Here is a 43,335-nt window from a genome sequence, read left to right as displayed (position 1 = left end):
CCGGTGAGCCAGTGGATGGTGATGCCGGCAGCGGCCAGCGCATCGCGGCGCTCGCGCTTGATCGCCTTGCGGTGGCGCGAATTCAACGTGGCCAGGAAATCGTCGAAGCCGGAGAAGCCCTGATTGTGCCAGTGGAACTGCTGGTCGGTCCGCTGCAGGAAGCCGTGCTCTGCGAGCAGCTCCCATTCTTGCTCCTGCGCAAAAGTGACGTGAACCGAGGAGGCCTTGCTGACCCCGCACAGCGCGACCAGTCCCTGCGCCAGGGCAGAGCCGATCTGCGCGCGGTCCACGCCGTCGCGGATCAGGAGCCGCGGCCCGGTCGCCGGCGTGAACGGAACCGAGGCCTGCAGCTTCGGATAATAGCGGCCGCCGGCGCGCTCATAGGCATCGGCCCAGCCGCGATCGAAGACATATTCCCCTTGTGAATGCGATTTCAGATAGCAGGGCACGATACCGACGACGCGCTCGTCGACCTTCGCCACCAGATGTCGCGGCCCCCAGCCGGTCCGGACCGCGGCTGCGCCGGAAGCTTCCGCAGCCGAGAAAAACGCGTGGGATACGAAGGGGTTGTAAGACTGTCCGACGTCATCGCACGAGCTGGCGAGGACGGAGGCCAACGGATTGGCGCAGGCGTCCCAATCGGCGGCAGAAATGTCGCTGACCGAGGGCAGCGCTTCGAGCGTGATCTCAGATGATGCCATCGAACCCCAAGAAAGAGCAGAGAAGCACGCAAGGTCGCTTCGTGAGCCCCTGCAAAGATTGTGCATGACAGCAGCGACTTCAAGTCCGCTGTCAGCTTCCCGGGGTGAAGCCCTCGAAGATCATCTGATCCGCGTAGCGCGCCGCCGCGGCGCGTTGTTCCGGCGTCCGGACGGTCCAGGCGAGCAACGGGCAGCCGAACAGGTTCCGGGCGATCCAGGGCGCCGGCGCCGGCAGTTGCTGCACCCAATAGGCGACGAAATGCGGCTGTGTCTGCAAGCCGTGCTTCAGATGCAGCATCGAGTCACGCTGCGCCTGCGTCAGCCCCTCCCAATAGCCGTCGGTGTAAGTGCGCTGGGCCACGATGCCGCGGGTCAGCTTCGGCATGGTCTCGCGCAGTGCGACCACCTGATCGGGGTCGAAGGACATGCCGACCACCGGACCCTCGTAGGAGGCGAGCACCTCGGCCATCCGCTTCACCAGCCGCCGGTCGCCCTCGAAACGGCTCTTCACCTCGACCACCAACGGCACCTTGCCGGCGACCAGCGCACAGAGATCACTGAGCGTCATCATCCGCTCGCCGGTTTCTTTGAACTTGATGGCCTTCAGTTCGGCCGTCGTCTTCTCGACCAGGGGGCCGGAGCCCTCGGTGAGGCGGCCGAGCTCATGGTCGTGATGCACCATGGCCTCGCCGTCGGCGGAGAGCTGGATATCGCATTCGATCGCGAAATGACCCGCCACCGCGGCGCGTGCCGCCGCCGGCGTGTTCTCGATCACGCCGCGTGCGGAGTCGTGCAGGCCTCGGTGGGCGACGGGGCGGGCCGTCAGCCAGTCAGGTGCGCGCATCTCGCCCCGTCCTTCCGGTTGCTATCAAGCGACTTCGAACACGCCTTCGACTTCGACGGCGGCGTCCGACGGCAGCGCCGCGACGCCGACCGTGGTGCGGGAGTGCCGGCCCTTGTCGCCGAACACCGCGACCATCAGGTCGGAGGCGCCGTTGAGGACCTTCGGTCCGTCGAGGAAATCAGGCGCCGAATTGACGAAACCGCCGAGCCGCACCACCCGCACGACCTTGTCGAGATCGCCGACCGCGGCCTTCACCTGCGCGAGCAGGTTGATGCCGCAACCACGCGCGGCTGCCGCGCCTTGCTCGATCGAAACGCCGGCGCCGAGCTTGCCCTTGGCGATCAGCTTGCCGTCGGCGTCGTAGCAGACCTGCCCGGAGACGAACAAAAGATTGCCGCTGCGCACGAAGGGGACGTAATTCGCGACCGGGGCTTTCGGCGTCGGCAAGACGATGCCCTGTGCTGCCAGATTCTGCTCGACCGTACCCGCCATGGTAATTCCTGCCTGATCATGAAGCGGCCCGCCCTCGGGCCACTGGTTGTCTTTGGCGCATCGGACAGTCACATGCAAGCCGCCCCAGTGCAGGGCCGATGCCTCGCGCGCGACGCAAATCGCGCACGGCCAGCACGGCTCAACCGATGACATCTGCACTTATACGTGAGCCGGCCCCAGTTGCGACGCAATGCAGCGGTCACTAATGTGACAGTTGTTGCGGTACTCCGGCGCTCACAGGGAAAATCATGGCGTATTCGTTTCGATTGTCGATGGGGGCGCTGGCCGTCGCTGCAATCGCGTTGGGACCTGTGAAGGCCGCCGCGACCGTGCCGTTCCTGCCGCACGAGGCGCTCTATGAGCTCAGCCTGCTCAAGACCCGGGGTTCGAGCCCGATCAACAGTGCCCGCGGTCGCATGGTGTACCAGTTCTCCGGTAACCCTTGCGAGGGCTATACCTCGGAATCCCGCCAGGTCTCCGAACTCGAGGTCGGCGAGGGCAAGGTCACGCTGAGCGACCTGCGCATGACCGCCTGGGAGGACGCAACCGGCAAGAGCTATCGCTTCAAGAGCGATTCCCGGATGAACGAGACCGAGTCCAGTCCGACCGACGGCGTCGCCGAGCGGAACGGCGACCACATCACGGTCAAACTGAAGCAGCCCGTGGTCAAGACCTTCACGCTCGACGGTACGACCGTGTTTCCGAACCAGCAGGTCCAGCGCATCGTCGAAGCTGCGCGCGAGGGCAAGACGCTGCTCGAGCTGACCTTTTACGACGGGTCCGACGATGGTGAGAAGGTCTACAACACGCTCACCGTCATCGGTCAGCCGATCCCACCCGACAAGCCGATTGCGTCGCCCGATCCTGCGACCGAAAGCGAGCAGATGAAGGGACTGACCCGCTGGCCGGTGACGGTCAGCTATTACGATCACGACGCCAAGAAGACCGAAGGCGCGCAGACGCCGGTCTATACGATGTCGTTCGAATTGTACGAGAACGGCGTGTCGCGGTCGCTGGTGCTGGACTACAATGATTTCGTCATTGCCGGCGCGCTCAGCAAGCTCGAGATCAAGGACAGCAAGGTTACCAAATCCTGCACCCATTGATTGCAGGATGTCAGATGGCAGGATGTCATCGTTGCTGTGACATCCGTCATCGAACGGGTCGCGTTCTGATACGGATGTAACCACCTCACGCCATTCTCGCTCGGCAGTGTTTGTCATCTGCGCAAAGCTCCGCGCACGTTGAAATGATGTGACGCACCGTTGGCTTTCGAAGCGAACCGCCGCCGCTCATCTCCATGAGGCGAGCCGATCTTTGGGTCGGCCATCACCAAGCAATGGAGAACTCAAATGGCCAAGTTGAAGCTTCTGGTTGCAGCTTTGTGTGCGACGCTCGTGATCAGCGCACCGGCGATGGCGCGTGACTATCATGGGCGGCATCGCGTCGTCGTCTCCGGGTCGGCGGCGCCAGGTCCGATCTATCTCGATGGTCGCTCGTGCGTCCCGGCGCCGCGCATCGGCGCATTTGCAACCGCACCCTGGGGCAATGGCAACATTCCATGCGAGCCGTATGGCTACGGCTCCTACGGGTATGGCGGCGGGTACGGTGGATACGGCTGGGACTACTGATTGAACGCCCCTGAGGGCGATGCGCGCCGAAGCGGTCGATGGCGACGGTCGTTGGGTTGCTTCGGCGCAACGCATGTTCAGCTGGCTTTCTCCGGGCCGTCATAAGCGATGCCGCGAATGACGGCCGCCTGGCCGAATTTCTTGCGCAGGGAATCGATCGCGCGCTCGGCGGAGGCCGAGCGGCGGTCGAGCATGTCGGTATCACTACCGTCTGAACCCGGCCGCAGCGCGCTGACGCCGGCGCCCAGCAGGCGGAACGCGGTGCCGTCGGTCTCGCGCGCCAACATGTCGCGACAAACGGCGAAGATCTTGCCGGCAAGTTGAGTCGGCGCGGCGATCGATTGCGAGCGGGTGCGCTGGCGGAAATCCGCCGTCTTCAGTTTCAGCGTGATGGTGGAGCCCGACAGTTCGCTCGCCTTCAGGCGCGAGGACGTCTTCTCGCAGAGGCCCCAGAGTAGCTTCTCTAGGCTGGCGTAGTCGCGGATGTCGGTCTCGAACGTGGTCTCGCTGGAGATGGTTTTGGCGCCGCGGTCGGCCACCACCTTGCGGTCGTCGATGCCGCGCGCGAGCCGCCACAGCCGCCTTCCGTCGGAGGGAAACTGCTTCATCAGCTCGATCTCGTCGGCGCGCTGCAGGTCGGCAATGGTGCGGAAGCCGCGTTGCGCGAGCCGTTCCTGCGTGGCGGGACCGACCCCGAAGATGAAGCCGACCGGTTTGTCGGCGAGCATCACGCGTGCGTCGTCCTGGTCGAGCGTGGCAAAGCCGCGCGGCTTGTCGAGATCGGAGGCGATCTTGGCCAGGAACTTGTTGCAGGACAGCCCGACCGAGACCGAGATGCCGACATCACGCTCGATCTCGCGGGCAAAGCGCGCCAGCGCCTTGGCTGCGATCATGCCGTGCACGCGCTCGGTGCCTGAGAGATCGAGAAAGGCTTCGTCGATCGACAGCGGCTCGACCAGCGGCGTCAGCGCCTGCATGGCGTGGCGCACTTCGCGACCGACCCGGACATATTTCGCCATGTCGGGTGGGATCACGATCGCGGACGGACAGAGCTCAAGGGCCTTGAACATCGGCATCGCCGAGCGCACGCCGTAGGTACGGGCGATGTAGCAGGCGGCCGAGACCACGCCGCGCTTGCCGCCGCCGATGATCACAGGCTGGTCTGCGATAGCAGGATTGTCGCGCTTCTCGACGGTGGCATAGAACGCGTCGCAATCGATATGCGCCAGCGTGAGCGCCGCCAACGAGCGGTGGCGGACGAGTCGGGGAGAGCCGCAGGCGCCGCAGCGGCTGACTTTGGCATCGAGGTCGACGAGGCAATCGCGGCAGAAGCAGGCTGGCGCCGTCGCGGCGCCGGGCGTCGCAACAACAGACGGCGTCGCGGCAGCCAGTGATCCTGCATCCGGCGCGGATAGGCTCACGGCACGTCACGTTCCCATTTTCGGTTGCCAGTTACCTCTCCAAGAACGTCCCGTGCTGCCATGACATTGGTGGGGTCGAGCTGCGAGGACTTGGCGAACGCCTTCACGGTCTCGTCATCGCGCAGGATGAAATCGAGCACATGGATCAGGAAATTGGGGTCCGACGCTGACGTGCGCAGGGTTTCCGGCCCGATCCCGGTTTCGGCCAGGAATTTACCGAGCCGCTCCGGCTCCCCGGCGAGGAAAGAAAGCGCCTGAATCGCAACGATTTCAGCGACTTCTCGAACTTTTTGAGCAGGCTTTTTCAAACGTGGGTTTGCCTTTCCATTAACTTATGGGTTCTAATTTAAAAGCATCATGCCCGAGTCCCGGGGATTGGTTCAAGCAATCGGAAACCATCTCGTCGAAGATGGAATGCGGACTTAACGGCTTTAAGCGAATCTGGGTCTAGTTTGAGTAGATAGCGGCGGGCACAGGCCTGCCGGAGAGGCAGTACACCGGTGTCAGGGATTGGGAGGGACGGATGGGAAAGACCGTCCTGATCGTGGAGGACAACGAGCTCAATATGAAGCTCTTTCGCGATCTGCTGGAAGCACATGGCTATGAGACCTCCGGCACCAGTTCAGGTGTCGAGGCGCTCGACATCGTGCGCAAGACGCGGCCCGATCTGATCCTGATGGATATCCAGCTTCCGCAGGTGTCCGGCCTCGAGGTGACGCGCTGGATCAAGGACGATCCGGAGTTGCGCGCAATCCCGGTGGTCGCAGTCACGGCTTTCGCGATGAAGGGCGACGAGGAACGTATTCGCGAGGGCGGCTGCGAAGCATATCTGTCCAAACCGATTTCAGTTAGCAAATTCATTGAAACAGTGCGTCGTTTTATAGGCTGAGTGGAGTTTTCGATGTCCGCGCGTATCCTGGTGGTCGATGACGTCCCGGCCAACGTCAAGCTGTTGGAAGCGCGGTTGTCCGCCGAATATTTCGACGTCCTGACGGCGGCAAGCGGTACGGAGGCGCTGCAGGTCTGCCAGCGTGCCGAGTGCGACATCATCCTGCTCGACGTGATGATGCCGGACATGGACGGTTTCGAGGTCTGCCGGCGGCTGAAATCCAATCCGGCAACGCATTTCATTCCGGTGGTCATGGTCACGGCGCTCGACAGCCCGTCCGATCGCGTGCGCGGGCTGGAGGCCGGCGCCGACGATTTCCTGACCAAGCCGGTCTCCGACGTCGTGCTGATCGCGCGCGTCCGTTCGCTGACGCGGCTGAAGATGATGGCCGACGAGCTGCGCATGCGCGCGCTGACCTCGCTCGAGATCGGCGTGCAAGCGCCGGAGCGCAGTGCCATCGCCGATGCGGGGAAGGGCGGCCGCGTTTTGCTGGTCGACGACCGGCCGTCCTCCTATGAGCGCTTGGCACCGATGCTTGCCATCGAGCACAGTGTCGACGTCGAAAACAATCCGGCGGAGGCGTTGTTCAACGCAGCCGAAGGCAGCTACGATTTGGTGATCGTCTCGCTCGACCTCGACAATTTCGATGGGCTCAGACTGTGCAGCCAGATCCGCTCGCTGGAGCGGACACGCCACGTGCCGATCCTGGCCATTGCCGATGCCGACAGCAATGCGCGCCTGCTGCGCGGGCTCGAGATCGGTGTCAACGACTATCTGCTGCGGCCGATCGACAGGAACGAGCTGTTGGCGCGTGCACGCACCCAGATCCGCAGGCGTCGTTACACCGACCATCTGCGCGACAACGTCCAGAACTCGATCGAGATGGCGATCACGGACGGGCTCACCGGACTGCACAATCGCCGCTACATGGAGACGCATCTGCAGACGCTGGCCGATCAGGCGGCGGGCCGCGGCAAGTCGCTGGCGCTGATGGTGCTCGACATCGACTTCTTCAAGGCGATCAATGACGGCTATGGCCATGACGCCGGCGACGATGTGTTGCGCGAATTCGCGATGCGCATGCGGAAGTCGATCCGCGGCATCGATCTCGCTTGCCGCTACGGCGGCGAGGAATTCGTCATCGTGATGCCGGAGACCGATTTGCATGTCGCCGGTATGGTGGCCGAGCGGCTGCGGCGCTCTATCGCCAACGAGCCGTTCTCGGTGCATAAGGGCGAGAAGCGCCTCGACGTCACGGTGTCGATCGGCCTGTCGACGCTCGAGCACAAGGGCGAGCCGCTGAGCGACGTGATCAAGCGCGCCGACACCGCGCTCTATCGCGCCAAGAACGACGGGCGCAACCGCGTCGTCGCGCTGTCGCCGCCGAACGAGCCGGGCTATCTGCCGCAGGCGGCGGGCAGCGGGCGCTGAGGGCAGGGGAGGCCGTTGCTTCATGGCCACGCTCCGTGCGCGATGCGGATTTGAGTTTCCGCTGTCATCACCCCGCGAATGCGGGTGATCCGGTATTCAGAGACATTCGTGATTCACCGAGGCGCCGCGGCGTACTGGATCGTCCGCCTGCGCGGACGACGACAGTTGTGGGTAATGGACGTACCTCCCACATCTCATACAGACCTCAATGCGTATCATTGAGTCACACAACGCCGCGATCTCGCGGCGCGCCGCGCCCGAGCTTTGCTGCAATCTCACCCTCCTGAAATACAGAGGGCGCAGGGAAGGCCGGGTGCCAGCCGCACCCATGGCCCGCGTGCGGAAAAAAAGCACGCGGCAGAACCACAGGTACGCCGGACATCCGGCCTTTCCCTGCGCAATGGCTTTACGGCTTACTCCGCGCTCTCTCCGGGGACCGGCGTTCTTGCCCCCGTTTTCCGCGACAACGCGAATGCATTGCGCGGGGCATCAGCACCGGGATGCCAGGACCACACGGCTTGACCGTGCGCATCGTGTTGTTCGTCCGCATGATCAGATCACGCTGCAACCCGACGCGCCCACCGCATCCCACCTCCACGTCCGTGACGATCGCGAAACGCCCCTCAGGTGAGGCGGGACAGCAGGTAGGAAATCACATTTTTCCGAAAAACGAAAGTAGATTTTTTTCGCAACACGGATCTCGCTGGCGAACCGCTTGAGCCGGTTCATGAAATGGATCTTTTGGCGCGGCTGCATTCCGGCATTCGAACACGCAATTTGCGCGGCAGGCTCGGGAATGATCCATAACCGATTTGCCCGACGGCTCGCGGCTTCGGCATCCAGGAAACGAAGGCCCCGCCGAAGCTGGCGGGGCCGTGATCTCATGTCGTCGTGAGCGATCGAGCAAGCGTCCGCGCTTACCAGCTCCGGCTGCCGAAGCTGAAGCTGACGCTCGGGCCGCCATCGTAGTATCCGTACCCGCGGTGATAGTAGCCCGGACCACCGTAATAGCCGTAGCTCCGGCGCACCACATAGCCGTCATCGCCGTAATAGCGGTGAATGTAGCGCGGGCCGGTCCGGAAGCACCGGCCATACTCGTTGCAGACCAGCCTGACCTGCTCGAGCCCGGCGACCTCGGTCGAAGCTACGGGGGCTGGCGTGAGTGGGGCGGCAGTCGCCGCTGACGCCATTGCGGTGGCGGCAAGTGCTCCCAGTGCGATCATCTTCATAGTCGTTCTCCTTCTTTGCCTTGATCAATCGATCTCTTCGATGACGCGACGCTCATGGGGTTCGACGATGTAGGTCCGGCTGTCGCGATTGATGTAGCGGTATTCGCGCAGGTCCGGAGCATCGCGATAGACGTCCTCGGGGAACGCCTCGATCTCCACGCCTTCCGGCACGATCTCGCCAGTGCGGATTTCCGTGCGCACGGTGCTGCCCGTCGTGACCCGCTCGGCAGGGCGTGCCCTGGCATGCTTGCGGATCACGTCGCGGTCGCGCTCGCTGAATTTCGCCGTTCGCTGCTCCGTGCGTGCGGGAGCGGCCGCGGTCGATCGGCCCGAATAGGGCAGAACCGCCACGATCTTGTAGCTCGAAGGCTCGACGATCACGATCTCGTCCTTGACCAGCACGAAGTCGTAGCCGCGATATTGCGGCACGATCTCGACAACCTCGCTCGGCAGCGGCTGCAGACGGACGTCGTGCGGCACCGCGGTGCCGACCGAAAGCGAGAAGTTCACATGGCTGAGCGGCTGCACGTTCAGATGCGAGACCGACTGGCTGATGCGGGTTCGCTGCTGATCGTTGATGTTGACCGACGCATTCACATTGGTCGATGACGAGCGCTCGGCGCTCCGATCGTGGCTCGGCTGCTCCGCTGTGTTGGTTGAGCTTGCGCCCGACCGCGATTGCTGCGCCTGGTTGTTGTTGGTCGAAGAGGGGTTCGCGGTCTGCGCCCGCGAATTCGAGGACGGAGTGGTCTGAGCCTGGTTCGAGGGCGAACTGGTCTGGCTCGATTGCGTGTTGGTCCTGGTCTGGTTCGATGGCGAATTCGTCTGCGCCTGATTCGAACTGCTTGGCGCCGTGTTATGGGAAGCGCTGGTGCCGGTGGAGCTCGACTGCCCGGCAGCGTTCTGGCTGCTCGGAGCCTGCTGAGTTTGCGCCGAGGTGCTCGAGCTCGGCGTTGTGCTTGAGCTGGGCTGCTGCTGCGATGCAGACGGCGTCGATGTCGAACTGTTCGAACCGGATTGCGCGTAGGCCGACGTCGCGATCACGACGGCAGCGCTGGTGGCCAACAATAAACGCTTTTTCATTTGAAGTTCTCCCGAAATGCTATCGCCGACTAACACTGAACGAGCGTCTCGGTTCCAGATCGGGAAAAAGTGGTAATTCAGTCTTTCTGCTATTCGGGCCGCGGGCGGGCAACGGCCATTTGAGAGCCGCAAGTCGGATTCGCTCCGAAGCTTGCCTTGTCTGACGCCAATAGACGTACACTCAAGGAGGGACCTGCGAGACCGTCGGCAATCCGGCCTCATGAATGTCGGATGAATAGCGAGCAGCCAGGCCGGGAAAGATAGGAAAAGCTGGGAACGTGTGAGCTGAAATGTCGTTGCCGGCTTGGGGCTTATCAATGGAAGGATGGATGATGAAAATCCGCACGATTCTGTTTTCTGGAGCGCTTGCGATGGCCTTCGCCAGCGCGGCGTCCGCACAGTCCGCGAACGGCACTGCCAATGCGAATATCGGCTCGAAGGGCGCGGCAACGGGGACGAACGGCAGTCTGCATTCCTCAGCCAATTCGTCGCTCAACGGCGGCCATAAGAGCCTGAATGGCACCGCCAACTCGACGATCGGTTCGGCCGGCGCGCATTCCGGAGTGAACGGCACCCTGCATTCGACGACGAACAGGCGTCTAAATTCTGCCAAATAACCTCGAAGCATGAATCAGTCAGTCGGAGGGCAGATCAGCGAAGCGTGATCCGCCCTCCTTTTTATTCGTCGCGAAATGGCGGATGACGCTGCGCTTATCCGCTCTGCCAGATCACGGGCTTTGGTCACGCGACCCGTAGCGTGATCCGCGTCAGCTCCGACGGGCGGCCGAGCCGCAGCGCAAAGCCGGGCCAGAGCGCGGTGCCGTTGTTGACGTAGAGCGTCATTCCGTCGAGCTCGTAGCGACCGGAGACCAAACCGGCATTGGCGCGGGCGGCGAGCCTGTCGAGGCCGACAATCATGCCGCCATGCGTGTGTCCGGAGAGTTGCAGCCCCACGCCGAGCGCGGCAGCGCGTCGGGCCTCGCCGGGCTGATGGTCGAGCAGGATGACGGGCACGCCGGGAGGCGCGCCTTCGAGGGCTGCGGCGAGGTCGGGGGCGGCATGCCCTGATCGCGCCGACCGATCGGTCACGCCGGCCAGGACAAGCTTGCCTTCGTCGCGATCGAGAACGACGTGCCTGTTCTCGAGCACGTGCATTCCCAGTGCCGCATAGTGCTCCATCCAGGCGCGGTAGCCGAAGTAATATTCGTGGTTGCCGGGGATGACATAGACGCCGTCGGGCGCGCGCAGGTGCCGGAGCGGCTCGACATCCGACCGCCTGAGGGCGAGAGGGCCGTCGATCAGATCCCCGGTCACGACGATCAGGTCGATACCGAGACTCGCCGATCGCTTGACGACGGCGTGCGTCCACGCCACAGGGAAAAGCCGGCTGATATGGAGATCGGTCAGTTGCAGGATGGTGTAGCCGTCGAATTGCCGCGGCAGTCCGCGAATGCCGATCTCGACGTCTTTCAACGGCGGTACACGTATGGCCTGATTGACGGCGATCGCAGCCAGAATGCTGGCCACTGCGGCCATCGCGTAGCGAATGCCGTCGGGCACAGTCACGCCTCCACCGACCAGCATCCGAAGCAACGTGGCGCCATCAAGCAGCAATTGCAGCAGCGCGAGGAAGACGATCGCGCCAAACAGCCAGTTGAAGAGGATGACCAGCGGGCGTGGAAATTCGGGGTCAAGCACCGAGCCCGAAGATAGCTTGCTCCAGAAATGGTACTGCGACCCAATGAGCAGGAGCACGGCAACCGCGGCCTTTGCCATCAAAGGCAAGTCGAGCGGCCAGACGAAGCGGGTAATGACCAGCAGCGCGGGCAGGCCGAATATCAGATGGAAAATAGGCTCTCTCCGCAATGGCCATGCACGATGCCGAGAGCTATGCAGTCCTGCACGTCACCGCAATCCGTCATCGCCGGATTTGTCGGACGGCGGCCGGAGAGTTGCGATGGTGCCGGAGCGAGCATCGCCCGCATGAGTGCCCTTGCCCGCCGAAGCCCAACGGGTGGAGGCGGAGACGACATGCGGGTCAAACCCCGGATACCGCCCCGCTCATCCGCACGCCACATGGTTTCGCAATGTGTCGCGCGTTCACCTTTGTTGGACGGCGGCAGCGGCCTTGCGGATCACCTCGATCACGATGTCCGGCTGAGAGAGCATCGGCACGTGACTGCTCGCCACCTCGGTAACGGTCGCTCCCATGCGCTTGGAGACCCAGCGCTGCAGGTCGGGATGCACCGTACGGTCTTGCGTGGCCAGAACGTACCAACTTGGCTTCGTCCTCCATGCAACATTGCCGGCGCTGAGCTTCTGCTGCTGGAACAGGTCGTAGACGGGCGCATAATGGGTCGCCCACACGAGTTTCTGATCTGCTTCGGACAGGTCGCCTGCGAAAAACTCGGTGCCGTTCGGAAGCATCCAGGCGCGCCCATCCGCGACCTCGACGCGAGAGAAAATATCCGACGGATATTTGTCGAGTTGGTCCTGTACGGTTTCGCCGGCGTCCGGGGCTACGGCTGCAATGTAGACCAGGCCGACCACGCGCTCGTCGACGCCTGAGGCCGTTATGGTCGCGCCGCCGTATGAATGTCCCACCAGAAGGGCCGGACTGCCGACCCGGCCGAGCGTGCGCTTGACCGTCGCAACGTCTTCGTCGAACGAGTCCAGGCCGTATTGGACGGCAATCACCTCATGGCCATCGGCCTGCAGTGCTGGAATGATCTTGCTGAAGCATGAGCCGTCGGCCCAAATGCCGTGACAAAATACGATGGCTGGTTTGGCTTTCGTAGACATTCACCCTCCTGGTCGCGATTACAGTGTGCAGGATAGGCGAAGAGGACAGGATTTCTTTCGTGATCGCACGCTAGGGCGGCATGGGACCGAGGTCGCCTCATGTGCGATGGCGTCGAGTGATCGCAACCTCGATCCATCACCCTGCGATTCAAGGATTGCGGATGATTGTCCTCAGAGCACGGTGTTGTCGCGCTCGCGCTCGCGCTGGTCGCTCGGACGAGGCCGCCCCGTGCATGGGGAGCAAGCACAGGGCGCAGTCCAGATATCGCGGACTAGGTCATTCCACGCCGTTGCGGTGACATCGATCATCTTTCCGGTGACGGCCTGTTTCACCTGATCGAAGCGGACCTTAAATGTTCGCAACGTTGGCGGGCTCCGTGTCGGAACCAGAAGGGGTCGATCGTCTTGAATCCGCAAGTCCCATTTCGGAGTAACGCGTTCATGGCTCCCCGCGCCAATTGGAAGGGTTTTCTGCGGCTTTCGCTCGTGACCTGTCCAGTCGCTCTGTATCCTGCTACCTCGGAAGGCGAGAAAATTTCCTTCAACCAGCTCAACCGCAAGACCGGTCACCGCATCAAATATTTGAAGGTCGATGCCGACAGCGGCGAGGAAGTCGCGAGCCAAGACATCGTCAAAGGCTATGCGCTGGACAAGGACACCTTCATCGAGGTCACCAAGGAAGAGCTCGAAGAGGTCGCGCTGGAATCGACGCGCACGATCGAGATCGACGAGTTTGTCGACAAGTCGGAGATCGACCCACGCTATCTGATCCGGCCTTACTACCTGCGTCCGGACGGCAAGGTGGGGCACGACGCCTTTGCGGTGATCCGCGAAACCATTCGCGACATGAACAAGGTTGCGATCGGCCGCATCGTTCTGACCAGCCGTGAGCACATCATCGCGCTGGAGCCCATGGACAAGGGGCTTGTCGGTACCTTGCTGCGCTATCCCTATGAGGTGCGCGCTGCCGACGAGTACTTCGATGAGATCCAGGATGTCAAAATCACCAAGGACATGCTCGATCTCGCCAAGCATATCGTGAACCAGAAATCCGGCCGGTTCGAACCGGAGAAATTTGAAGACCAGTATGAGGCGGCCCTCGTCGAGCTGATCAACGAGAAGCGCGCGGGGCGGCCGATTAGGCCCAAGGAGCGGCCGCGCGGCGCGAACGTCGTCGATCTGATGGAGGCGCTGCGTCGCAGCGTGGGCGGCGGAGCGGCGGCTGGGGCCGAGGAGCCGAAGAAGACGCCCAAGAGGCCGAAAAAGGCGGCGGCTGGTCAGAAGGAAATGCTGATGCCGATCGCCGGCAAGAAGCCGGCCAGGGAAACGGCGAAGAAGTCCACGGCAAGGTCGCAGCGGAAATCGGCGTAGCGCATCATGAAGCACCCGGTGACATCAGACAGTCGCGCCTTCGCAATTCGCGGCAGGTCGTGGGCGAAAGACACGCGCTATGCGGGCCGCGCTCGCGACGAGTTTGGAGGACTTTGAATGCCGAAGGCCGCTATCTTCGATCTGGACGGGACGTTGCTGGACTCGGTGGACCTTCACGCACTTGCCTGGCACGACGCGATGGTCCGGTTCGGACATGATGTGAGCTTCGAGCAGGCGAGAGGCCAGATCGGAAAAGGCGGAGACAAGCTCATCCCCGTCTTCCTTTCCGCCGAGCAACAACAGGACCACGGCAAAGAGCTTGAAGAATGGCGCGGCAAGCGCTTCAAGGCCGAGTACCTCCCGCTCGTGCGTCCGTTCTCGGCGGTCCCCGATCTGCTGCGGCGGGTGCGCGATGCAGGTGTTCGGATCGCCATCGCATCCTCGGCCAAGCAGGATGAATTGGACAAGTACCTCGAGATTGCGTGCATCACCGACCTGGTGGACGTGACGACCTGTTCCGACGATGTCGAACAATCCAAACCGGCACCGGACATCTTCGAGGTCGTGCTCGAGAAGCTTAAGATCGATGGCGGTGACGCCGTGGCGATCGGCGATACGCCCTATGATGCTGCAGCGGCCGGCAAAGCCAAGGTCGCGACCATCGGCGTGCTGTGCGGCGGGTTTACGGAGGGCGCGTTGCGCCAGGCCGGCTGCGCCGAGATCTATCCAGGGCCAGCTACCATGTTCGCGCGCTTTCAAAACTCTTTGCTCGCGCGGTAGACGCGTCCCTGGAGGCATCGGCAATGGGCCTACGCCCGGAACGTACGGTTGGGAACCAAGGGCGCGGCCAGCGGTTGCCACCGTGGCATTCCGCCGCGAGGTCAGCACGTGATTGTTTTTTCCTTCATGACGCTTTTGGCGGAAGCATCTCGTGTCATCGACCTTCGCTTGCGACTGTTGTCCGAGGGGCAGGCATCGCCCGATGAAATGCTTCTGATGGTCACTGAAAAGATCGAGGCGATGCAGCACGCAGGCTGGATTCTGCTGCGAGGCGGCGACGCCGGGCTGGTGATTGACAACTATCGCCGGATCGTTGCTGCGAACGTCAAGCGCCTGTCGATAGATCATTGAGGCTGCCGGCCAACGGTCCAAAATTCCATCGCGTGTTGCCGCGCTTTAACGAGCGGGCGAAGGTCTGGCGCGTTTCCAATGCGAGCCGATACGCTCTAGACCGGACCATCCGGGCACTCGGGGCAGGTGTCGCCGATGGAGCCGAGCACATCCTGGACAGCCGCGACGGCCTCGTCCGCGGAAACGTGAGGGGGCGGGGCTTGCCGAGCGATTGCCATGGCGTGCTCCCGTGCGTGTGGATCGGCGCGATCCTGCATCCAGCCATGCTCCTCGCACTCGCGAATCGCTCCGGCATCCTGCAGCACCGAGATTGCCCATCCGCGCAATGTCCGCACCTGGGGCTGTCGTTCAAACGTCGTCAGCATGGCGTTGCTCCTGCCAAGACGAATCCATCTGACCGTCCTCGGTTCCCGCTGCTGGCACAGGGCAGGGATTCCGGATTGCATCGCAAATCGGAACTGCAAAACCCGATCCCTGGCGGATCGGACTTGCGCTGCATCACTCATGAGATTGGCGCCGATATCGTCACGGTCGCCAGTTTCGCGTGCGCCTTACGTTAAAAGCACTGCGGCAACCATACCAATGAGCGTCAAGACCAGACCAACCACCAGCATCGGCACCAGGCTGCTGCCGGAATAGGGATCGGTAGCGACCTTTTGGGTCGCGAGATGCGCGTGATGTTTCATGGCATGATCCTTCCTGCTGACGATTTAACGTTTCACGGAAAGTGAGGTCCAACAGGTGCCGAGGCTCGCATTCAACGTATAAACATGTATTGTGGATACATCTATCGTGCTGAAGCCGGTTTGTAAAGCTGATCTCTGTCGCCGGGGCTCACAGGGCCGCGACCGTTTGCGGTCCTCGATCGGCAGCGAAGGAACGATCCATGAGGCTGACGAACTTTACCGACTTTGCGGTGCGGCTGCTGATGTATGCGGCGGCTCACGATGACAGGCTGATCACCATCGAGGAGACATCCGAGGTCTATGGCATCTCGCGCGCGCACCTGATGAAGATCACGAACACCCTCACCAAGGCCGGATTTCTGAAAGCGGTGCGCGGCCGCTCCGGCGGCCTGATGCTGGCGAAGCCGCCCCGCAAGATCCGGCTCGGCGACGTGGTTCGCGCCACGGAACCCGACTTCGCGCTGGTCGAATGCTTCAGCACGGGCAATCAATGCATCATCACGCGGAGCTGCCGGTTGCGTGGCATCCTCTCCGAGGGGCTTAGCGCCTTCAACACCGTCCTCGACAAATACACGCTTGCCGACCTGATGCTGACGCCAGAGGTTTTTGGCGTGCGGCCGGCGGCGTGACAGGCGCCTCACCCCCGGGGCGAACGGCGCGGCGCCGTTGCTGCGTTGAAGGTCGGGTGAGGGCGCCCGTTCGCTGCGATCACTTGTCCATCTTGATGCCGTTTTCAGCCCGGTACTGCGTGAAGACGGCGTCGATCGCCTGGATCACCTTCTTGCTCTGGTTCGCCTTGCAATAGACAATGATGTTGTGCTGCAGCTCCTTGATGCGATTGACCTGCAGCAGGTGTTTCTTGGCGAGCCCGTTGTACCAGCCGCTGTACCAGGCCGCGAGATAATCGGCATCCTCCTGATAGGTGTTGGCAAGCTGGGCGCAGGTGAGAGCCTGGACGTCGACGTAGCCGTCGCCGTTGGCATAGGTCTTCAGCTCGACCTGGGCGAGGGCTGGCGCCGCCGCTGCGATCAAGAGGGCGACGGAAGCGAAAAGTCGTTTCATCGGCATGCTCCTTGGACGCGCCCAAGCTGGAGGCCACGCGCGATCGCTGCTTGATCTAGATCAAGGTTACGATCCCAAGGTCATCAGCGAAATCCGGATGCGCGTGATCACCGCGACATTGATCAGGTGCTATGCCGGTCCGGCGCTCAACGCGCCCGACGCAGCCTCGTCTGCATCGCCCGAAGTCGATGCCCGGTTTTGATTGCCGGGTACGGGCGGCTCTTCACGTGATCGATGAAGTCACGCAGCCAGTGTGACGAGCAGCGTGCTGATCCACGCGAAAGTCCCCGTGCTGGTGTGTCGGCGGAGATGCGGACGGCGCGGGGAATCAAACCGGCTCGCATGTGTCTGCCGCGTTGGCGCGCTATTTGTTCAGGAACACGACCTGACCGCGCCTGGCTCGCAATGGCAGGGCCGGGCGCTGCCCTGGCTCGGAGCCTTGCTCCGCGATCGGACGCCGATAGGTGTCGACGCGACGCTGCCAGCCGACCTCCCAGATGCGACTGGGGGGTTGATTGCGAACCCGATCGTGCAGCACCTGCCGCGCCGCCTCGGCAAATTCCGCGAGCACGGCTTTCGGCTCGCTCGTGTTGCCGTTCATGGCGAGCAGCACCTGCTTGAGGCCCCAGCCTCGCCGTTGTCCCGTCTGCTGGTCCAGGCTGGTCTCGGCGGGGTTGGTGCCTTCGCCCTTGAAGTTGATGTAGTCGATCAGCGGATAGAGATCCTTGGACGCATGCGTCACGCGCGAGAATTGCGCGATGATGTGGTCGCGCTCCGCGCCGTCCGACGTGTTCGCCAGGATCTTGTCCATCGCGCCTTGCGCACGCAGCACCAAGAACTGGGTTTGCGCGGTCATCGTCTCGAGCAGAAACTGGCGCAGCTGTTTCATCTCAGGCGAGTTGAAGTTCTTCTTGAAATCGGCCCGGCTGGTCCACGGACAAGGCGGCGTCGGCGTCTTGTCGAGCCAGGCCGGCAGATGCGCCTGCTCCTGGCGGAGAAACGTCACCAAATACGGAAAGCTCTCCTCGAACGGCGGCGTTTGGCCTTTCGCAAACCAGATGAAATGGCCGACGCCGAGTGATGCGAAATCCTCGCCCGGATTCCACGACGTGATCGCGTTGCGATTGCCGCCGGTCTCGTTGAGCCAGATCTTGCGGCCAACTTTTTTGGCCTCTTCAGGACTGAGGACCAGTTGCGGAACGGCTGGCGCCGTCGGCTTGCTGCTCGGTGTCTGCTGCAGCCGCAAGGTCGGATTGCGATCGTCCTGTTCTTTGGCGTCGTCCGCGGGACGCGCCTGCTCCGCGCCTTCTGCTCGCAGGGCGCCGGAGGGGCACAGCGAGAGGCAGGAGAGCAGCAATGCGCCGCAGGTAAGTTGCCTCCAATTGGCCTGTTGACGCTTCGCCCGTCGGGCGAATTGAGCACGCATTGTTCCCCGACCGTGGTGACTCGCTGATATCGCGCCGGACATATTCTGCACGAAACGTGTTTTTCCATGGCAAAGGTCGGGCATGTTGGCGCACGCGACTGTTCTATCGACGTGCTGGCGCGTCAGACACAGGCCTGCGTAACGAAAAAGGCCGGCAGAGATGAACTCTGCCGGCCGATTTATCGTGATGTGTGTCTTCGTTGCTTACGCGGCGCGGACGTTCTTGAGGAACTTTTCCAGCTCCTGCTTGAGCTGGCCGCTCTGCTGCGACAGCGCGTGGGCGGAGGAGAGCACCTGCGCCGAGGCCGCACCGGTCGCGTTGGCGCCCTGGCTGACATCGCCGATATTGCCGGCGACGCGCGCGGTGCCGCCCGCGACCTCCTGGACGTTGCGCGAGATCAGGCCGGTGGCCGTGCCTTGCTCCTCGACGGCGGCGGCGATGCCGGAGGCAATCTCCGAGATCTGCTTGATGGTGCCGCCGATCCGCTTGATCGAGGCGACCGAGGATTGCGTCGCGGACTGGATGCCTTCGATCTGCTGGCTGATGTCCTCAGTCGCCTTGGCGGTCTGCGACGCCAGCGCCTTGACCTCGGAGGCGACCACCGCGAAGCCGCGGCCGGCGTCGCCGGCGCGTGCCGCCTCGATGGTGGCGTTGAGCGCCAAGAGATTGGTCTGGGCGGCGATCGAGGTGATCAGCTTCAGCACGTCGCCGATCCGCTCGGCGGTGCGAGACAGCTCGCTGATGCCGATGTCGGTCTGCTCGATCTGGCGCACCGCTTCCTCGGCGATGCCGGTCGAGGCCGTCACCTGGCGTCCGATCTCATGGACGGAGGAGGTCATTTCCTCGCTCGCGGACGCCACCGACTGCACATTGGCCGAGACCTGGGTCGAAGCCTGGGCCGCGCTGTTGGAAAGCTGCTGGGTCTTTTCCGCTGTTTTGGTCAGTGTGCCCGCCGCAGCCTCGAGCTCGTGCGACGCGGTGGACACGTTGTTGATGATGCGGCCGACGGTTGATTCGAAATCGTCCGCCATCTTGCGCATGGCGATGGTCTGGTCGTGCTTGGCAGCATCGAGGTAGACCGCGATCGCGAGATCCATGTCGAGCATGGCGGCGCGGGTGATCGCCGCCTGCATCAGCGCCTTTTTGTCGCGCGCCGTGGCGCTGCCGAACCAGCCATTTGCCGACTCAGACTCGATGGCCTTGGTGAGGCCGGTGACGACGAGGGAATAGCCCGCGATGGTCCAGCGCGGCTCGAGGCCGAGCTTGGCGTTGCTCTGGCCGATCCGCGCCACCGACGCCGCGTAGGCGTCGTCGAATTTGGCGTTGGCGATCACGTTCCAATGGTCGATCTGCGCCTGCTTGGCCTGGCGGATCGCGGCCTGGTCGGCGGCCTGCCGCGCAGCGTGCTTGCCAAGCTGCGCGTAAAACTTGTCGAACAGGCCGGGCAGAGTCTTGGCGATCAGCGGGCGCAGGTCGCGCAACGCGTCCCTGGTGGCGCGATCGATGCCGATGAATTCGAGGCGGGTCTGGAGGCTCTGAGCGTCGGTCATCGGTGATCCGGATTTAAAGGGGCAGGGAGGCGCGTTGGTCTCTAAGTACCTCGCCAATTGCAAATGTTTGGTTTCCGGTTTGTTACCGGACACGGAAAATTCGCAAGCCCACGCCCGGCCGATGGCACTGACGGTATCGCCCAAAATAAAAACGGGGCCCAAAAGGGCCCCGTTAGAAGTCGGCAGATGTCCGCGTCTTACTTGATCTTGGATTCGCGGAATTCGACGTGCTTGCGCGCCACCGGGTCGTACTTCTTCTTGACCATCTTCTCGGTCATGGTGCGCGAGTTCTTCTTGGCGACGTAGTAGAAGCCGGTGTCGGCGGAGGACACGAGCTTGACCTTGATGGTGACCGCCTTGGCCATGTCTTGAAACCTTCAGATCGATAGGGATTGGGGCGCCAACCAAGGAGGGGCGCAGATGGCGGGCAACCTAGCCAGCCAGCGCCCAAAGTCAAGGTTTCGGAGCCAGATTCGAGCGCTTTAAGCTTCGAAAAACCGGTTTTTCGGTCGCGGCAGGCCGAGATTCTCGCGCAAGGTCCGGCCCTCATACTCCTTGCGGAAGATCCCGCGCCGCTGCAGCTCCGGAACCACCCGGTCGACGAAATCGGTGAGGCCCTGCGGCAGATAGGGGAACATGATGTTGAATCCGTCCGAGCCGCGGCTGGTCAGCCATTCCTCCATCTGGTCGGCGATCGTCTGCGGCGTGCCGACGAAGGACAGCCCGCCATAGCCGCCGACCCGCTGCGCCAATTGCCGCACCGTGAGCTTGTCGCGTGCGGCGAGATCGACCACGCGCTGCCGGCCGGTCTTGGAGGCGTTGGTTTCGGGGATCGGCGGCAGCGGCCCGTCCGGATCGAAGCCGGACGCGTCGGTGCCGAGCATGACCGAGAGCGAGGCGATGGCGCTCTCGTAGTGCACCTTGCTGTCGAGCAATGCGCGCTTCTCCTTGGCTTCCTCGACGCTGTCGCCGACCACCACGAAGGCGCCGGGAAGTATTTTCAGATGCTCGGGATCACGGCCGATCTTGTCCATCCGGCCCTTGATATCGGCATAGAGCTTCTGCGCGTCGGCGAGAATGCCGCCGCCGGTGAACACCGCTTCGGCGGTCTCGGCCGCGAGCTGCTTGCCGTCCTCGGAGGCGCCGGCCTGCACGATCACAGGCCAGCCCTGCACCGGGCGGGCGATATTCAGCGGCCCGCGCACTTTGAGATATTTGCCCTTGTGGTCGAGCACATGCATCTTGTCGGGATCGAAAAATAGCCCGCTCTCGACGTCGCGCACGAAGGCGTCGTCGGCAAAGGAATCCCAGAGCCCGGTGACGACGTCATAGAATTCGCGGGCGCGCTTGTAGCGCTCGGCATGCTCCATGTGGTCGTCGAGCCCGAAATTCAGCGCCGCATCCGGATTCGACGTGGTGACGATATTCCAGCCCGCCCGGCCGCCGGAGATATGGTCGAGCGAGGCGAAGCGGCGCGCCACGTGATAGGGCGCATCGAAGGTGGTCGAGCCGGTCGCGATCAGGCCGATGTTCTCGGTGACGGCCGCAAGCGCGGACAACAATGTGAATGGCTCGAACGAGGTCACGGTATGGCTGCGCTTGAGCGCATTGACCGGCATGTTCAGCACCGCGAGGTGGTCGGCCATGAAGAAGGCATCGAACTTGCCGGCCTCGAGCTTGCGGATCAAGTCCTTGAGGTGCTGGAAATTGAAATTGGCGTCCGGCCAAGCCCCGGGATAGCGCCACGCGCCGGTATGGATGCTGACAGGGCGCATGAAGGCGCCGAGCTTGAGTTGACGTTGGGCCGGTCGATTGGGGGCCATGACTTCCGTCCACAAGGGTTGTTGTCGCAAATAGATGGGAACTGCGCGGGCGTCAGCCAATCGCCGAGCCGGATAAGAATTTCGCGAATTTGCGTGCCCGGGAAGAAGATTTCCGTCATTGCGAGCGAAGCGACGTGTCCGCCATAGCCCGAAGGGCGACGGCGGAAGCAATCCAGTTCATCCAAGATCACGGACTGGATTGCTTCCTCGCCTTCGGCTCCTCGCAATGACGGCGGAGGTGTTATTTGCCCCGCGCGTGCTCATCGAAGGCGGAGAGCACGGCGAGCGTCATCGCGGTGGCGCCGGTCCCGATGGTCGGCTTCGGCACCGGGCGAACAGCGGCGAATGATTTGACGGCAGCAGCACGTCCTTCTCCATTTGCCGGGACGCAGCTCGGCCCTGGCGATGCGAAGAAGTAGGATGGGTGGAGCGAAGCGATACCGCCGATGTTTCGCGCAGGCCGGTCGAAATGATGGGTATCGCTTCGCTCAACCCATCTGCGACATCACGCGCCCAGCACGTCCTTCTGCATCTTGCCGTCATAGAAGTGGAAGAACGGCACCGGCGCGTCGTGGCGCAGCGGCCCGGTCGCCAGCCGCTTCTCCAGCTCGCCGAGCACGTTCTTGGTCATCGCGTGCAGGTCGGCGAGCGGCTTGGAGCCAAGCTCGACCCAGACCAGCTCGACCAGTTCGGCATCCGGATGAATCACGCCGTCGACGCGGTGGGCGATTGCGGAGGCATCGGCGGTGAAGAAACGGGTGTCGAAGCGCTTGATGCGGCCGGGCGGGGTGATGGCGCGCGCGATCAGGAACAGGCCGGAGGGATCGGGCAGCAGGCCGGCTTCGGTGAACGGCGCCCACGGACCGTCGAGCTTGGGCGCCCTGCCGTCGACCTTGCGACCGAGGCACAGCCCGGTCTCCTCGCAGGCTTCGCGGATCGCCGCGATCGCCAGCGACTTGGCGCGCGAGGCCGAGGTCTTCGGGCTGCCCTTGAATAAATTGGCTTCGAGCTCTCCCGGCATCGGCGCCGCTACGGGCACGCGGTGGTCCGCCTTGTCGACGCGGCCGCCCGGAAACACGAACTTGCCGGGCATGAACACCACCTTGTCGTGGCGCTTGCCGACCAGCACTTTCGGCACCTCGCCGCTGCGGTCGATCAGGATCAGGGTCGCCGCATCCCGGGGCTTGGTATAGGGATGATGGTCGGCTTCCTTGTCTTGCCGTGCTGGTGCAGCGGCTCCCTGTGCGACGTCGGTCATATCCATCCCTGAATTTTGTTGTTGTCGTTCGGGCTTACACCGGCGGAACGCTTGGCTCCGGCGTCTCGTCGAAACCGTGCATACGGAAGGCCCATTGCAGGGCGACCACACCGCCCTTGACCGGCTGCAGCAATGCCAGTGACGCGACAGCGACCAGCGGCAAATAGATCGCGAGCTGCAGGCCGACCGGTGGTGAGTAGTTGGTTTCGATGTAAAGCGCGATCGGCACCACGATGTGGCCGACGATGACGATCACGAGGTAGGCTGGCAGGTCGTCGGCGCGGTGCGCGGAGAAATCCTGCCCGCACTTGTCGCACTTGTCCGCAACCTTCAGGAAGGCACGGAACAGCTTGCCTTCGCCGCAACGCGGGCAGCGGCCGCGGAAGCCACGCTTCATCGCGGTCCAGACGTCGCGCTTTTCCACGGCGCCGGCGTCGCGGGTCCAGGTGGTCGGGGCCAACGCGGTCGGCGTCGTGCTCATGGCGTCCATGACTTGCCTTTCTTCGATTTGCCGGACTTGGCTTTGCTCTTCGGCTTGCCGCCCCTATCACGGCGGGCCTTCCCGGCTTCCTTCTTCGCACGTTTCGGCGCGTTCGGTTTTGCTCTGCCGGCCGGGCTTTCGCGCCGCCTTTGGCGCGAGACCGCCTTGTGGCCGTCGGACAGCAATTCGAAGCGCAGCGCTCCGGCCACGGGTGCCGCTTCTACCAGACGGACGTCGACCACGTCACCCAATCGGTGCATGGCACCGCTGCGCTGGCCGATCAGCGCATGCCGCGCCTCGTCGTAGGTGAAGTACTCGGTGCCGAGCGTGCGGATCGGGATCAGCCCGTCGGCGCCGGTATCATTCAGCTTCACGAACAGGCCCGCGCGGGTGACACCGGAGACGCGGCCCTGGAAGGTGGCGCCGACCCGGTCGGCAAGGTGATGCGCGATCAGCCGGTCGACGGTCTCGCGCTCGGCCTTCATGGCGCGCCGTTCGGTGACCGAGATCTGTGCTGCGACCTCGCTTAAATGATCCGCCGTCTCGCCCTCGGGCAGGGCGCCATCGCCGAGATTCAGCGCGCGCAGCAGGCCACGATGCACGACAAGGTCGGCATACCTGCGGATCGGCGAGGTGAAATGCGCGTAGCGCCGCAGGTTGAGGCCGAAATGCCCGTAATTCTCCGAGGAGTACTCGGCCTGCGCCTGCGAGCGCAGCACGACTTCATTGACCATGTGCTCGTAGTCCTGGCCTGCCACCACCGTCAGCACGCGGTTGAACAGCGACGGGCGCAGCGCGCCCTGTTTGGCGAAGGGGACATCGAGCGTCTTCAGGAACTCCTGCAGCGCATGGACCTTCTCCACGGTCGGCTCGTCATGCACCCGGTAGATCAGCGGCAGCGCCTTCTTCTCCAGCGCCTCGGCGGCTGCGACGTTGGCGAGGATCATGAACTCCTCGATCAGCCGGTGCGCATCGAGTCGCTCGGGCACCACGACACGATCGACGGTACCGTCGGGCTTCAAGAGGATCTTGCGCTCGGGAAGATCGAGCTCGAGCGGATCGCGCGCTTCGCGGCCGCGCTTGGCAACGTCGTAGGCCGCATACAGCGGCTTGAGGATGGGATCGAGCAACGGGCCGGTGGTGTCGTCCGGCTTGCCGTCGATTGCCGCCTGCGCCTGCGCGTAGGAGAGCTTGGCAGCCGACCGCATCAGGATGCGGTGGAACGAGTGCGAGCGCTTGCGGCCATCGGGCGCGAGCACGATGCGCACCGCGAGCGCGCCGCGCGGCTCGCCCGGCACCAGCGAACAGAGATTGTTGGAAATGCGTTCGGGCAGCATGGGCACGACGCGGTCGGGGAAGTAGACCGAGTTGCCGCGCTGGAGCGCGTCGCGATCGAGCGCCGAGCCGGGGCGGACGTAATAGGCGACGTCGGCAATCGCGACGTGAACGATGAAGCCGCCCTTGTTGTCCGGGTCGGGATCGGGTTCCGCATGAACCGCGTCGTCATGATCCTTGGCGTCGGGCGGATCGATGGTGATGAGCGGCAGCTCGCGCCAATCCTCGCGGCCTTTCAGGACGGCCGGCTCGGCTGCTTCTGCCTCGTCGACGGCGGCCTTGGAGAAATCGAGCGGGATCTCGTGTGCATGGATTGCGATCAGGCTGATCGCCTTCTCGGTCGCGACCGAGCCGTAGCGTTCCTTGACGCGGGCGGACGGCAGGCCGAAGCCGCGGCCGCGCAGCAGCTCGACGCTGACGAGGTCGCCATCTCTGGCCTCGCGGCTGTCGCTGGCTGCGATCGCGAGCTCACGCCCAGCCTGCTTCTTTTCGACTGGGATCAATCGTCCGCCGCCGCCGCCCGGCAGCGCGCGGAAGATGCCGAGCACGCGATTGCGTGCCTTGTCGAGCACCTTGATAACGCGGCCGCGATAGGCCACCCCATCGCCGTCACCGACGCGGTCGATCCTCAGCAGCGCGCGGTCGCCGACGCCGGCAGTGGTACCGGGGCGGGCGTGGCGCGGGGTATGGATGCGGATGCGTGGCGGCTCGGACTGCTCGGCCTCGTCCCATTCGGCAGGCTTGGCAATCAGTTCGCCGTCGCTGTCGCGTCCGGTGATGTCGGCAATCAAGGTGGCCGGGAGGCCGTCGGTCTCGGTGATCGTCTTGCGGCCGCTCTTCTTGATGGCGCCGCCATCGACGAGCTCGCGCAGGAGTCGCTTCAGCTCGACGCGGTCGGCATTCTTCAGGCCGAACTCGCGCGCGATTTCCTTGGTGCCAATCTTGCCCGGATTGGCGCGAATGAAGGCGACGATGGCCTCCCGCGACGGGAAGCCCTGGTCGCGCTTTTTGCTCATTTTCTCATCCGCGAGCTTTGCCGGCGCTCTTCTTCGCTGGCGCTTTCGCGGCCGGCTTGGCCGAGGTCTTCGCAGCCGACGTCTTGGAAGCTACGGCGACCGGCGCGCGCGCCTTGCTGGTGGACTCTGATTTCGGTTTGGCGGCGGCCTTCTTCGCCGCGGTCTTCTTGGCAGGCTTTGCGTCATCCCCATCCTCATCAGACGCGGACTTGTCAGACTCGGACTTGGCTTTGGCTGCCTTCTTCGGCTTGGCAGCCTTCTTGGCGACGGCCTTCTTCTTGCCGCCGCCCTTGGCCGCACGCTCATCGAGCAGCGCGATCGCCTCGGGCAGGGTGATGGTGTCCTTGTCCTTGTCGCCGGGGATGGTCGCATTGACGCCGCCCGCACTGACATAAGCGCCGTAGCGGCCGGCCTTGACCGCGACCGCGCCGAGCGAAGGATGATCGCCGAGTGCCTTGCCGGGGTCGGCACCGAAGCGCTTGCTCGGGCCCTTGGCGATCTTCTCCGCAATCAGGGTGACGGCGCGATTGAGGCCGATGTCGAACACCTCGTCGCCAGCCTCTAGGCTCGCATACGTCTTCTCATGGCGGACGAAAGGCCCGAAGCGGCCGAGACCGGCCGTGATCGGCTGGCCCGTTTCCGGGTGCTTGCCGATCTCGCGCGGTAGCGACAGCAACTTCAGCGCCAATTCGAGCTCGACATCCGCAGGCGAAGTGCCCTTCGGGATGCCGGCGCGCTTCGGCTTCTCGCCCTCTTCGTAGTCCTTCTGGTCGCCGAGCTGGATGTACGGGCCGAACCGGCCGGCCTTGACGACGACATCGCGCCCGGTGTCCGGATCCTGGCCGAGAATGCGGTCGGCCGTGGCCTCGCTGTCGGCGGCGAGCGGCCGGGTGTAGCGGCACTCCGGATAATTCGAGCAGCCGACGAACGCGCCGAACTTGCCTGCCTTGAGGTTGAGCCGGCCGGTGCCGCAGGTCGGGCACTGCCGGACATCGCCGCCATCTTCGCGCGGCGGATAGATGTGCGGACCGAGCATCTCATCAAGCGCATCCAAGACCTGCGCGACGCGCAGGTCCTTGATGTCGTCCACCGCCCCGATGAAGCCGGTCCAGAAATCCTTCAGCACCTGCTGCCAGGAGATCTCGTTGTTGGAGACGCGGTCGAGCTGCTCTTCCAAATCGGCGGTGAAATCATACTCCACATAGCGGCGGAAGAAGTTCTCCAGGAACGCGATCACGACGCGGCCCTTGTCCTCGCCGTGCAGCCGCTTCTTCTCCAGCTTCACGTAGCCGCGAGCCTTCAGCACATCGAGGATCGAGGCATAAGTCGAGGGCCGGCCGATGCCGAGCTCTTCCATGCGCTTGACCAAGGATGCTTCCGAGAAACGCGGCGGCGGTTCGGTGAAATGCTGGGTGACGGCGAGGTCCTGACGCTTCAGCGGCTCGCCCGCGCTCATGGCAGGGAGGCGGCGGCTGTCTTCGTCTTCCTCGTCGTCGCGACCTTCCTGGTACAGCTTGAGGAAGCCGTCGAACTTGACGACCTGGCCTGTGGCGCGCAGTTCCAGCACGCGCGAGCCGGCCTTGGCCGTGATGTCGACCGTGGTGCGCTCGAGCTCGGCGGATTCCATCTGGCTGGCGATGGTGCGGGTCCAGATCAGCTCATAGAGTTTGGCCTGATCGTCATCGAGGCGTCCCCGCAGCTCGGCAGGGCGTCGTGACAGATCGGTCGGACGAATGGCTTCGTGCGCTTCCTGCGCGTTCTTGGCCTTGGTCTGGTATTGGCGCGGGCTGCCGGGCACGTAGTTATTGCCGTAGATCTCGCCGATCACCTTGCGCGCCTGGGTGACGGCTTCGGGCGCGATCTGCACGCCGTCGGTTCGCATATAGGTAATGAGACCGGTGGTCTCGCCGCCGATGTCGATGCCCTCATAGAGCCGCTGCGCGATGCGCATCGTGTGCGCCGGCGCGAAGCCGTGCTTGCGGCTTGCTTCCTGTTGCAGGGTCGAGGTCGTGAAGGGCGCCTGGGGATTGCGGCGCGCCGGCTTGGCGTCGACCGTCGCGACCGTGTAGGTGCCGGCTTCGAGCGCGTTCTTGAAGTCTTCGGCTTCCGCTGACGTGCCGACGTCGAGCCGCTGGATCTTCTTGCCGTCGGCGCCGACGAGGCGGGCTTCAAAACTGTCGCCGCGCGGCGTCGCCAGGGTCGCGATCAGCGACCAGTATTCGCGGGCGACGAATTTTTCGATCTCGAGTTCGCGGTCGCAGACCAGCCGCAGCGCCACCGATTGCACCCGGCCGGCCGAGCGCGCGCCCGGCAGCTTGCGCCACAGCACGGGGGAGAGGGTAAAGCCGACCAGATAGTCCAGCGCGCGGCGTGCCATATAGGCGTCGACCAGCGCGCCGTCGATCTGGCGCGGGTTCTTCATCGCCTCCGTGACCGCCTGCTTGGTGATGGCGTTGAACACCACCCGCTCGATCTTCTGATCCTTCAGCGCGCGCTTTTCCTTCATCACCTCCAGCACGTGCCAGGAGATGGCTTCGCCCTCGCGATCAGGATCGGTCGCCAGGATCAGCCGATCGGCGCCCTTCAGTGACTTCGCAATGTCGTTCAGCCGGCCGGCGGCCTTGGCATCGACCTCCCAGATCATCCGAAAGTTTTCTTCAGGATCGACCGAACCATTTTTGGCGGCGAGATCGCGGACATGGCCAAAAGAGGCTAAAACCTCATAGGAGGAGCCCAAATATTTATTGATCGTCTTGGCTTTCGCCGGCGACTCCACGATGACGATATTCATGTATTTCCAGTGGCTTACGGGAAGGATTGAAGCCGGTTTCGCGGGATTCGCGAGAAACGCTCTCTGACCCCGAACATGGGTGGTGAGGGGGTTCCTGTCAAATCGCCAGATTTTGAAACGAGCGTCCCGGGCAAGAGTTAATATCTAAATGGTTGCATATTACCACCCGAGAGTTGTGGATGTTGAATAGGTAAATCTGTCAAATAAGATGGATTCGGATGAATTTTTTGACCAAACCACTGCGTAAGCGAAAGCGCATGTCTCAGAGCCGAGAGCCGCGCCACCTTCATGACAATGTCCATGATGAAGGCGGAGCCGACGAGGCGGCGGCGATCATAGCCGAGACCACGCAAAGGCTCGCCGGGCTCGCCCGGCGCCATCATCTGGAGATGCTCGATTATCTGCTGCGCATGGCGCATCTCGAGGCCGAAGAATGGCTGCGACTGCGCAGCCGGAAGAAACTGTCGTAGCGAGCGGGAACTCTGCCGTCCCAGATCATCTGGAGCGGATGGAGATGCCTATTTTGACGCGCTTTCTTTGCCCGCGAGCGTCCCCGGCCGTGGCTTCAGCGTGGTATCGGCGGCCGCCAGCACGCGGCCATCCTCGGCGCAAAGTGCCAGCTTGCGGACCCGGCGGCCATTCTCGCGGTCGACCAGCATGGTCGCGATCTCCTGCGGTCTCTCGTCGAATTCCTCGCTCCACTGCCGCAGCGCTACCAGGATCGGGAACAGGCCACGGCCCTTGGCGGTCAGCACATAGTCACGGTAGGCGCTGCCGTCGGACGCCGGCTCGGTCGCCAGGATGCCGCGCTCCACGAGATCGCGCAGCCGCACCGTGAGGATGTTCTTGGCGAGCCCGAGGCTGCGCTGGAACTCGCCGAAGCGGCGGCATCCCATGAAAGCGTCGCGGATGATCAGGAGCGACCACCAATCGCCGATCGCATCCAGCGATCGCGCGATGGGGCAGGCGTCGCCGTCCAGGCTCGTGCGCTTGACCATGCTGGGCTCCTCAAACCTCGACCGATGTGGCTTCCACGTGAAGGCGATCACGTGTTTATATAGTTGCATTATAAAACCATTCGGTCTAAATGGCCATATAGTTTCATTATGCAACCATTCAACATATGGAGACTGGCCGTGAGGCTCGCAAACAAGACGGCATTGATCACTGGCGGCAACAGCGGCATCGGCTTGGCGACTGCGAAGCGGTTCGTGGCCGAAGGGGCCAAGGTCGCGATCACCGGCCGCAATGTGGAGCGGCTCGAGGCCGCGGCGCATGAGCTCGGGCCGCAGGCATTGGCGCTTGCGGCCGACGCCACCGACATCGCCGCGACCGAGGCTGCGATCGCCAAGGCGGCGGATCGCTTCGGCAAGCTCGACATTCTGTTCGCCAACGCCGGCATTCCCGGCCAGACGCCGGTGGGCAGCGCTTCGCTCGAGGTGTTCGAGCAGGTGATCCGGACCAATCTGACCAGCGTGTTCTTCACGGTGCAGGCGGCGCTGCCGCATCTCAATGACGGCGCCTCGATCATCCTCAACGGCTCGGTGATCTCCGTGCTCGGCAATCCCGGCTATTCTGCCTATGCCGCGAGCAAGGCCGGCGTGACCGCGATGGCGCGGGTGCTGGTCTCCGAATTGTCGCCACGCGGTATCCGGGTCAATGTCGTCGCACCCGGTGCGATCCGCACGCCGATCTGGGGAGCTGCGATCGCGACGCCGGAGGCCGAAAAGATCTTCGAGGCCCGCATCGGCGCGACAACGCCGCTCGGCCATATCGGCGAGCCGGAGAACATCGCAAACACTGTGTTGTTCCTGGCCTCAGACGAGGCGGCGCACATCACGGGGCAGCAGCTGTTTGTCGATGGCGGTGCGACCAGCTCTCCCGCCGGTGCTCCAATCTTCAGGGGGCAGGCGGCGAGGCAGTAGATAGAGAAGGCAACTAACAAAGGTCGGTCAGAGCCGAGCCCGTCGGCGCGCTTCGCTTTTTCGGTGAAGCCGCCGACGGGCTCGAAGGTGTGATGGGAAAAACTGCAGGCCGCATTGAACCATCGCTGCTGCGGTGACGACCTCTTCGCGAGGGCGGGATTTTTTTACACATTCATAATGGAGCGCATAATGGCCAAAACTGCGCGTTCTTCCGTTTTAATGTCGACACCGGCGTCAGTCGCCGAGCAACCGGCGCGGATTCAGTCTGCAAAAGATATTTTCATGACGGTGATGATCTTCTCGTTGACCGGCCTGTTGCTCTCGCTCGGTGCTCTGGCGCTGGGTTGGCCGCTGGTCTGGGACTGATCCTGTCGAGGGCGGCTGCCGCGCCGATGTCGGCAGCCGCGATCACTGCGCTATCCTAGGCGGCCTGCAGCTGGCTAACGGCTTCGAGCGCGTTCGCCAGCGCCTTCTCGCGGTGCTCGGGCCCGACCTGGATGCCGTCGGCCGCGATGAATTCCAGCGCGGTGACGCCGATGAAGCCGAAGATGCCGCGCAGATAACTCTCGAGATGCTCGAGCGCGGCAGTCGGCGTGCCCTGGCCATAATATCCGCCGCGCGACAGCGCGACGATGACACGCTTATTGCCGGCGAGGCCTTGCGGTCCTTGCGCGGTATATCGGAAAGTCTTGCCGGCAATCAGGATGCGATCGATCCACGCCTTCAGCTGGCTCGGAATCGAGAAATTGTACATCGGTGCGCCCAGCACCAGGATGTCGGCGGCGAGAAACTCCTCCAGAACGGCTTGGCCGGCCGCAAGCTCCTGCTGCAGGAGCGGATCGGATGGCAGGTTGCCTTGCGCGGCCGCAAGATGCGTCCCCGACAGATGCGCGAGCGGGGCCGCGGTAAGGTCACGATAGGCGATCTCGAGGCCGGGCGTCGTGTGCCGCAGCCGGTCGACGATTGCCGCTGAGAGCCGCCGGCTCACGGAGTGCGGCCCGAGCACGCTGGAATCGATGTGGAGGAGCTTGGTCATCGCCGGTTACCTTTTGGGTTTTGGTATGGGTTTGTAACTAGCGCACTATGAGTAACTGTGCGATCACCGCACAAGAACGCACATTTTTGAAACCCGGGCACATCCGTGAAACCTGAGAACATCCGTGGTCCCATCCCTCCGCGGCAGTCGCTGGACGACCATGACTGTCGCGGCGTCGCCTCCGTCCTGGCGCGAGTCGGCGACAAATGGAGCGTGTTCGTCATCATGATGCTCGGCGACGGGCCGAAGCGCTTTAACGAGCTGAAGCGCATGGTCGGCGGCATCTCGCAGCGGATGCTGACGCTCACCTTGCGTGGGCTGGAGCGCGACGGGCTGGTCACGCGCACGGTGTTTCCGACCATTCCGCCGCGCGTCGATTACGAGCTCACCGATCTCGGCCGCGGGCTGTGCCATCCCGTGAAGTCGCTCGGCGAATGGGCCGTGAGCCATCAGGACCAGATCGAGGCGGCACGCTCGCGCTTCGACGAACGCAGCGCGCGGGACTGATTAGCTCACGAGAGGGATGCCAGTCCGCCGCGATGGCGCTCGAGCTTGCCTGCAAGCTCGAGCTCGAGCAGCACGGTGCGGACCACGGCCGGCGCGATGCCCGAGATCCGGATCAGATCGTCCAGCGAGACCGGCGTCGGCCCGAGCAGGCTCACGATCTGGTCGCGGTCGTGGTTTTCGGGATCGGGCGCAAACGGCTCGTCATCATCCTCGCGCAAGGGCAGGGACTTTGGCCGCGCCATGATCGGTGCAACGGCGTCGATGATGTCGGGGGCGCCGGTGACAAGCATCGCACCCTGCTTGATCAGATCGTTGGTGCCGGCTGCGCGCGGATCGAGCGGCGAGCCGGGGACGGCAAACACCTCGCGGCCCTGTTCGCCGGCCATCCGCGCCGTGATCAGCGAGCCCGAGCGATGGGCGGCCTCGACCACGACCACGCCGAGCGCGGCGCCTGAGATCAGGCGGTTGCGGCGGGGAAAGTCGCGAGCGCGCGGCTCATGCCCGAGCGGCATCTCTGAGATCGCGGCACCTTCGCCGGCGAGGATCGAGGTCAACAGATCCTCGTGCTCGGGCGGATAGATCCGGTCATGACCGCCGGCGAGCACCGCGATGGTGCCGCTCGCGATACTCCTGCGGTGCGCCGCCTGGTCGATGCCGCGGGCGAGGCCCGAGATGATGACGAAGCCGGCCTCGCCCAGCTCATGTGCGAGCTGGCCGGCGAATTTGAGCCCGGCGGCGGAGGCATTGCGCGAGCCGACGATGGCGATGATCGGTCGCATCAGAGTTTCGTCAGCGCCACGCACGGCGAGCAATGGCGGCGCATCGTCGAGCGTGGCCAGCCGCGACGGGTAGCCGTTCTCGCCCAGTGCCAGCAGGCGGATGCCGAGCTTGCGTGATGCCGTAAGCTCCGCGTGCGCCTCGTCCTTGCTGCAGATCCGCAAGGTCCGTCCGGCGCCGCCGCGGCGCGCCAGCTCCGGCAGTTGCGCGATCGCAGCCTGCGCGCTGCCGCAATGATCGAGCAGCGAGCGAAAGGTCCGCGGCCCGACATTATCGGAGCGGATCAGCCGCAGGCGATCGAGCCGCTCGGCCTCGGCCAGCTCGATGGTGGTGGTAATGGCGTCCACGCGTGACCTCCAGATGGAGGCAGCATGACGCAACCTGAGGGCGCAGGGAAGGGGGCGCGCGTACGTCACGCGCCCAACAGCAGAGATCAGACCAGAAAATTTAGACGAGCAGCGAGTCCAGCATGGCCGCGTCGAACTCCGCCCGGCGCTCCTGTGGAGCGAGCGTGGTGCCGACAGGCGCCTCGCGCAGCCAGCGCTCGGCCGCATGACGGCCGCCTTCGTGCAGCATCGCGATGAAGCCCGGTCCGAAATCGGTGGGGCTCTGCTCAGCCAGATCGGCGATCGCGTCCTCGGCCGCCAGCCGGTGCACGCGCGGCGGATGCAGGCCGTCGCTGCGCGCCCATTCCAGCGCGGCGAGCTCGGCATTGAGCACGGCATTGGCCGCGATCCGGTCGAGCCGGCGGTCGATCGCGGCCGGCCACTCCGGAATCGCGCCATCGCGCGTCGGCGTCACCTGCACGACCAGGAGGTCGGCGGCGCTGGATTCGTGCACCAGGCTGACGATCGGCGGATTGGCCGTGAGGCTGCCATCCCAATAGGCCTCGCCGTCGATCTCGATCGGAGATTGCAGCTGGGGCGGGCAGGTCGAGGCAAGCAGCGCGTCTGGCGTGATCTCGGCGTTGCGAAAGATCCGCTGGCCGCCGTCGCGGACCCGGGTCGCGGCGAGCAACACGCGTGGTGCGGCCGGGCCCTGCACGGCGGCGAAATTGATCTGGTTCGTCAGCATCTCGCGAAGCGGCGCGAGGTCGGACCGCGCCGCACGCAGCGCCGGTCCGGTCGCGATCGTGCTGCTGGCGGGCGATAAACTGCCGACCAGCATCAGTGCGTGGAACGAGGCCTCGCTGGTCACGCGAGTCCAGAACTGCGTCAACAGCTCGCGCGCAGCTTCGCGGCCGCCATTGGCGATGCCACAAGCGAGCAGTGCGGCGTTGATGGCGCCGGCGCTCGCGCCGCTGATCGTGTCGAAGTCGACACTTGGTTCTTCCAGCAACCGCTCGATCACGCCCCAGGAGAACGCCGAGAACGTGCCGCCACCCTGCAGCGCCAGCGACAGCTTGCGCGGCGGCCAGAGGCGCGGCGCAGGCGCCAGCGCCGGTGTCGCAACGATGGTCTGCGCGAGCGAGCGGTCCGTCGTCGCCGGCAGCTTCACCTCGACGGCGGTCGGCTTCATCCCGGTCGCGGCCAGTATCATCTCGGCGATAACGGGCTGTGTCGCCAGCGGCGCGACATCAGGCGCGTCCGCGACGACAGCGCTCGGCAGCGGCTCCCTTACTGGCTCGCTCGCCCTGGTGATCGGCAGCGGAGCTTCCACAACCGGCGCTGGCGTGACGACCGGCTCGGCTATGACCGGATCTGAATTCGTGCTGTCGCCGCTCGACCAGATCTGGGCGCCGGAAAGCAGGGCAGTCGCGGAGGAACGATACGGTGCGGCCTGCTGCTGCACCGGCTCCTGCTGAGTGATGGGGTCATGGCGCGTGGCCGATGACCCGCTCGCTTCGGTCTTTCTGAACCACATGATTCGACAATGACAGGCTCAACTGATTCCCGCCAGAGTCACGCGTCGATATCAGTTGGGAACTACGCGCAGTGTTGCTGCATTGCCGCGAAAATGCAGGCGAAATACGGCTTTTCCGTAAGAATGCGGTGGCTACTTCTTCGCGCCGATCTTGTTCTCCGTACCGCTGAGCAAGCGCTTGATGTTTTCACGGTGCATGTAGAACAGCAGGATGGTGAGAACGGCTGACAGCGCCGCGAGCGCGGTGTGGCTGATGGACAACAGCATGATCGGCGTGAGCACACTAGCCACGAACGCGGCTAGCGAGGAGTAGCGGAACGCGAAGGCGGTCGCGAGCCAGATCAGGCAGAAGAACAGCGCCGCAGGCCAGAACAGGCCGAGCAGGATGCCGATATAGACGGCAACGCCCTTGCCGCCGCGAAACTTCAACCAAATCGGGAACAAATGGCCGAGAAAGGCGCCGAGGCCAGCGACCATCGCCGCGGTGGGGCCGCCGAAATGGCCGCAAAGAATAACCGCGGCGGTGCCCTTCAGCGCGTCGCCGAGCAGGGTCGCGACGGCGAGTTCCTTGCGTCCGGTGCGCAACACGTTGGTGGCGCCGATACTGCCCGAGCCGATATTGCGCAGATCCTCGGTGCCGGCCCATCTGGTGAGGATCACGCCGAACGGGATCGAGCCGAACAGATAACCGATCACCAGGGCGACGAAGAGAAAGGCGTCAGGTCCCATCGCGCATCACTCCTTGGCTGTCGCCTGTGTATCAGACATGCTCGAATACGGTGCGGCCGCCGACGATGGTGCGCACCACGCGTCCGGTGAAGCGGGCCTCGTCGAACGGGGTGTTCTTGCATAGCGATTTAAGATCAGTGGGATCGAGCACCCAAGGCACATCGGGGTCGATCACGACGATGTCGGCAGGTGCGCCCGCGCGCAAGGTGCCGCCGGGCAGGCCGAGCAGTTCGGCGGGGCGCGTCGACATCGCGCGGATCAGCGTGGTCCAGGAGAGCTCGCCATTGTGCACGAGCCGCAGCGCGGCCGGCAGCATGGTCTCCATGCCGACGGCGCCGCTGGCGGCCTCGGCGAATGGCAGCCGCTTCACCTCGACGTCCTGCGGGTTGTGATCGGAGACGATGACGTCGATCAGGCCCGAGGCCAGCGCCTCCACCAGCGCGCGCCGATCGGTCTCGGCGCGCAGCGGCGGTGACAATTTCAGGAAGGTGCGGTAGGGGCCGATGTCGTTCTCGTTCAAGGTGACATGGTTGATCGAGACCGAGGCGCTCACGGACAAGCCCGCATCGCGCGCCCGCTGCAGGATCTCGAGCGAGTCGATCGAGCTCAGGGACGCGGCGTGGTAGCGTCCCTTGGCGAGCGCGACCAACCGCATGTCGCGCTCCAGCATGACCGCTTCGGCCGCGGCCGGAATCCCCTCGAGGCCGAGGCGCGAAGCGAACTCGCCCTCGTTCATGACGCCTTCACCGACGAGATCGGGATCCTCGGTGTGGTGCACGATCAGCGCGTCGAAATCGCGCGCATAGGTCAGCGCGCGGCGCATCACCTGCGCATTGGTGACGCTGGTGTGGCCGTTCGAGAAGGCGACCGCGCCGGCCGCTTTCAAGAGCCCGATCTCGGTCATCTCCTCGCCGCGCAGGCCCTTGGTCAGCGCCGCCATCGGCTGGATGTTGACGACCGCGGTGTCGCGGGACCGGCGCAGCACGAAATCGACCGTCGTCGAATTGTCGATGACGGGCGCGGTGCCGGGCTGGCAGATGATGGTGGTGATGCCGCCGGTGGCGGCCGCCAGGCTCGCCGACGCGAAGGTCTCGCGATAGTCATAGCCGGGCTCGCCGACGAACGCGCACATGTCGATCAGTCCGGGGGCCACGACCTTGCCGGCGCAGTTGATGATGTCGGTGCCTTCGGGCACGCCGGCGGCGCCGATGCCGCGCCGCATTTCGCGGATCACGCCATCGGCGATCAGCAGGTCGCCGATGCCGTCGAAATCGCGCGCGGGATCGATGACGCGGGCGTTGGCGAGCAGGATCGGGCGGCGGTCGGTCAGCATGGTCGTTCCCGATTTACGTTCAAGCATTCGGCAGGTTGCGGGCGAGCGCCTCTAACACCGCCATCCGCACCGCGACACCCATCTCCACCTGTTCCCGGATCAGCGACTGCGCGCCGTCGGCGACGATGGAGTCGATCTCGACGCCGCGATTCATCGGTCCCGGATGCATCACCAGCGCATCCGGCTTGGCGTAGGCGAGCTTCTTCTGGTCGAGCCCGAAATAGCGAAAATATTCGCCTGACGAAGGCACGAAGGAGCCGTTCATGCGCTCGCGCTGCAGCCGCAGCATCATCACGATGTCGGCGCCTTGCAGCCCTTCGCGCATGTCGCGGGCCACCTCGACGCCCATCCGCTCGATGCCCTGCGGCAACAGCGTCGACGGCGCGACCACGCGCACCCGCGCGCCCATGGTGTTGAGCAGCAGGATGTTGGAGCGCGCCACCCGCGAATGCAGCACGTCGCCGCAGATCGCGATCACGAGCCCTTCGATCCGGCCCTTGTTGCGGCGGATCGTCAGCGCATCGAGCAGCGCCTGGGTCGGATGCTCATGGGCGCCGTCGCCGGCATTGATCACGGAGCCGTCGACCTTGCGCGCCAGCAGTTCCACCGCGCCGGAGGCGTGGTGGCGCACCACCAGGATATCCGGGTGCATCGCGTTCAGCGTCACGGCCGTGTCCATCAGGGTCTCGCCCTTGCGCATGGACGAGGAGGACACCGACATGTTCATGACGTCGGCGCCGAGCCGTTTTCCGGCGATCTCGAACGAGGATTGGGTCCGCGTCGAAGCCTCGAAGAACAGGTTGACCTGGGTCCGGCCGCGCAGCACGGTGCGCTTCTTGTCGACTTGACGGTTCAGTTCGACATACTCCTCGGACAAGTCGAGGAGGCCGGTGATATCGTCAGCGGAAAGGCCCTCGATTCCCAGCAAATGCCGGTGCGCGAGGACGAACGTCGATTTCGGAGAGGTTGCCATTAAAGCCAGAGCTATAGGCGCGGTTTCCACGGTGGGCAAGGGCGAAAGCCGGTGTTCCGAGTTATCCCCCGTTGCCTCGGCGGCAAGGCTTTGTGAACTATGCCAGGGAGTGGTGGCACTTTTCGCGGCCGGGTGCGGGCGCGACCGCCTATGATTTTCCTATTCGGCCGCGCCGATCATCGATACGGAATACGGCCATGACCCAGCCTTCGTTCGCGACCCACGAGGTGTTCAACCAGTCACCGCCGTTCGAGGACGTCAACCTCTATACGTCCGATCAGTCGTTGGCCGCCGCCGTTGCGGCCAACGGCGGCGCGGACGCGCAGCGAGAGCTCACCGAGTTCGGACAGCTGTGGGGATCGGCTGCGATGACGGAGCGGGGCCGGCTCGCCAACGAGAGCACGCCGAAGCTGCGGACTTTCGATTCCAAGGGCCATCGCCGCGACGTCGTCGAGTTTCATCCGGCCTATCATGAGTTGATGGCGTATGCGGCGCAGGCCGGCCTGCACAATTCGACCTGGACGAGTGAAGGCAAGCCGCGCGGCGGCAGCTCCGAGGTGGTGCGTGCGGCGAAATTCTATATCGCCAGCCAGGTCGAAAGCGGCCATCTCTGTCCGGTGACGATGACGCGCGCCTCCGTGGCGGCGCTGGCATTGCAACCGGAGTTGCTGGCGAGCACGATGCCGGTCATCGCCAGCCGCGACTACGATCCGAGCTTTGCACCGTGGTGGCAGAAGCGCGGCATGACACTCGGCATGGGTATGACCGAGAAGCAGGGCGGCACCGATGTGCGTGCCAATATGACCCGCGCCGAGCGCACAGCCGACGGCTATCGCATCACCGGCCACAAATGGTTCATGTCGGCGCCGATGTGCGACGCCTTCCTGGTGCTGGCGCAGGCCGATGCAGGATTGACCTGCTTCTTCATGCCGCGCTTTGCGCCCGACGGTTCGGTGAACGCGATCCAGTTCCAGCGTTTGAAGGACAAGCTCGGCAACCGCTCGAACGCATCCTCCGAAGTCGAGTTCATCGGTGCCTATGCGGCGCGCGTCGGCGAGGAGGGCAAGGGCATCCGCACCATCATCCAGATGGTGCAACTGACGCGACAGGACTGCGCGATCTCGTCTGCCGGCCTGATGCGCTCGGGCCTTGCGCATGCGTTGCATCACACCCGCCATCGCAGCGTGTTCCAGAAGCATCTGGCCGATCAGCCGCTGATGCAGGCGGTGCTGTCAGACATGGCGCTGCATGTCGAGGCGAGTGTGGCGCTGGTGATGCGGATGTGCCGGGCGTTCGATCGCGCGCCGGCCGACGCCGGGGAGGCGGCCTATGTGCGGCTGCTGACACCCGCGATCAAATATTGGGTCTGCAAGAGCGCGCCGGCGTTTCTGTACGAGGCGATGGAATGCCTCGGCGGCAATGGCTATGTGGAGGACGGCATTCTGGCGCGGCACTTCCGGGAGTCGCCGGTCAATGCGATCTGGGAAGGCTCGGGCAACGTGATGTGCCTCGACGTGCTCAGGGCCCTGTCGCGCGACGCCGAGGCCGCGATGACGGTTCTGACCGCGCTCGCGGCCGAGACGCGCGGTCTGCCTGGCGCGGCAGAGACGGTCAGCTTCATCGGGCAGGCTTTCCGCAGGCCCGACTCGGAGCGCGTGGCGCGTCTCGCGGTCGAGAAGCTGGCGCTGCTCGCAGCCAGCGCCGCGCTGAACCAGGTCACACCGCGTCATGCCGAGCTGTTTGCCGCCACTCGTCTCGCCACGACCCATCCCGGCATGTACGGCGCCGTCGACCTCGATGCCGCTGACATGCGCACCTTGCTGGAGCGCGCGCTGCAGTGACCGATCTTCCTGAAAGCCTCGCACTCGAATACGTCGATCCCCAAGGTCCGCCCGTTCTGGTCGAGCCCGGGCACCGCGCGCCGCGCAGGCTGGGATTCTGGCGCACGGCACTGTGGGGTGTGCTCGTCATCGTCGCATTTTTTGTCGGTCAGTTGGTTCCGATCGGTTATTTCGTGCTCACGTCACCGGGGGCGCTCAATAGCATTGAAGCGCTCAAACAGGCTCTGAACAACATCGGCAGCTCGCCGGCCATCATCGCATTATCCGCCATTATGGGCCTGCCCGGACTGCTGATCCCGCTCTATTTCGCCATTCGCTCGACGCGGCTTCCGTTTGCCGAGTATCTGGGCCTGCGCTGGACCAGTTGGAAAAATCTCGTCCTCGGCGTCGTCGGCATGGTCGTGGTGTTGGGAATCTGGGAGCTGATGTCAGGCCTGACGGGGCACGAAGAACCCTCGTCGAACTTCATGATCGAGATGCTGAAGGCGGCCCAGGGCGACGGCACGGTATGGTTGCTGGTGATCGCGTTCTGCGTGGCGGCGCCGATCTCGGAAGAGCTGCTCGCTCGCGGTTTCCTCTATCGCGGCTGGTCGGATTCGTTCCTGCGCGTGCCCGGCGCCATCATTCTGTCGTCGCTGATCTGGACCGGGTTACATTTCCAGTACGGCTGGTTCGGTCTGCTCAACGTGCTGTCGCTGGGTCTTTGGTTCGGTTATCTGCGCTACCGTACCCACTCGATTTATTTGACCATGGTCCTGCATGGCCTCAACAACCTCGCGGCCACGCTGCAGACGATGTGGCTTGCGAGCGGAAACGGCTAGCTCGAAAAGCATTGATCCTGTAGTTGTTTGCCTCGGCCTTTCAAGCGGGAATTGCCTGGAGCGGGCGGGGGCATTTATGAGTGACGGAGTCGGCGCACCGGAAGCGCCGCGAGCGTTGCATTTTTTTGAGACTTTGGGCGTTGCACTGGCGACCTATGTCGCGTTCGTGGCCGGTGGGTGGCTGACAGCTGTGGCGCTGTTTGTCGTCCGTCAGGTCTCATCGACTTCGCCGGACGCGCTTTCCGACCAGGCGTACTACAATGCGGTCGTCTTGCTCGGCGCGTTTCCTTGGGCGCTTGCCGTGATCTGGTGGGCGGTTCGCCGTGCAGGATGGCAGGTCTCGGACTATCTTGCCCTCAAATGGCCTCGTCCCGGCGAGCTTGTCGTCGCGCTGGTCGTCACCTTAATTGGGCTGCAGGCGTTGAGCTTCGTTTTCGCTTGGCTGGGTTTGGCGACGGATACTTCCATCGTCAGCGAATACCAAAGCGCCAGGAGCGACACGTCCTTATTCCTTTTTCTGGCAACCGCTTGCGTTGGTGCGCCGATTGTCGAGGAATTCGCGGTGCGCGGATTTGCGTTTCGCGGCTGGTCGGATTCCTTCCTCGGGCCGGTGGGCGCGATCCTGCTCACCTCCGTGCTCTGGGCCGCTTCTCACACCCAGTATGATTGGCTTGGCAAGTTCGATATCTTTGTGACGGGTCTTTTGCTCGGCTACTTCCGCTACCGTAGCGGTTCGACCTATTTGGCGGTCGTCGTGCACTCTGCGATCAATCTTTATATCTCTGTATGGCTGGGCTTGGCGCCACCGTCAGCTTAGCCGTTCGAGACCATCGCGATGATGAGCGGCATCGTCAGCGCCGCCAGCGCGGTCTGCAGAGTGATGATCTGCGCCAGCAGCGGTGCGTCGCCGCCCATCTGCCGCGCCATTACATAGGCGCTCGGCGAGGTCGGCACCGCCGCGCAGACGGCGACGATCACGAGGCTCGGACCGCTCAAGCCGAACCAGACCGCAAGAGCCAGCGCCAGCGCCGGCATCGCCACCAGCTTGAGCCCGACGCCGAGCGCGGCGGCGAGCCTTAAGCGCGTCAGCCCCTCGAAATGCAGTCCGGCGCCGGTGACCAGCAGGCCGATCGCGAGCGACGCCTGGCTCAGCGCGTTGGCCACGTCGTGCCAGAGCTTGGGCAGCGGCACGTGCAGCTGGTTCAGCGCCAGTCCGGCGATGCAAGCCAGGATCAGCGGATTGCGCGCGATCGTAAGTGCGATCTCGCGCGCAGAGCGCCGTTCGGGCGCGGCATAATGGGCCAGCACGGTGACGCTCAGCACATTGACGAGCGGAATGATCGCGACCATGGCGACGGACGCCAGCGCGAGGCCCGACGCGCCATAGAGGCTGCCGGAGACGGCGAGCCCGACATAGGTTTGCCAGCGGACCGCGCCCTGGAAGATCGAAGTGAAGGCGGGCCCGTCGATCGCGAGCCGCGCCAGCAGCGGGCGCAGCGCGAGGCAGAGCAAGGCCATCGCCAGCGCGGACAGGAACAGTGCGCCGCCGACGCCGGCGAACGGCACCTTCGACAGATCGGCTTTCACCAGCGTCTGCACCAACAGCGCCGGAAACAGCACGTAGTAGGTCAGCCGCTCAAGTCCCTGCCATTGCGCGTCGGGCTGGATCAGGCTGCGCTTCAGCACGACCCCGAGCAGGATCAGCAGGAACACCGGCAGCAATGCCGCGATGACGACGCCCATGCTAAACGCTGCTCTGTCGCAGTTTGGCCAGCCGGTCGAGCGCGCCCTGCAAGATGAAGATCGCTGCGTGTTCGTCGATCACCTCGGCGCGCCGCGCGCGGCTGACATCCATGCCGATCAGCTCGCGCTCGACCGCGGCGGTCGAGAGCCGCTCGTCCCATAGCCCGATCGGCAGATCGGTAAGCTTGGAAAAGTTGCGGGCGAAGGCGCGGGTGGATTGCGCACGCGGTCCCTCGCTGCCGTCCATGTTGATCGGGAGCCCCAGCACGAAGCCGGTCACCTTGCGCTCGGCGGCAAGGGCAAGCAGCCGCGCGGCGTCGGCCTTGAATGCCTTGCGCTGGATGGTCTCGATGCCGGTGGCGAGTCTGCGGTCGGGATTCGAGACGGCGACGCCGATGGTCTTCGTGCCGAGGTCGAGACCGATCAGTGCGCCGCGGTCAGGCCAGTGCGCGGCAGCGTCGACGAGGGGAAGGATGAGAGCGGGCATGCGCTGCGCTTAGCACGCGCCCGCATGCCGAGCCAGCAGGGCCGGGAACGGCCCGGGTTGCTGCGGGGTCCGGATCGGCCTACATTACGTGCCGAACCCTGAAGAGGAATGGTGCCGTGGATATCCGGATCAACATCGCAAGCCGCCTTGTTTGGTCCGAATTCACGGTTGTTCATGCCCAGCTTCCTCACGCTCGACGCAGTCGCCGCCACGACGCCTGACGGTTACCGCCTTTTCGACCATCTCACATTCTCTCTTCGAGCCGAACGTGTCGGCCTTGTCGGCCGCAACGGATCCGGTAAATCGACCTTGTTGCGGATCGTCGCAGGCCTGGCCGAGCCAGCCGCGGGGCATGTCATCCGCGCTGGATCGATCGGCACGCTGGCGCAGGACTGGCCCGGACATCTGACGATCGCCGCGGCGCTCGGCGTTGCCGATTGCCTCGCCGTCATCGCGCGCGTTGTTGCCGGAGATGGGCACGAGATCGATTTCGATGCCGCCGACTGGACGCTGTCGACTCGGATCGAGGCGGCGTTGCTCGAAGCCGGTCTGCCCGCGATCGCGCTCGATCGCACGATAGCGACGCTGAGCGGCGGCGAGCGGACCCGTATCGGTATCGCACGGCTGCTGCTCGAAGCGCCCGACCTGCTGCTGCTCGATGAGCCCACCAACAATCTCGACGTTGCCGGCCGCGCGGCTGTTCATCTGCTGATCCAAAATTGGCGCGGCGGCGTGCTGGTCGCGAGCCATGACCGCGAACTGCTGGAAATGATGGATCGCATCGTCGAGCTGACGCCGGTCGGGGTGCGGATCGTCGGCGGCGGCTGGTCGGCGTTCGCGCAGATG

The 43,335-nt window shown here is 64.1% G+C and carries 46 protein-coding genes; 17 read left to right on the top strand and 29 right to left on the bottom strand.

What is annotated here, in order from left to right; genetic code table 11:
* The 3 genes from WA702_RS26915 to WA702_RS26905 all read right to left on the bottom strand — a co-directional run.
* On the bottom strand, positions 1 to 701 hold a 701-nt coding region (locus tag WA702_RS26915; RefSeq protein ID WP_425113581.1), incomplete at its 3' end, for a peptidogalycan biosysnthesis protein.
* 91 nt (positions 702 to 792) lie between these two features.
* Positions 793 to 1,545, bottom strand: coding sequence for a glycerophosphodiester phosphodiesterase family protein (locus WA702_RS26910; RefSeq protein ID WP_425113580.1), 753 nt, complete (start codon positions 1,543 to 1,545; stop codon positions 793 to 795).
* A gap of 24 nt (positions 1,546 to 1,569) precedes the next feature.
* Positions 1,570 to 2,037 (bottom strand): RidA family protein, encoded by a 468-nt coding sequence (locus WA702_RS26905; RefSeq protein ID WP_425113579.1) that lies wholly within the window; start codon positions 2,035 to 2,037, stop codon positions 1,570 to 1,572.
* A 248-nt stretch (positions 2,038 to 2,285) separates the two neighbouring features.
* Here WA702_RS26905 and WA702_RS26900 point away from each other — a divergent pair, with 248 nt between their 5' ends.
* A complete protein-coding gene (locus WA702_RS26900) occupies positions 2,286 to 3,143 on the top strand; it encodes a cell envelope integrity EipB family protein (RefSeq protein ID WP_425113578.1) in 858 nt (285 codons plus the stop codon).
* A gap of 246 nt (positions 3,144 to 3,389) precedes the next feature.
* Positions 3,390 to 3,668 carry a hypothetical protein gene (locus WA702_RS26895; protein ID WP_425113577.1) on the top strand — a complete coding sequence of 93 codons (279 nt, stop codon included), beginning with the start codon at positions 3,390 to 3,392 and terminating at the stop codon, positions 3,666 to 3,668.
* Positions 3,669 to 3,745: 77 nt separating this feature from the next.
* On the opposite strand, the gene WA702_RS26890 is transcribed toward WA702_RS26895, so the two are convergent.
* Positions 3,746 to 5,059 (bottom strand): DNA polymerase IV, encoded by a 1,314-nt coding sequence (locus WA702_RS26890; RefSeq protein WP_425113585.1) that lies wholly within the window; start codon positions 5,057 to 5,059, stop codon positions 3,746 to 3,748.
* Between the two features lie 26 nt (positions 5,060 to 5,085).
* The gene (locus tag WA702_RS26885; RefSeq protein ID WP_425113576.1) at positions 5,086 to 5,397 is read right to left on the bottom strand and encodes a DUF3572 domain-containing protein; all 312 of its coding nucleotides are present in this window, start codon (positions 5,395 to 5,397) and stop codon (positions 5,086 to 5,088) included.
* A 215-nt stretch (positions 5,398 to 5,612) separates the two neighbouring features.
* Between WA702_RS26885 and WA702_RS26880 the strand changes: the two genes are divergently transcribed.
* Together WA702_RS26880 and WA702_RS26875 are read left to right on the top strand one after the other, a co-directional pair.
* Positions 5,613 to 5,978: a response regulator gene (locus WA702_RS26880; RefSeq protein WP_425113575.1), complete on the top strand. Its 366-nt coding sequence runs from the start codon at positions 5,613 to 5,615 to the stop codon at positions 5,976 to 5,978.
* 12 nt (positions 5,979 to 5,990) lie between these two features.
* Complete coding sequence (locus WA702_RS26875; RefSeq protein ID WP_425113574.1) at positions 5,991 to 7,409, top strand: PleD family two-component system response regulator; 1,419 nt, start codon at positions 5,991 to 5,993, stop codon at positions 7,407 to 7,409.
* Positions 7,410 to 8,326: 917 nt separating this feature from the next.
* On the opposite strand, the gene WA702_RS26870 is transcribed toward WA702_RS26875, so the two are convergent.
* Together WA702_RS26870 and WA702_RS26865 are read right to left on the bottom strand one after the other, a co-directional pair.
* The gene (locus WA702_RS26870) at positions 8,327 to 8,638 is read right to left on the bottom strand and encodes a hypothetical protein (RefSeq protein ID WP_425113573.1); all 312 of its coding nucleotides are present in this window, start codon (positions 8,636 to 8,638) and stop codon (positions 8,327 to 8,329) included.
* Between the two features lie 24 nt (positions 8,639 to 8,662).
* Complete coding sequence (locus WA702_RS26865; RefSeq protein WP_425113584.1) at positions 8,663 to 9,721, bottom strand: DUF1236 domain-containing protein; 1,059 nt, start codon at positions 9,719 to 9,721, stop codon at positions 8,663 to 8,665.
* A gap of 329 nt (positions 9,722 to 10,050) precedes the next feature.
* On the opposite strand from WA702_RS26865, the gene WA702_RS26860 reads away from it, so the two are divergent.
* Entirely contained in the window at positions 10,051 to 10,338 is a 288-nt protein-coding gene (locus WA702_RS26860; RefSeq protein WP_425113572.1) for a hypothetical protein, read from the top strand.
* Between the two features lie 124 nt (positions 10,339 to 10,462).
* On the opposite strand, the gene WA702_RS26855 is transcribed toward WA702_RS26860, so the two are convergent.
* Entirely contained in the window at positions 10,463 to 11,572 is a 1,110-nt protein-coding gene (locus tag WA702_RS26855) for a metallophosphoesterase (protein ID WP_425113583.1), read from the bottom strand.
* Between the two features lie 249 nt (positions 11,573 to 11,821).
* Positions 11,822 to 12,523, bottom strand: coding sequence for an alpha/beta fold hydrolase (locus WA702_RS26850; protein ID WP_425113571.1), 702 nt, complete (start codon positions 12,521 to 12,523; stop codon positions 11,822 to 11,824).
* A gap of 441 nt (positions 12,524 to 12,964) precedes the next feature.
* Between WA702_RS26850 and WA702_RS26845 the strand changes: the two genes are divergently transcribed.
* The 3 genes from WA702_RS26845 (at position 12,965) to WA702_RS26835 (ending at position 15,025) form a co-directional block, all read left to right on the top strand.
* Complete coding sequence (locus WA702_RS26845) at positions 12,965 to 13,894, top strand: Ku protein (RefSeq protein ID WP_425113570.1); 930 nt, start codon at positions 12,965 to 12,967, stop codon at positions 13,892 to 13,894.
* A 117-nt stretch (positions 13,895 to 14,011) separates the two neighbouring features.
* On the top strand, positions 14,012 to 14,674 hold the full coding sequence (locus tag WA702_RS26840; protein ID WP_425113569.1) for an HAD family hydrolase: 663 nt from the start codon (positions 14,012 to 14,014) through the stop codon (positions 14,672 to 14,674).
* Positions 14,675 to 14,722: 48 nt separating this feature from the next.
* Positions 14,723 to 15,025, top strand: coding sequence for a hypothetical protein (locus WA702_RS26835; protein WP_425113568.1), 303 nt, complete (start codon positions 14,723 to 14,725; stop codon positions 15,023 to 15,025).
* A gap of 95 nt (positions 15,026 to 15,120) precedes the next feature.
* Here the strand turns inward: WA702_RS26835 and WA702_RS26830 are convergent, their stop codons facing one another.
* Together WA702_RS26830 and WA702_RS26825 are read right to left on the bottom strand one after the other, a co-directional pair.
* Positions 15,121 to 15,390: a hypothetical protein gene (locus WA702_RS26830; RefSeq protein WP_425113567.1), complete on the bottom strand. Its 270-nt coding sequence runs from the start codon at positions 15,388 to 15,390 to the stop codon at positions 15,121 to 15,123.
* Positions 15,391 to 15,576: 186 nt separating this feature from the next.
* Complete coding sequence (locus tag WA702_RS26825) at positions 15,577 to 15,711, bottom strand: hypothetical protein (protein WP_425113566.1); 135 nt, start codon at positions 15,709 to 15,711, stop codon at positions 15,577 to 15,579.
* Positions 15,712 to 15,911: 200 nt separating this feature from the next.
* Here WA702_RS26825 and WA702_RS26820 point away from each other — a divergent pair, with 200 nt between their 5' ends.
* Positions 15,912 to 16,340, top strand: coding sequence for an RrF2 family transcriptional regulator (locus WA702_RS26820; protein WP_425113565.1), 429 nt, complete (start codon positions 15,912 to 15,914; stop codon positions 16,338 to 16,340).
* Positions 16,341 to 16,419: 79 nt separating this feature from the next.
* Here WA702_RS26820 and WA702_RS26815 read toward each other — a convergent pair whose 3' ends face one another.
* The 9 genes from WA702_RS26815 to topA all read right to left on the bottom strand — a co-directional run bounded on the left by WA702_RS26815 (position 16,420) and on the right by topA (position 28,454).
* A complete protein-coding gene (locus WA702_RS26815) occupies positions 16,420 to 16,773 on the bottom strand; it encodes an HdeA/HdeB family chaperone (protein ID WP_425113564.1) in 354 nt (117 codons plus the stop codon).
* Positions 16,774 to 17,137: 364 nt separating this feature from the next.
* Positions 17,138 to 18,130 carry a hypothetical protein gene (locus WA702_RS26810; protein WP_425113563.1) on the bottom strand — a complete coding sequence of 331 codons (993 nt, stop codon included), beginning with the start codon at positions 18,128 to 18,130 and terminating at the stop codon, positions 17,138 to 17,140.
* A gap of 273 nt (positions 18,131 to 18,403) precedes the next feature.
* Positions 18,404 to 19,750: a methyl-accepting chemotaxis protein gene (locus WA702_RS26805; RefSeq protein WP_425113562.1), complete on the bottom strand. Its 1,347-nt coding sequence runs from the start codon at positions 19,748 to 19,750 to the stop codon at positions 18,404 to 18,406.
* A gap of 197 nt (positions 19,751 to 19,947) precedes the next feature.
* Positions 19,948 to 20,115 carry a 50S ribosomal protein L33 gene (gene rpmG, locus WA702_RS26800; protein ID WP_425113561.1) on the bottom strand — a complete coding sequence of 56 codons (168 nt, stop codon included), beginning with the start codon at positions 20,113 to 20,115 and terminating at the stop codon, positions 19,948 to 19,950.
* A 117-nt stretch (positions 20,116 to 20,232) separates the two neighbouring features.
* The gene (locus WA702_RS26795) at positions 20,233 to 21,573 is read right to left on the bottom strand and encodes an LLM class flavin-dependent oxidoreductase (RefSeq protein WP_425113560.1); all 1,341 of its coding nucleotides are present in this window, start codon (positions 21,571 to 21,573) and stop codon (positions 20,233 to 20,235) included.
* Between the two features lie 505 nt (positions 21,574 to 22,078).
* Positions 22,079 to 22,831: an NUDIX hydrolase gene (locus WA702_RS26790; RefSeq protein ID WP_425113559.1), complete on the bottom strand. Its 753-nt coding sequence runs from the start codon at positions 22,829 to 22,831 to the stop codon at positions 22,079 to 22,081.
* A 34-nt stretch (positions 22,832 to 22,865) separates the two neighbouring features.
* A complete protein-coding gene (locus tag WA702_RS26785; protein WP_425113558.1) occupies positions 22,866 to 23,321 on the bottom strand; it encodes a DUF983 domain-containing protein in 456 nt (151 codons plus the stop codon).
* Positions 23,309 to 25,663, bottom strand: a complete 2,355-nt coding sequence (gene rnr / locus WA702_RS26780) for a ribonuclease R (protein ID WP_425113557.1) — start codon at positions 25,661 to 25,663, stop codon at positions 23,309 to 23,311. Before rnr ends, WA702_RS26785 begins: the two co-directional genes overlap by 13 nt.
* Positions 25,664 to 25,667: 4 nt before the next feature.
* On the bottom strand, positions 25,668 to 28,454 hold the full coding sequence (gene topA / locus WA702_RS26775) for a type I DNA topoisomerase (protein WP_425113556.1): 2,787 nt from the start codon (positions 28,452 to 28,454) through the stop codon (positions 25,668 to 25,670).
* 257 nt (positions 28,455 to 28,711) lie between these two features.
* On the opposite strand from topA, the gene WA702_RS26770 reads away from it, so the two are divergent.
* Positions 28,712 to 28,924 carry a hypothetical protein gene (locus WA702_RS26770; protein ID WP_425113555.1) on the top strand — a complete coding sequence of 71 codons (213 nt, stop codon included), beginning with the start codon at positions 28,712 to 28,714 and terminating at the stop codon, positions 28,922 to 28,924.
* Between the two features lie 48 nt (positions 28,925 to 28,972).
* Here the strand turns inward: WA702_RS26770 and WA702_RS26765 are convergent, their stop codons facing one another.
* Positions 28,973 to 29,452, bottom strand: coding sequence for a winged helix-turn-helix transcriptional regulator (locus WA702_RS26765; RefSeq protein WP_425113554.1), 480 nt, complete (start codon positions 29,450 to 29,452; stop codon positions 28,973 to 28,975).
* Between the two features lie 138 nt (positions 29,453 to 29,590).
* Between WA702_RS26765 and WA702_RS26760 the strand changes: the two genes are divergently transcribed.
* Both WA702_RS26760 and WA702_RS26755 read left to right on the top strand, forming a co-directional pair.
* Positions 29,591 to 30,379, top strand: coding sequence for an SDR family NAD(P)-dependent oxidoreductase (locus WA702_RS26760; RefSeq protein ID WP_425113553.1), 789 nt, complete (start codon positions 29,591 to 29,593; stop codon positions 30,377 to 30,379).
* Positions 30,380 to 30,568: 189 nt separating this feature from the next.
* A complete protein-coding gene (locus WA702_RS26755) occupies positions 30,569 to 30,745 on the top strand; it encodes a hypothetical protein (protein WP_425113552.1) in 177 nt (58 codons plus the stop codon).
* Positions 30,746 to 30,800: 55 nt separating this feature from the next.
* Here WA702_RS26755 and WA702_RS26750 read toward each other — a convergent pair whose 3' ends face one another.
* Positions 30,801 to 31,415, bottom strand: a complete 615-nt coding sequence (locus tag WA702_RS26750; protein WP_425113551.1) for an FMN-dependent NADH-azoreductase — start codon at positions 31,413 to 31,415, stop codon at positions 30,801 to 30,803.
* A gap of 105 nt (positions 31,416 to 31,520) precedes the next feature.
* Between WA702_RS26750 and WA702_RS26745 the strand changes: the two genes are divergently transcribed.
* A complete protein-coding gene (locus tag WA702_RS26745; protein ID WP_425113550.1) occupies positions 31,521 to 31,922 on the top strand; it encodes a winged helix-turn-helix transcriptional regulator in 402 nt (133 codons plus the stop codon).
* 5 nt (positions 31,923 to 31,927) lie between these two features.
* Here the strand turns inward: WA702_RS26745 and dprA are convergent, their stop codons facing one another.
* The 5 genes from dprA to WA702_RS26720 form a co-directional block, all read right to left on the bottom strand.
* Positions 31,928 to 33,046, bottom strand: coding sequence for a DNA-processing protein DprA (dprA, locus tag WA702_RS26740; RefSeq protein ID WP_425113549.1), 1,119 nt, complete (start codon positions 33,044 to 33,046; stop codon positions 31,928 to 31,930).
* A gap of 100 nt (positions 33,047 to 33,146) precedes the next feature.
* Positions 33,147 to 34,490, bottom strand: coding sequence for a patatin-like phospholipase family protein (locus WA702_RS26735; protein ID WP_425113548.1), 1,344 nt, complete (start codon positions 34,488 to 34,490; stop codon positions 33,147 to 33,149).
* A gap of 204 nt (positions 34,491 to 34,694) precedes the next feature.
* Entirely contained in the window at positions 34,695 to 35,291 is a 597-nt protein-coding gene (gene plsY, locus WA702_RS26730) for a glycerol-3-phosphate 1-O-acyltransferase PlsY (protein ID WP_425113547.1), read from the bottom strand.
* A 31-nt stretch (positions 35,292 to 35,322) separates the two neighbouring features.
* Complete coding sequence (locus tag WA702_RS26725; protein ID WP_425113546.1) at positions 35,323 to 36,624, bottom strand: dihydroorotase; 1,302 nt, start codon at positions 36,622 to 36,624, stop codon at positions 35,323 to 35,325.
* 19 nt (positions 36,625 to 36,643) lie between these two features.
* Positions 36,644 to 37,597, bottom strand: a complete 954-nt coding sequence (locus WA702_RS26720) for an aspartate carbamoyltransferase catalytic subunit (protein ID WP_425113545.1) — start codon at positions 37,595 to 37,597, stop codon at positions 36,644 to 36,646.
* 197 nt (positions 37,598 to 37,794) lie between these two features.
* Between WA702_RS26720 and WA702_RS26715 the strand changes: the two genes are divergently transcribed.
* From WA702_RS26715 to WA702_RS26705, 3 genes are all read left to right on the top strand, one after another.
* The gene (locus WA702_RS26715) at positions 37,795 to 39,438 is read left to right on the top strand and encodes an acyl-CoA dehydrogenase family protein (RefSeq protein WP_425113544.1); all 1,644 of its coding nucleotides are present in this window, start codon (positions 37,795 to 37,797) and stop codon (positions 39,436 to 39,438) included.
* A gap of 56 nt (positions 39,439 to 39,494) precedes the next feature.
* Positions 39,495 to 40,259, top strand: coding sequence for a lysostaphin resistance A-like protein (locus WA702_RS26710; RefSeq protein ID WP_425113582.1), 765 nt, complete (start codon positions 39,495 to 39,497; stop codon positions 40,257 to 40,259).
* Between the two features lie 76 nt (positions 40,260 to 40,335).
* Positions 40,336 to 41,076, top strand: a complete 741-nt coding sequence (locus tag WA702_RS26705) for a lysostaphin resistance A-like protein (protein WP_425113543.1) — start codon at positions 40,336 to 40,338, stop codon at positions 41,074 to 41,076.
* On the opposite strand, the gene WA702_RS26700 is transcribed toward WA702_RS26705, so the two are convergent.
* Both WA702_RS26700 and ruvX read right to left on the bottom strand, forming a co-directional pair.
* Positions 41,073 to 42,002 carry an AEC family transporter gene (locus tag WA702_RS26700; protein ID WP_425113542.1) on the bottom strand — a complete coding sequence of 310 codons (930 nt, stop codon included), beginning with the start codon at positions 42,000 to 42,002 and terminating at the stop codon, positions 41,073 to 41,075. The genes WA702_RS26705 and WA702_RS26700 overlap by 4 nt on opposite strands.
* A 1-nt stretch (position 42,003) precedes the next feature.
* On the bottom strand, positions 42,004 to 42,489 hold the full coding sequence (ruvX, locus tag WA702_RS26695) for a Holliday junction resolvase RuvX (RefSeq protein WP_425113541.1): 486 nt from the start codon (positions 42,487 to 42,489) through the stop codon (positions 42,004 to 42,006).
* Positions 42,490 to 42,663: 174 nt separating this feature from the next.
* On the opposite strand from ruvX, the gene WA702_RS26690 reads away from it, so the two are divergent.
* The coding region (locus WA702_RS26690; RefSeq protein ID WP_425113540.1) for an ATP-binding cassette domain-containing protein at positions 42,664 to 43,335 on the top strand (672 nt) is incomplete at its 3' end.

This window comes from Bradyrhizobium sp., from assembly GCF_049798375.1.
GTDB lineage: Bacteria > Pseudomonadota > Alphaproteobacteria > Rhizobiales > Xanthobacteraceae > Bradyrhizobium.
The sequence above is the reverse complement of the archived record's forward strand: the minus strand, read 5'-3'. Positions and strand labels throughout refer to the sequence as shown.

Bases quoted from the DNA above. Each gene is read 5' to 3' on its own strand.
- WA702_RS26910 (WP_425113580.1), bottom strand. From the start codon at position 1,545: ATGCGCGCACCTGACTGGCTGACGGCCCGCCCCGTCGCCCACCGAGGC.
- WA702_RS26905 (WP_425113579.1), bottom strand. From the start codon at position 2,037: ATGGCGGGTACGGTCGAGCAGAATCTGGCAGCACAGGGCATCGTCTTG.
- WA702_RS26900 (WP_425113578.1), top strand. From the start codon at position 2,286: ATGGCGTATTCGTTTCGATTGTCGATGGGGGCGCTGGCCGTCGCTGCA.
- WA702_RS26895 (WP_425113577.1), top strand. From the start codon at position 3,390: ATGGCCAAGTTGAAGCTTCTGGTTGCAGCTTTGTGTGCGACGCTCGTG.
- WA702_RS26880 (WP_425113575.1), top strand. From the start codon at position 5,613: ATGGGAAAGACCGTCCTGATCGTGGAGGACAACGAGCTCAATATGAAG.
- WA702_RS26875 (WP_425113574.1), top strand. From the start codon at position 5,991: ATGTCCGCGCGTATCCTGGTGGTCGATGACGTCCCGGCCAACGTCAAG.
- WA702_RS26870 (WP_425113573.1), bottom strand. From the start codon at position 8,638: ATGAAGATGATCGCACTGGGAGCACTTGCCGCCACCGCAATGGCGTCA.
- WA702_RS26865 (WP_425113584.1), bottom strand. From the start codon at position 9,721: ATGAAAAAGCGTTTATTGTTGGCCACCAGCGCTGCCGTCGTGATCGCG.
- WA702_RS26860 (WP_425113572.1), top strand. From the start codon at position 10,051: ATGATGAAAATCCGCACGATTCTGTTTTCTGGAGCGCTTGCGATGGCC.
- WA702_RS26850 (WP_425113571.1), bottom strand. From the start codon at position 12,523: ATGTCTACGAAAGCCAAACCAGCCATCGTATTTTGTCACGGCATTTGG.
- WA702_RS26845 (WP_425113570.1), top strand. From the start codon at position 12,965: ATGGCTCCCCGCGCCAATTGGAAGGGTTTTCTGCGGCTTTCGCTCGTG.
- WA702_RS26840 (WP_425113569.1), top strand. From the start codon at position 14,012: ATGCCGAAGGCCGCTATCTTCGATCTGGACGGGACGTTGCTGGACTCG.
- WA702_RS26830 (WP_425113567.1), bottom strand. From the start codon at position 15,390: ATGCTGACGACGTTTGAACGACAGCCCCAGGTGCGGACATTGCGCGGA.
- WA702_RS26825 (WP_425113566.1), bottom strand. From the start codon at position 15,711: ATGAAACATCACGCGCATCTCGCGACCCAAAAGGTCGCTACCGATCCC.
- WA702_RS26820 (WP_425113565.1), top strand. From the start codon at position 15,912: ATGAGGCTGACGAACTTTACCGACTTTGCGGTGCGGCTGCTGATGTAT.
- WA702_RS26815 (WP_425113564.1), bottom strand. From the start codon at position 16,773: ATGAAACGACTTTTCGCTTCCGTCGCCCTCTTGATCGCAGCGGCGGCG.
- WA702_RS26805 (WP_425113562.1), bottom strand. From the start codon at position 19,750: ATGACCGACGCTCAGAGCCTCCAGACCCGCCTCGAATTCATCGGCATC.
- rpmG (WP_425113561.1), bottom strand. From the start codon at position 20,115: ATGGCCAAGGCGGTCACCATCAAGGTCAAGCTCGTGTCCTCCGCCGAC.
- WA702_RS26795 (WP_425113560.1), bottom strand. From the start codon at position 21,573: ATGGCCCCCAATCGACCGGCCCAACGTCAACTCAAGCTCGGCGCCTTC.
- WA702_RS26790 (WP_425113559.1), bottom strand. From the start codon at position 22,831: ATGACCGACGTCGCACAGGGAGCCGCTGCACCAGCACGGCAAGACAAG.
- WA702_RS26785 (WP_425113558.1), bottom strand. From the start codon at position 23,321: ATGGACGCCATGAGCACGACGCCGACCGCGTTGGCCCCGACCACCTGG.
- rnr (WP_425113557.1), bottom strand. From the start codon at position 25,663: ATGAGCAAAAAGCGCGACCAGGGCTTCCCGTCGCGGGAGGCCATCGTC.
- topA (WP_425113556.1), bottom strand. From the start codon at position 28,454: ATGAATATCGTCATCGTGGAGTCGCCGGCGAAAGCCAAGACGATCAAT.
- WA702_RS26770 (WP_425113555.1), top strand. From the start codon at position 28,712: ATGTCTCAGAGCCGAGAGCCGCGCCACCTTCATGACAATGTCCATGAT.
- WA702_RS26765 (WP_425113554.1), bottom strand. From the start codon at position 29,452: ATGGTCAAGCGCACGAGCCTGGACGGCGACGCCTGCCCCATCGCGCGA.
- WA702_RS26755 (WP_425113552.1), top strand. From the start codon at position 30,569: ATGGCCAAAACTGCGCGTTCTTCCGTTTTAATGTCGACACCGGCGTCA.
- WA702_RS26750 (WP_425113551.1), bottom strand. From the start codon at position 31,415: ATGACCAAGCTCCTCCACATCGATTCCAGCGTGCTCGGGCCGCACTCC.
- plsY (WP_425113547.1), bottom strand. From the start codon at position 35,291: ATGGGACCTGACGCCTTTCTCTTCGTCGCCCTGGTGATCGGTTATCTG.
- WA702_RS26725 (WP_425113546.1), bottom strand. From the start codon at position 36,624: ATGCTGACCGACCGCCGCCCGATCCTGCTCGCCAACGCCCGCGTCATC.
- WA702_RS26720 (WP_425113545.1), bottom strand. From the start codon at position 37,597: ATGGCAACCTCTCCGAAATCGACGTTCGTCCTCGCGCACCGGCATTTG.
- WA702_RS26715 (WP_425113544.1), top strand. From the start codon at position 37,795: ATGACCCAGCCTTCGTTCGCGACCCACGAGGTGTTCAACCAGTCACCG.
- WA702_RS26705 (WP_425113543.1), top strand. From the start codon at position 40,336: ATGAGTGACGGAGTCGGCGCACCGGAAGCGCCGCGAGCGTTGCATTTT.
- WA702_RS26700 (WP_425113542.1), bottom strand. From the start codon at position 42,002: ATGGGCGTCGTCATCGCGGCATTGCTGCCGGTGTTCCTGCTGATCCTG.
- ruvX (WP_425113541.1), bottom strand. From the start codon at position 42,489: ATGCCCGCTCTCATCCTTCCCCTCGTCGACGCTGCCGCGCACTGGCCT.